The sequence below is a fragment of the Agromyces sp. NPDC058484 genome, from assembly GCF_042720415.1.
Lineage (GTDB): Bacteria > Actinomycetota > Actinomycetes > Actinomycetales > Microbacteriaceae > Agromyces.
In genome coordinates this window covers 170,491-228,161 of record NZ_JBHXMP010000001.1, presented here as the reverse complement: position 1 = coordinate 228,161, position 57,671 = coordinate 170,491, and the positions used below count along the sequence as shown (strand labels likewise).

Sequence of the window (57,671 nt, the reverse complement as noted above, 5' to 3'; positions counted from 1 at the left end):
GTCGGGCGGCGACCCTCGGTGCGTGCTCTGCGGAGCGAGTGCGAGTGCGTGGCGCTGCCCGGTCTGCGAGGGGACGAAGCTGCGGGTCGTGACCGTTGGCGCGAGTCGTACTGCCGACGAATTGGGTCGCGCCTTTCCCGACACGAGAGTGGTCCTCTCCGATGGCGAACGTCCGGTGCTGCGCGTGCCCGCCGAGCCGGCGCTCGTCGTCGCGACCCGCGGCGCAGAGCCGGTCGCAGATGGCGGCTACCGGGCGGTGCTGCTGCTCGACGGCGAACGGATGCTCCTGCGCGAGTCCCTCCGCGTCGCCGAGGACTGCCTGCGATGGTGGTCGAATGCGGCCGCGCTCGCCGCTCCCGGCGCTTCCGTGTTCCTCGTCGGCGTGGCCGGGGCCGTGGCCTCGGCCCTCGCGACGTGGCGACAGGCCGAGTGGGCGAGCACCGAGTTGGCTGCACGGCGGTCACTCCGCTTCCCGCCCGCCGTTCGGGTCGCGAGCGTCACGGCATCCGGCGCGGCCGTCGCCGCGGCGATCGAGGCGGCGCGCACCGTCGACGGGGTCGACGTACTGGGGCCGGTCCCGGTCGACGACGGCCTGGAACGGGCCATCGTGCGGTTCGACTACGGTGCGGGGCCAGTGGTAGCCAGGGAGATTCGAGCGGAGATGGTCCGGGTTGCGACCGAGCGTCGGCGTCCGGTCGCCGGCCGCCCGGTACGCCGTCCGCCCGTGCTCAGGGTGCGGTTCGACGAGCCCGACGTGCCCTGAGGCATCCGTTCGAGTCGTCCGTTCTGTGCAGATGCAGGATTCGGCGGCACATGTCTGATCCGCGGGTGCCGCCATGGGAGCGTCAGGCCGGCCGGCGATGAGCAGCGAGCCCCGTCGGGCAGTGCTGGACACCTCGGTGCTGATCGATCCGCCGTCTGCACGGGGGTTCAAGGCCGACCTCGTGCCGACCGTGTCGCTGCCGAGACCGCACCGAACCCCGCAACGGTCGTGGTTCCGGGGTTCGACAGGTCCCTGCGGCGAGCTCAGCCTGCGAGCCGAGCCAGCAGCGCCTCCGCGAGCGCGATCGCCGTGGCCTGGTCGTTCGCGCTCACGTTGTACCAGTCCCGCCCGACCGCGAGGTCGACGGCGCAGGTCGTGCCGAACCGGTCGTCGCACCGGACGGATGCCACGTCGCCCGAGGCGAGCCCGGCAAGCTGGATCGGCGTCGACATTCCGGCGTGGAGCATCCGCAGGTACGCCCAGCGCCCCTGGTGAAGCCAGTCCACCCTCGCTGCCCGGCTGAGGTCGTCGACGCCCCAGCCGCAGCCCACGGCATCCGCGTGGAGCATGGCCTCGGCCCACTCGCTCCACCCCCCGGCGCCGACCATCGCCTGCGCGTCGGGCGTCGCCGTGATCGACCGCACCTGGTCGAGCGGAATGACTGCGTCGCAGTCCTCGGACACCGGCACGGTCATCCGCTCCGGCATCGTCGGTGCGGCGGCCGGTCCGGCCGCGCCCACCACGGCGACGGCCGCGTCGACGAGCGCCTGCCAGCCCGACGGGTCCGCGGCAAGCTCCTCCCCGCCGTTTGCCGAGATGGTGACCCAGGCGTCGCCGGCGGCGGAGCTCGCCCAGCACGACGTCTCGTCGCACTGGCTCTCCTCAGCAGGCATCCCGTGCTGGGTGGCGTACTCGCTCCAGCCGGCGGCGGCGCGGGGGACGACCGAGATCGTGACGCCCACGTAGTCCGGCTCGACGCCGTACTGGTCGTTCATGGGCACGCCGTTCGACCACTCGCACACGCTGCCGCCGACGGCGAGGATCGCCGCGCGCCTCGGGATCGCGATGCCGACGCCCGACTCGGACACGATCGGGTCGATCGCAGCGACCTCGGTACTGAACAGGCCCGACACCAGTGCGGGATCGACCAGGGTGCCGCAGTCCAGGCCGTAGCGTGAGGCGGGCTGGCCCGGGGTGACCGCGTACTCGCTCGTCGCCGGCTCGGTCGGCTGCGATGCCGTCGACGGCGTGTTCGGGGCATCCGTTGCCACGGTCGCCGCGTCCTCCTCCGGTGCGGTGATCACGCCGAGCGCGAACGCGGCTCCCGCCCCGACGCCGAGCAGCGCGGCCACGCCGAGCCCGAGCCCGAAGATGCGGCGCACGGACTTCCGCGTGGCGGGCGCCGGTTCCTGAGCGACCCGCTCGAGCACGTTGCGCTTCATCGAGACGAGGAGGCGCGTCAGTTCATCTCCAGTAGGAGGTTCAGATCTCATAGGGTCACCGCCTTCTTCAGTCTGGCCCGGCTCCGGGACACGCGTTGCTTGACTGCGCCGACGCTGAGGTCGAGTCGCTCGGCCGCCTCGGCGTACGGCAGGCCATCGATCAAGCAGAGCTCGCACACCTGCCGGTCGATCGGTTCGAGTCGTTCGATCTCGTCGAGGACCCAGCGCAGGTCCTCCCGCGCCGCCTCGGCATCGTGATGGTCGCGCACGACGTCGGCGCGGCGCACGACGTCGTCATCGAACCGCTCTGATTGGTTGCGGGCCGCCTTTCTGACGGCGTTCATTCCGAAGTTGCGGCAGGTGACGAGGAGCCACGGAAGCAGTGACGTGTCCGCGATCAGGATCTCCGCCGCCTTGCGCCAGACCGTGAGGAACGTGTCCTGCACGATCTCCTCCACATCCATCCGGCTCGGCGCGATCGCCCAGGCGTACCGCGTGACCGCCGGGGCATGCCGATCGAACACGACCGCCAACGCACGCTGGTCGCCGCTCGCCAAGCGCTCCAGGAGCTCGGCGTCCGTGCCAGCACTCGCGTCCACGTGCACACCCCCCTTCACTCTAGGAATGTCGCGACATGAGGAAAAGTCACGAAATGGCATCGCGTTGGCTGGCCGGCGCGGGCCCCTGCCGCACCGGCAACCCGGGCGATGCGGCCCGTGCGGCCCACCGGCCGCACAGGCGCTCCGCCGCGGCATCCACGCCAGACCTACCCGCGGACCTCGATCTGCACCGGGAACTCGTTCTCGACGCTGCCGTCTTTCGCGCTCAGGCTGTAGGCCACCAGGTCGTAGAAGCCGGGCGGAATGTCGGCCGGCAGCGTCAACCTCGAGCTGAAGTTCGACTCCACGCAGCACTCATCCGCCGTCACCTGAAGCGTGGCGATCGTCGACCCCGACGCGTCGCGCACGTCGACCGTGAGCGCGGCTTCGAAGAGGTTCGCGGTGCCGGTCACGAGGATGAGGCCCCCGGGCTCGTAGACCTGGCCGCACGTGGGGCTGGTGAGGATGATCGCGGGTCGGTCGGGCGCGATGGTGATCGGAAACTCGACGAGATCGATGATCGAACCGTCCTTCGCGCTGTGTGTGTACGCCCGCAACATGACCGGCAGGGCGTCTTCCTCGGGCGGGAAGGCGAGCGTGCCCTCCCACGTGCCGGGCGTGCCGGAGCCCGACGTCGCCGTGAGGTGGCGCACGCAGGCGACCATGCCCGATTCGTCGACGGCGTCGACGGTCAGGGCGGCCTCGAAGGTGTTCGCCTCACCGCTCACGGTGAATGGAACCGAGACGGTCGCGTCAGCGACCGGACTCCCGATGCTGATCTGCGGAACCTCCGACGAGGTCGGGGCCGCGGATGTCGCCGGCTGCGAGGCGGGCGACGGACTCGGGTCCGGGCCGGACGCCGGGCCGGACGCGCAGGCAGTCACCGCCAACACCACGGCGACCACAGCGAGCGTGTGCAGTGAACGGATCACCATGATGGATCACCTCTCCCCTCTGCGAATCGTACTTTCGGACACGCGACGTCGATGCCGCCGCTGTGGTGCACGGGCACCTCTCACTACAGGAATGTCGCCGAACCCTCAGAAGGTCACACACGTTGCGGGATCACTCTCTGACAGCACTGAATGGGGGTCCGTCACGTGGGGACAACTCCGTGAAGGGTGTGCCACGTGTGGGAATCTGCCACGTCGATCATCGCAATCCGATGAGGCTGGATGCGGTCGACCATGGCAGCCGGGCGTCGGCCACAATGGAGTGTGCAGAAGCTCCGTCTCGTCTTCGCCGGTACGCCCGCGGCCGCCGTCCCTTCGCTCGAAACACTCGCCGCGGGCGGTCACGACGTCGTCGCCGCGGTGACACGTCCGGCGGCGCCGCTCGGACGCAGGCGCGTGCTCACGCCGTCGCCCGTGGCCAGCGCGGCCGAGCGCCTCGGCATCCACGTGATCGAGGCGGCACGGCTCGGCGACGACGCCACCGGCCGCATCGGTGCGCTCCGTCCCGACCTCGGGGTGATCGTCGCGTACGGCGGGCTGGTGCGGGAGCCCCTCCTCTCCACGCCCGCGCACGGCTGGATCAACCTGCACTTCTCGCTCCTCCCGGCGTGGCGGGGCGCCGCGCCGGTGCAGCATGCGCTGATCGCGGGCGACGCCGAGACCGGGGCATCCGTGTTCCGGCTCGTGCCCGAGCTCGACGCGGGCGGCGTGTACGGCACGCGCATCCACGCGATCCGCCCCGGCGACACGGCGGGGTCGCTGCTCGCCGAACTCGCCGGCTCGGGGGCAGAGCTCCTCGCCGAGGTGGTCGACGCCATCGCGGCGGGCACGGCGACGGCGACGCCGCAGTCGGGGGACCCGACCCTCGCGCCGAAGCTCGGCATCGACGACGCACGCCTCGACTGGACGCGCCCGGCAGGGGAGGTGCTCGCGCGGTTCCGCGGCGTGACGCCCGAGCCGGGCGCATGGACGACGATCGACGACCAGCGCCTCAAGGTGCACGAACTCGCGGCTGCTGCGGATGCTCCGGATGCCGCGCCGCTCGCTCCGGGCGAGATCGTCGCGTCGGGGCGCATCGTCCTCATCGGCACCGGCACGACCCCCCTCGACCTGCGCCGCGTGCAGCCCGCGGGACGCACCGCGATGGCGGCCGGCGACTGGTGGCGGGGTGCCGGCCGCACCCGGGCGGTGGCACGGTGAGCGGCCCACGGCGCAGCGGCGACCGCGTCTCGGAAGCCCGCCTCGTCGCCTTCGAGGTGCTCGAGGCGGTGCGGGCCGACGAGGCGTACGCGAACCTCCTGCTGCCCGCGCGCATCCGCAGGGCGGGCCTCGACCGGGCGGATGCCGCGTTCGCCACCGAGCTGACGTACGGCACGCTGCGCCGGCAAGGCTATTACGACCGGGTCATCGAGCTCGCCGCCGACCGGTCGACGAGCGCGATCGATCCGGCGGTGCTCGACGTGCTGCGGCTCGGCGCACACCAGCTGCTCGCGACCCGCGTGCCGACCCACGCGGCGGTGTTCGAGCAGGTCGCGCTCGCGCGCCGGGTCGCGCCGAAGGCCGCGGGGTTCGCGAACGCGGTGCTGCGCACCGTCTCGCGCACGTCGCCCGAGGCGTGGCGAGACCTCGTCGTGGAGGGCGCTCGCAACGACGACGAGCGACTCGCGAGACTCGAGAGCCACCCCGAGTGGATCGTGCGCGCCCTGCACGCCGCGCTCGACCGCGAGGGCCGGGCCGACGAGCTCCACGCACTCCTCCATGCCGACAACGCGTCGCCGCGGGTGAACCTTGCGGTGCTCCCGGGCCTCGACGTCGACACCGCGGAGATCGACGGATTCGAGCCCGACCGGTTCTCGCCGGTCGGGGCGGCGGCCGACGACCCGATCGGCGCTGTCGAGGCATCCAGTGGTCGCATCCGCGTGCAGGACGAAGGCTCGCAGCTGGCCGCGCTCGCGTTGACCCGGACCGCGCCCGTGCGCGCCGGTGAGCGATGGCTCGACCTCTGCGCTGGACCGGGCGGCAAGACCGCGGTGCTCGCGGCCGAGGCCCTCGCCGCCGGGGCGAGCCTCGTCGCGAACGAGCTGGTGCCGGCGCGTGCCGAGCTCGTGCGCAAGGCGATCGCCGGCGTGCCGCTCGACGTCGACGTGCGTGTCGGCGACGGCCGCGAGTTCGAGCCCGGCGAGCTCGGCGCGCCCCGGGGCTTCGACCGGGTCCTGCTCGACGCACCCTGCACGGGGCTCGGTGCGCTTCGCCGGCGTCCCGAGGCGCGATGGCGCAAGTCGCCGTCGGATGTCGCCGAGCTCACGAGCCTGCAGGGCGAGCTGTTCGACGCGGCCGTGCGCGCCCTCGCACCCGGCGGCATCCTCGCGTACGTCACCTGCTCGCCGCACACGGCGGAGACGCATGGCACGCTCACGGCGGGCCTGGGGCGGTGGAACGGGGTCATCGAGCCCCTCGACACACGCGCGGCCGTGCAGGCGCTGTCGCGGCATCCGCTCGACCTCGCCGGCTCGCCCGAGACCGTGCAGCTCTGGCCGCACCGGCACGGCACCGACGCCATGTTCATCGCGCTCGTGCGCCGCACCGGCGCGGATGCCGCCGGCTCGGATGCCCCCGGCGCCGATGGATAGGGTGGCAGCATGACGCCGCGCATCAACCCGAGCATCCTCGCTGCCGATTTCGCGAATCTCGAGCACGAGCTCGGGCGCATCGCGTCGGCAGACCTCGTGCACGTCGACATCATGGACAACCACTTCGTGCCGAACCTCACGTTCGGGCTGCCGATGGTCGAGCGGTTGCAGGAGGTCTCGCCGATCCCGCTCGACGTGCACCTCATGATCGACGACCCCGACCGCTGGGCGCCCGGGTACGCCGAGGCCGGCGCCTACTCCGTCACGTTCCACGCCGAGGCCGCCGGCGAGCCGGTCACCCTGGCTCGCAGGCTCCGCGACATCGGCGCGCGTGCCGGCATCGCACTGAAGCCCGGCACGGATTCCGCGCCCTACCTCGACCTCCTGCCCGAGTTCGACCAGGTGCTCGTCATGACGGTCGAGCCGGGCTTCGGCGGACAGGCGTTCATCTCCGAGACCATGCCGAAGCTCGCGCGCCTGGCCGACGCCGTCCACGACGCGGGGCTCGACGTCTGGCTGCAGGTCGACGGCGGCATCACCGCCGAGACGATCGGCATCGCCGCCGAAGCGGGCGCCGACACGTTCGTCGCCGGATCCGCGGTCTTCAACGGCGACGTCCCGGCCGACCGCATCGCGTCGCTGAGGGCGGCCGCGGCCGCACACCCGCACAGGCACGGTACCGGGCACCGGTAGTCTGGTCGGGTGAAGACCTTCGACGACCTCTTCGTCGAGCTCAGCGACAAGGCCCGCACCCGTCCAGAGGGTTCCGGCACCGTGCGCGAGCTCGACGCGGGCGTGCACGCCATCGGCAAGAAGATCGTCGAAGAGGCGGCCGAGGTCTGGATGGCGGCCGAGTACCAGAGCGACGTCGAGACTGCTGAGGAGATCTCGCAGCTGCTCTACCACCTGCAGGTGCTCATGCTCGCGAAGGGGCTCGCGCCTGACGACGTGTACCGACATCTCTGATCACGTCATGACCGATCAGCACCGTCGACACGGCAGTATCGCCGAAACCAGAAGGCAGGGAATGCTCAGAATCGCCGTGCCCAACAAGGGCTCGCTCGCCGAGACCGCCGCGCAGATGCTCTACGAGGCCGGGTACACCGGTCGCCGTGACCCGCGCGACCTGCACACCGCCGACCCGCGCAACGGGGTCGAGTTCTTCTACCTCCGCCCGCGTGACATCGCGACCTACGTCGGGTCTGGCGCGCTCGACGTCGGCATCACGGGTCGCGACCTCCTGCTCGATTCCGGGTCGGATGCCGCGGAGATCGCGCCGCTCGGATTCGGCGACTCGACGTTCCGCTTCGCGGGGCCCGACGGCGTGTTCGGCGATCTCGCCGACCTCGAGGGCGTGCGTGTCGCGACGAGCTATCCGGGACTCGTGGCCGGATTCCTCGCCGGCCACGGCGTCACCGCGAAGCTCGTGAAGCTCGACGGGGCGGTCGAGTCCGCGGTACGACTGGGAGTCGCCGATGCCGTCGCCGACGTCGTCTCGACCGGCGGCACGCTCCGCCAGGCCGGCCTCGAGATCTTCGGCCCCGTCATCCTCGATTCCGAGGCCGTGCTGATCGGCTCGGGGGTCGAGCGGCCGGGCGCCGACACGCTCCTCCGCCGGCTCCAAGGCGTGCTCGTGGCGCGACAGTACGTGCTGCTCGACTACGACGTGCCGATCGCGCACCTCGAGCGCGCCACCGAGGCGGCCCCGGGCTTCGAGTCGCCCACCGTGTCGCCGCTGCACGACCCCGAGTGGGTCGCCGTTCGCGTGATGATCCCGCGCGTCGACATGAACCACGTCATGGACGAGCTGTACTCGCTGGGCGCACGGGCCATCCTCGTCAGCGCGATCCACGCCGCCCGGTTGTGAGGCCCGGATGTCCCTCGCCGTCCGTGTGATCCCGTGCCTCGACGTGGCCGCCGGCCGTGTCGTGAAGGGCGTGAACTTCCAGAACCTGCGCGATGCCGGCGACCCGGTCGAGCTCGCGGCCCGGTATTCCGATCAGGGTGCCGACGAGTTGACGTTCCTCGACGTGACGGCGACCGTCGACGATCGCTCGACCACCTACGACATGGTGCAGCGCGTTGCCGAGCAGGTATTCATCCCCCTGACCGTCGGCGGGGGCGTGCGCTCGACCGAGGATGTCGCGCGGCTGCTCGGCCACGGTGCCGACAAGGTCGGCGTGAACAGCGCGGCGATCGCCCGCCCGCCGCTCGTCGCCGAGATCGCCGATCGCTTCGGAGCGCAGGTGCTCGTGCTCTCGCTCGATGTGAAGCGCTCCGACCGCACCGCGTCGGGCTTCGTGGTCACCACGCATGGGGGGCGCACCGAGACCGACCTCGACGCGCTGGATTGGGCCCGGCGGGCCATCGGCCTCGGCGCGGGTGAGCTGCTCGTGAACTCCATCGACGCCGACGGCACGAAGAAGGGCTTCGACCTCGAACTCACCGCGCTCATACACGAGCTCTCGAGCGTGCCGGTGATCGCGTCGGGCGGTGCCGGCGCTGTCGGCGACTTCGCTCCGGCGATCGCGTCCGGCGCCGACGCCGTGCTCGCGGCATCCGTGTTCCACAACGGCGAGATCACGATCGCCGAGGTCAAGGCGGCCCTCGTCGCCGACGGGAGGACCGTGCGATGAGCCGGCCGGGCGATGAGGAGCTCGAGCGCGACGACGAGGCCTGGACGGCCGGCGGCTCACCGCTCGACCGCGCGGTCTTCAACGCCGACGGGCTGCTGCCGGCGATCATCCAGCAGGAGGGCACCGGCGAGGTGCTGATGCTCGGCTGGATGGACCGCGAGGCGATGCGGCGCACGATCACCGAGGGGCGGGTCACGTTCTGGTCGCGATCGCGGCAGGAGTACTGGCGCAAGGGCGACACCTCGGGCCATGTGCAGTTCGTTCGGTCGGCGGCTCTGGACTGCGACGCCGACACCCTGCTCGTCACGGTCGAGCAGGTGGGCGTCGCCTGCCACACCGGCACACGTACCTGTTTCGACGGCGACCCGGTGCGGGCCGTCCAGGGCTTCGCGCCCGCTGACTGACACGAGGAGACCCGAGTGCCCGGCGCCACCACCACGTTCGACCAGTTCACCGCCCTCCTGCCGGGCCGCCGCGTCGTGCCCGTGACGCGCGAGCTCTTCGCCGACGGCGAGACGCCCGTCGGCATCTACCGCAAGCTCGCGGAGGGACGACCCGGCACGTTCCTCCTCGAGTCCGCCGAACAGGGCGGCATCTGGTCGCGCTACTCGTTCGTGGGGGCCTCGTCGTACGGCGTGCTGACCGAGCACGAGGGGCGGGTCGAGTGGCAGGACTACGGCCTCTCCGGCGAGCGGGCGCTCGGCGACGCCGCCGACCTCGCCCCGCTCGCCGCGCTCGAGGCCCTCTTCGAACGGTGGCGCACCGAGGACGTGCCCGGCGCGCCGCCCCTGACAGGCGGCCTCGTCGGATTCATCGGCTGGGAGGCGATCCGCCAGATCGAGCGCCTGCCGAACCGGCCGCCCGCCGACTTCCGGATGCCCGGACAGGCGTTCAGCTTCGTGTCGGAGCTCGTCGTGATCGACCACCGCACCGGCACCGTGCAGCTCGTGGCATCCGTGCTCAACGACGGCGCCGACTCGCCCGACGACCTCTGGGCGGGCGCACAGCAGCGACTCGACCGGATGCAGCAGGCGCTCGCCCGGCCGTCCGAGGCCTGGCTCGCCGAGATCGACCTCGCCGCGCCCGCGAGGCCGCGTCACCGCACCGAGAAGGCCGACTTCATCGCCGCCGTCGAGCGCTCGAAGGAGTACATCCACGAGGGCGACATCTTCCAGGTCGTGATCTCCCAGCGTTTCGAGCAGGAGACGACCGCCGACCCCATCGACGTGTACCGGGTGCTCCGGAGCCTCAACCCGAGCCCCTACATGTACCTGCTGCACCTCGAGGACCCCGCGGGCGATCCGTACTGGATCGTGGGCTCCTCGCCCGAGGCGCTCGTCAAGGTGCAGGAGGGGCGGGTGTTCACGCACCCGATCGCCGGGTCCAAGCCCCGCGGCGCGACACCCGAGCAGGACGCCGACCTCGAGGCCGAGCTCATCGCCGACCCCAAGGAGCAGGCCGAGCACCTCATGCTCGTCGACCTCGCCCGCAACGACCTCGCGAAGGTCTGCACGGCCGGCTCGGTGGAGGTGACCGAGTTCATGCGCGTCGAGCGGTTCAGCCACATCATGCACCTGGTCTCCTCGGTCGAGGGCGACCTCGCGCCCGGGTCCAATGCGGTCGATGTGTTCCGGGCGACGTTCCCGGCGGGCACGCTCTCGGGCGCCCCGAAGCCGCGGGCGCTCGAGATCATCGACGAGCTCGAGCCCGCCCAGCGCGGCCTCTACGGAGGCGTCGTGGGCTACTTCGGCTTCGGCGGCGACGCCGACCTCGCGATCGCGATCCGCACCGCGACGATCTCGGGGGGCGTGGCCCGGGTGCAGGCCGGCGGCGGACTCGTCGCCGACTCGGTGCCCGAGTCGGAGTTCCAGGAATCGCAGAACAAGGCCGCCGCGCCGCTGCGCGCCGTCGCCGTCGCGAACGCCATGCGGAGGGTCGGGTGAGCGTCTCCCGCATGAAGCTCCCGGCCGTGATCACCACGATCGTCGGGGCGGGGCTGGCGCTCCTCGCGTGGAGCCAGACCTGGTTCGACCTCGAACTCGCGGATGCCGCCGCCCACGGCGCGGGCGACGCGATCGCGGTGCCCGGCAGCGTCGCTTCGCCCGCGCTCGCCGCCCTGGGCCTGGCCGGGCTCGCCCTCGTCGCGGCGCTCGCGATCGCCGGTCCCGTGATCCGCATCATCCTCGGCGTGCTCGAGGTCGTGCTCGGCGGATGCGTCCTGCTCGCCACGTGGCTGACGCTCGGCGATCCGGTGGCGGCCGTCTCGCCCGCGGTGACGGATGCCACGGGCGTGTCGGGTTCGGAGCCGACGGCCGAGCTCGTGGCATCCGTCGACCAGACCCTGTGGCCCGTGGCCGCGATCATCGGCGGGATCCTGCTCGTCGCGGCCGGCATCGTCGTGCTCGTCACCGGCACGCGCTGGCCCGCGTCCTCGCGACGATACCGCGCCGCACGTCTCGCCGACGCCGGCGAGCCCGTCTCGGCCGCGGTGAGCGGCCGAGCGGCATCCGACCGCGCGATCGACGACTGGGACGAGCTGAGCCGCGGTGACGACCCGACCGGCGACGGTCCCACCGGCGAGCCCCGCGACGGCGAGGCCCAGGCCGAACCCAACCGCTAGACTGGCGGGCGGACCCCAGCTACGAAGGAGCATCATGAGCACTGAGCACGCAGATCCCGGCCACGGACACTCGCCCGCGGCGTGGACCTCCGTCACGATCATGCTCATCGCGTTCGCCATCGGCACGGTGGCCTTCTTCCTCGACGTGCCGTGGCTCGTCTGGGCGTCGGTTGCGCTCCTCGTCGTCGGCGTCATCGTCGGGTGGGTGCTCGCCCGCGTCGGCTACGGCGTCGGCGGTGCCAAGGTCGTCCCGAATGTGCACTGACGCGTGCTCTCCGAACTGACGGCGAACGCGGTCGCCGACGCCGAGGCGCGCCGTGAGACGCGCCCCCTCGCCGAGGTCGAGCGGGCGGCATCCGTGCGCCCGGCGGCGCTCGACGCACGCGAGGTGCTCAGGCCTGCCGAACGCATCAAGGTGATCGCCGAGATCAAGCGATCGAGCCCGTCCCGCGGCTCGCTCGCCCCGATCGTCGACCCGGCCGCCCTCGCTCGAAGCTACGAGCTCGGGGGCGCCAGCGCGATCAGCGTGCTCACCGAAGGCAGGAGGTTCGGCGGGTCGCTCGCCGACCTCGAGTCGGTGCGCTCGGCAGTCTCGCTGCCCGTGCTCCGCAAGGACTTCATCGCGACGCCCTACCAGGTGTTCGAGGCGCGCGCCGCTGGCGCCGACCTCGTGCTCCTCATCGTCGCCGCGCTCGACGACGCCACCCTGCGCGAGCTCTTCGACCTCGTCGTCGACCTCGGCATGACGCCGCTCGTCGAGACGCACTCCGCCGAAGAGGTCGACCGGGCAGCGTCCCTCGGCGCGCGGCTCATCGGCGTGAACGCCCGCGACCTCTCGACCTTCGAGCTCGACCGCGACCTCTTCGGCCGCCTCGCCGACCGATTCCCCGATGACGCGATCCGCGTGGCCGAATCCGCCGTGCTGTCGGCCGCGGATGTCGCGCACTACCGTGCGGCGGGCGCCGACGTCGTCCTCGTCGGCGAGGCGCTCGTCACGGGCGACCCGATTTCCAACCTTCGAGCCTTCCTGGCGGTGTGACATGGCGCTCAGAGCGCAGACCGGTCCGTACTTCGGCGATTTCGGAGGTCGATTCGTTCCCGAATCCCTCGTCGCCGCCCTCGACGAGCTGAGCGAGGCCTACGACCTCGCCAAGCTCGACCCGGCGTTCGGCGCCGAGCTCGCAGAGCTCGGTCGCACCTACACCGGCCGGCCGTCGATCATCACCGAGGTACCGCGCTTCGCCGAGCACGCGGGCGGCGCACGCGTCATCCTGAAGCGCGAAGACCTCAATCACACGGGTGCCCACAAGATCAACAACGTGCTCGGCCAGGCGCTGCTCACGAAGCGCATCGGCAAGCAGCGGGTGATCGCCGAGACCGGTGCGGGTCAGCACGGCGTCGCGACCGCGACCGCCGCGGCCCTCTTCGGCCTCGACTGCACGATCTACATGGGCGAGGTCGACACCGAGCGGCAGGCGCTGAACGTCGCCCGCATGCGCCTGCTCGGCGCCGAGGTCGTCGCCGTGAAGACGGGCTCGCGCACCCTGAAGGACGCGATCAACGAGGCGATGCGCGACTGGGTCACGAACGTCGCCACCACGAACTACGTCTTCGGCACGGTCGCCGGCCCCTACCCGTTCCCCGCGATGGTGCGCGACTTCCAGAAGGTCATCGGCGAGGAGGCCCGCCAGCAGGTGCTCGAACTCACCGGGTCCCTTCCCACCGCCGTCACGGCGTGCGTGGGCGGCGGGTCGAACGCGATCGGCATCTTCCACGCGTTCCTCGACGACCCAGAGGTCGCACTGTACGGCTTCGAGGCCGGCGGCGAGGGCGTCGACACCGAGCGTCACGCCGCGACCATCTCGAAGGGCCGCCCCGGCGTGCTGCACGGCGCCCGCAGCTACCTGCTCCAGGACGATGACGGCCAGACGATCGAGTCGCACTCGATCTCGGCCGGACTCGACTACCCGGGCGTCGGCCCCGAGCACTCCTGGCTCGCCGCGATCGGCCGTGCGCACTACCGCCCGGTGACGGATGCGGCGGCGATGGAGGCGTTCCGTCTCCTCAGCCGCACCGAGGGCATCATCCCGGCGATCGAGTCGGCGCACGCGCTCGCGGGCACGCTCGAGCTCGGCCGTGAGCTCGGCGACGGGGCGACGATTCTCGTGAGCCTCTCGGGGCGCGGCGACAAGGACATGGACACCGCGGCCACGTACTTCGAGCTCTACGACGAGGAGAACCCCAAGTGAGAACGGCGGGTCCCGCCATCCGGCGTCGCAACGACGAGGCGAACGGCGCGCTCATCGGCTATCTCCCGGTCGGTTTCCCGACGCTCGACGAAAGTGTCGAAGCGGCGGTCGCGCTCGTCGAGAACGGCGTCGACGTGCTGGAGCTCGGGCTTCCGTACTCCGACCCCGTCATGGACGGCCCCGTCATCCAGGCCGCGACGCAACAGGCGCTCGCGAACGGCTTCCGGCTCTCGCACGGGTTCGAGGCCGTGCGCCGCATCACCGAGCGCACGGATGCCCCGGTGCTGATCATGACCTACTGGAACCCCGTCGTGCAGTACGGCGTCGACCGCTTCGCCGACGACCTCGCCGCAGCCGGGGGAGCGGGCCTCATCACGCCCGATCTCATCCCCGACGAGGCAGCCGATTGGATCGCGGCATCCGAACGCACCGGACTCGACCGGGTGTTCCTCGCGGCGCCCACCTCGACCGACGCGCGCGTCCGGCAGGCCGTCGATGCCAGCCGGGGCTTCGTCTACGCCGTCTCGACGATGGGGATCACCGGCGCCCGCGGCGACGTCGACGAGGCCGCCCGCGCGCTCGTGGGCCGCCTCGCTGCCGCAGGCGCTCCTGCGAGCTGCGTCGGCCTCGGCATCTCGACGGCGGCGCAGGTCGCCGAGGTGCTCGAGTACGCCGACGGCGCGATCGTGGGCTCGGCGCTCGTCAAGGCGCTCGCCGACGGCGGCGTCGGCGCGGCGGCCGAACTGGCCGCAGAGCTCGCACGCGGCACGCGGCCCGAGTGAAGTACGCTGACTGAGGCCCTCGCGGCCGACGGTTCCCCCGACGAAAGGCAGCAGTCCGAGTGATCGCACCGCTCAGCATCCCGAGCCCCGACGAGGCGTGGCGCACCCTCGAGATCCCGGTGCCCTGGGGGGTCCTCAACATCCAGATGTACGCGCTGTGCATCCTCGCCGGCATCGTCCTCGCGACGATCATCACCTCTCGACGCCTGACCAAGCGCGGCGCAGAGCCCGGTGTGGTGCTCGACATCGCGCTCTGGGCGGTGCCGCTCGGCATCATCGGCGCACGGCTGTACCACGTGTTCACTCACCCGGCCGACTACTTCTACGAAGGCGCGAACGTCTGGAACCCGTTCGAGCCCGGGGCGATCTGGAACATCTGGGAGGGCGGCAACGCGATCTACGGCTCGCTGATCGGCGGTGCCGTCGGTGTGATCATCGGATGCCGCATGACGGGAATCCGTTTCTGGTCGTTCGCCGACGCACTCGCGCCGGGCCTGCTCATCGCCCAAGCCACGGGCCGCCTCGGCAACTGGTTCAACCACGAGTTGTTCGGCATGCCGACCGACCTGCCGTGGGGGCTCGAGATCGAATCGTCGAATCCCGCCTTCCCGGCAGGCCTCGCCGAGGGCACCCTCTTCCACCCCACGTTCCTGTACGAGATCATCTGGAACGTCGCGGGCGCCGCGCTCATCATCTTCCTCGAACGCAACATCAACTTGCGCTGGGGCAAGGCGTTCGCCGTGTACCTCATCTGGTACGGCGCGGGGCGCGCCTTCTTCGAGTCGATCCGCGTCGATCCGAGCGAGATGTTCCTCGGCATCCGGGCGAACGTCTGGGCCTCGTTCGTCGCCGTCATCGTCGGCATCGTCATCTTCCTCGTGCAACGCCGTCGGCACACCGGCGACGAGCCGAGCCCCTACGTTCCGGGCCGTGAATGGAAGGGTTCCGACGCTGAGGTAGACTCTGAAGCCGAGTCCGACTCCGACTCTCTCGACGAAGGCGTCGAGGGCGAGAACATCACGGGCGAGACCGCAGCCACAAGCTCGAGCCGGTCGACCTCTCGGTAGACCCCCTTTCCACACGTTCTCCGAGCCGACGCCGCACCGCGCGTCGTGACATCCCTTCACATCCCTTCGATGGGCCGACGACGTCCCCCGCTGCCAACTAGTTGATGAGGACGGTCTTCACGTGTCGCTCACTCCACCGTTTTCGAGGTTCGGACTCGTTCCCGACGCGCAGGGACTGTACGACCCCGCCGCCGAGAAGGACGCGTGCGGCCTCGCAATGGTCGCGACCCTGCGGGGTACGGCCGGGCACGACATCATCACCGCCGCGCTCGACGCCCTGCGCCACCTCGAGCACCGAGGTGCCGTCGGCTCCGACGCCGGCACCGGCGACGGCGCGGGCATCATCACCCAGGTGCCCGACGAGTTCCTCCGCGCGGTCGCGGACTTCGCACTGCCCGCCGCCGGCTCCTACGCGGTGGGCAACGCCTTCCTGCCGACCGACCCCACTGCTCGCTCGAGCGTCAAGCGCGGCCTGCGCGAGCTCGCGGCATCCGAAGGACTCGAGGTCCTGGGCTGGCGTGAGGTTCCCGTTCGCCCCGACGAGCTCGGCACCCTCGCGCGTGCCGCGATGCCGGTGGTGCAGCAGCTCTTCGTGCGGTCGGCCGCGACGACCTCCGACGGCGGGCGACTCGACGGCATCACGCTCGACCGCCTCACATTCCGGCTCCGCAAGCGGGCCGAGCGCGAGCTCGACCTCTACTTCGCATCGCTGTCGTGCCGCACCATGGTCTACAAGGGCATGGTCACCACGCTGCAGCTCGAGCCGTTCTACCCGGACCTGTCCGACGAGCGGTTCACGTCGAAGCTCGCGCTCGTGCACTCGCGGTACTCGACGAACACGTTCCCATCGTGGCCGCTCGCGCAGCCGTTCCGAATGATCGCGCACAACGGCGAGATCAACACGATCCAGGGCAACCGCAACTGGATGCGTGCCAGGCAATCCCAGCTCGAGTCCGAACTGCTCGGCGACCTCGACCCGATCCTCCCGATCGTCACGCCCGGAGCGAGCGACTCGGCCTCGTTCGACGAGGTCGTCGAGCTCCTCACGCTCTCGGGCCGCAGCCTGCCGCACGCCGTCATGATGATGGTGCCCGAAGCGTGGGAGAACCAGACCGAGATCGACCCGGCCCGCCGCGCCTTCTACGAGTACCACTCGATGCTCATGGAGCCGTGGGACGGCCCCGCCGCGATCGTCTTCACGGATGGCACGCTCGTCGGCGCCACGCTCGACCGCAACGGCCTCCGCCCCGGGCGCTACCTCGTCACCGACGACGGACTCGTCGTGCTCGCGAGCGAGATCGGGGTCCTCGACATCGAGCAGAGCCGCATCGTCCGCAAGGGCCGGCTGCAGCCCGGCCGCATGTTCCTCGTCGACACCGAGGCGGGCCGCCTCATCGAGGACGACGAGGTCAAGGCCGACCTCGCGGCATCCGAGCCGTGGGGCGACTGGCTGGATGGCGGCCGCATCCGCCTCGCGGATCTCCCGGAACGCGAGCACATCGTGCACCCGCCCGCCTCGGTCACTCGGCGCCAGCGCACCTTCGGGTACACCGAGGAGGAGGTGAAGGTCCTCCTCACGCCCATGGCGACGACGGGCCAGGAGCCGCTCGGCGCCATGGGCTCCGACACGCCCATCGCCGTGCTGTCGCAGCGGCCGCGACTGCTCTTCGACTACTTCACGCAGCAGTTCGCCCAAGTCACGAACCCGCCGCTCGATTCGATCCGGGAGGCGGTCGTCACCTCGCTCGGCACGTCGATCGGACCGGAGCGCAACCTGCTCTCCGCGGGTCCCGAGCACGCGCGTCAGGTGGCGCTCACGTTCCCCGTGATCGACAACGACGAGCTCGCCAAGATCGTGCACATCGACCCGTCTCCCGGTCGCCGCACGACAGTCACGATCAGGGGGCTCTACCGGTTCGACGAAGGCCCTGACGCGCTGCGCGACCGTCTCGCCGCGATGTACGGCGAGGTCGACGAGGCGATCGAGGCCGGCGCCTCGTTCATCGTCCTGAGCGATCGCGACTCGAACAAGGACCTCGCTCCGATCCCGTCGCTCCTCATGCTGTCGGCGGTGCACCACCACCTCATCCGGTCCGAGAACCGGATGAAGGTCGGCCTCGTGGTCGAGGCCGGCGACGTGCGGGAAGTGCATCACGTCGCGCTCCTCATCGGCTACGGGGCATCCGCCGTCAACCCCTACCTCGCGATGGAGACCTGCGAAGACCTGGTGCGCTCGGGCGTGATCACCGGTGTCACGCCCGAGGAGGCCGTGCACAACGTCATCAAGGCCCTCGGCAAGGGCGTGCTGAAGATCATGTCGAAGATGGGCATCTCGACGATCTCGTCGTACGGCGGAGCCCAGGCCTTCGAGGCGATCGGCCTCGATGAGGGCTTCGTCGACGAGTACTTCTCCGGCACGACCTCGAAGCTCCGCGGCGTCGGACTCGACGTCATCGCGGCCGAGAACCTGCACCGGCACACGGCCGCCTATCCCGAGGATGTCGCGGTCCGGGCGCACGAGCGCCTCGCGACCGGAGGGGAGTACCAGTGGAGGCGCGACGGCTCGCCTCACCTCTTCAACCCCGAGACGGTGTTCCGCCTGCAGCACTCGACGCGCAACCGGCGGTACGACATCTTCCGCGAGTACACCTCCCTCGTCGATTCCCAGGCGGGGGAGCTCCTGACGCTCCGCGGGATGTTCGCCCTGCGAACGGGCACGCGTCCGCCGGTGCCGATCGACGAGGTCGAATCGATCGAATCGATCGTGAAGCGGTTCTCGACGGGCGCGATGAGTTACGGGTCGATCTCCAAGGAGGCGCACGAGTCGCTCGCCGTCGCGATGAACCGGCTCGGCGCGAAGTCGAACACGGGCGAGGGTGGCGAAGACCTCGACCGCCTGCTCGACCCCGAGCGGCGGAGCGCCATCAAGCAGGTCGCGTCCGGCCGCTTCGGCGTGACGAGCATGTATCTCACACATGCCGACGACATCCAGATCAAGCTCGCCCAGGGCGCCAAGCCCGGCGAGGGCGGCCAGCTCCCGCCGACCAAGGTCTACCCGTGGGTCGCGCGAACGCGTCATGCCACCGCGGGCGTCGGACTCATCTCACCGCCTCCGCACCACGACATCTACTCGATCGAAGACCTCAAACAGCTGATCTTCGATCTCAAGCGTGCGAATCCCAAGGCGCGGGTGCACGTGAAGCTCGTGAGTCAGTCGGGCATCGGCGCGGTCGCCGCCGGAACGGCCAAGGCGCTGGCCGATGTCATCCTCGTGTCGGGCCACGACGGCGGAACCGGGGCGAGCCCGCTGAACTCCCTGAAGCACGCAGGCACGCCGTGGGAGCTCGGCCTCGCGGAGACGCAGCAGACGCTCATGCTGAACGGCATGCGCGATCGGGTCGTCGTGCAGGTCGACGGCCAGCTGAAGACCGGCCGCGACGTGGTGATCGGTGCGCTGCTCGGGGCCGAGGAGTTCGGCTTCGCAACCGCACCACTCGTCGTGCAGGGCTGCGTCATGATGCGCGTCTGCCACCTCGACACGTGCCCCGTCGGCGTCGCCACGCAGAACCCCGAGCTGCGCAGGCGCTTCACGGGCAGGCCCGAGTTCGTGGTGAACTTCTTCGAGTTCATTGCGCAGGAGGTGCGCGAGTACCTCGCCGAACTCGGATACCGCTCGCTCGACGAGATCATCGGTCGCCGCGACCTCCTCGACGTCGACCGTGCGCTGACGCATTGGAAGGCCTCCGGCCTCGACCTGACTCCCGTGCTCGTCGGGCCCGACTTCTCGGGGTCCGAGCCCCGGCGCAACCTGCGTCCGCAGGACCACGAACTCGAGCAGCACTTCGACAACGAGCTCATCCGGCGCAGCCGCATCGTGCTCGAGGAGGGCGGCACGATCGAGATCGAGCTGCCCATCAAGAACACCGAGCGCGCCGTCGGGACGATGCTCGGTCACGAGGTCACCGTGCGCCACGGTGAGCACGGGCTGCCCAGCGGATCGATCGACGTGACACTCACCGGCTCCGCCGGGCAGTCGCTCGGTGCGTTCCTGCCGAGCGGCATCACACTCCGCCTCGAGGGCGACTCGAACGACTACGTCGGCAAGGGTCTCTCCGGAGGCCAGCTCGTGCTGCGCCCCTCTCGCGACAGCGGGTTCGTCGCCGAACGCAACGTCATCGCGGGCAACGTCATCGGCTACGGCGCGACGCGCGGCAGCATGTTCATCCGCGGCATCGTGGGCGAGCGGTTCCTGGTCCGCAACTCGGGCGCCACGGCCGTCGTGGAGGGCGTCGGCGACCACGCGCTCGAGTACATGACGGGGGGCCTCGCGCTGATCCTCGGCGAGACCGGGCGAAACCTGGGCGCCGGGATGTCGGGCGGCACCGCGTACGTGCTCGGCCTGCGCGAGGGTCGGGTGAACCGCGAATCACTGAGCGCGGGCGAACTCGAGTTGCTCCCGCTCGGCAGCGCCGACCGCGAGATCGTGCGCGACCTGCTCGAGGAGCACCTCGCGACGACCGACTCCGCGGTCGCGGCTGCCCTCCTCGCCGAGGGCGACGCCGCATTCGATCGCTTCACCAAGGTGCTGCCCCGCGACTACGCCGCGGTGCTCCGCACCCGCCAGAGCGCGGTCGACGAGGGGCTCGATCCCGACGGCGACGTGGTCTGGACCCGAATTCTGGAGGTGACGGGTGGCTGACGTCGTCGAGGTATGGACACGAGCTGTGCACACGGACTGCATGGAGGTGACGGGTGGCTGACCCGAAGGGATTTCTGAAGGTCACCGAGCGCGAGCTGCCCAAGCGGCGCCCCGTGCCGGTGCGCATCATGGACTGGAAAGAGGTCTACGAGCAGGGCGACCCGGCGCAGCTGCGTCGTCAGGCCGGTCGCTGCATGGACTGCGGCATCCCGTTCTGCCATCAGGGCTGCCCGCTCGGCAACCTGATCCCCGAGTGGAACGACCTCACCTGGCGCGGTGAGGGTCGCGCGGCGATCGAGCGGTTGCATGCGACGAACAACTTCCCCGAGTTCACCGGGCGTCTCTGCCCGGCGCCCTGCGAATCGGCCTGCGTGCTCGGCATCAACCAGCCCGCGGTCACGATCAAGCAGGTCGAGGTCTCGATCATCGACGAGGCGTGGGGCAGCGGATGGGTGCAGCCGCAGCCGCCCGGGCGCCTCACGGGCAAGACCGTCGCCGTCGTCGGCTCAGGACCCGCGGGCCTCGCTGCCGCACAGCAGCTCACGCGCGCCGGCCACACGGTCGCCGTGTTCGAGCGCGACGACCGCATCGGCGGGCTCCTCCGCTACGGCATCCCGGACTTCAAGATGGAGAAGAAGCACCTCGACCAGCGCCTCGCGCAGATGACGGCCGAGGGCACCCGGTTCCGCGCCGGCGTGAACATCGGCGTCGACATCACCTGGGCGCAACTGCGAGAGCGGTACGACGCGGTCGTCGTGGCCACCGGCGCCCTGGTGCCGCGCGACCTGCCGATTCCCGGCCGTGACCTGCCGGGCGTGCATTTCGCGATGGAGTACCTGACGCAGTCGAACCGCCACCTCGCCGGCGATCAGGTGTTCGACCAGATCAGCGCGGAGGGCAAGCACGTCGTGGTCCTCGGCGGCGGCGACACCGGTGCGGACTGCATCGGCACGGCGCACCGTCAAGGCGCCCTCTCGGTCACCAACCTCGCGATCGGCAAGGAACCCGGTGCCACCCGACCGGCCGAGCAGCCGTGGCCGATGCATCCGACGATCTTCGAGGTGCAGAGCGCGCACGAGGAGGGCGGCAACCGCCACTATCTGGCGTCGACCGTCGAGTTCCTCGCGAACGACATCGGGGAGGTGCGGGCCATCCGCGTCGCCGAGACCGAATACCTCGACGGGCGCCGCGTGCCGAAGGCCGGCACCGAGCGCGAGATCCCGGCCGACCTCGTACTCCTCGCACTCGGGTTCACGGGGCCCGAGACCCGCGACCTGGATGAGCAGTTGCAGGTGTCCGTCACCGAACGCGGGAATATCGCACGCGACTCCGACTACGCCACGGCTCAGCCGGGCGTCTTCGTCGCCGGCGACGCCGGACGCGGGCAGTCGCTGATCGTGTGGGCCATCGCCGAGGGTCGCGCTGCGGCATCCGCCGTCGACCGGTACCTTGAAGGCGACACCGAGCTGCCGAGCCCGATTCCGGCGAACGCCCGCGCGTTCGCCATCTGACCCCCCGGTGCGCCGAAATCGCACTACCCACCCAGCGCCTCTGCGCAGAACACGGGAGCACACCACATGAGACGTGCGAAGATCGTCGCCACCCTCGGGCCGGCGACATCGAGCTACGAGCAGATCCGCGCGATCGTCGATGCGGGCGTCGACGTCGCGAGAATGAACCTCAGCCATGGCACGTACGACGTGCACGAGGGCGTCTACCAGAACGTGCGGAAGGCTGCGAACGACTCGGGTCGCGCCGTCGCCGTGCTCGTCGACCTGCAGGGACCGAAGATCCGCCTCGGCAAGTTCGAGGGCGGGCCACACGAACTGGCCGAGGGCGACGTCTTCAAGATCACGACCGAGGAGATCGTGGGGAGCAAGGAGATCGTCGGCACGACGTTCAAGGGGCTCCCCGACGATGTGAAGCCGGGCGACCAGCTGCTCATCGACGACGGCAAGGTCCGCGTCGAGGTCATCGAGTCGGATGGCACCGTCGTGACCACGAAGGTCGTCGTCGCCGGTCCCGTCTCGAACAACAAGGGCATCAACCTGCCCGGCGTCGCCGTGAACGTGCCGGCGCTCTCCGACAAGGACGAGGCCGACCTCCGCTGGGGCCTCGAACTGGGTGCCGACCTCATCGCCCTCTCCTTCGTGCGGAACGCCGCCGACATCGAGCGCGTGCACGAGATCATGGACGAGGTCGGACGCCGCGTGCCCGTGATCGCGAAGATCGAGAAGCCGCAGGCCGTCGACGCCCTCGACGAGATCGCCGAGGCGTTCGACGGGATCATGGTCGCGCGCGGCGATCTCGGCGTCGAACTGCCGCTCGAGGCCGTGCCGATCGTGCAGAAGCGCGCGGTCGAGATCGCGCGCCGGCTCGCCAAGCCCGTCATCGTCGCGACGCAGATGCTCGAGTCGATGATCCACAGCCCGGTGCCCACCCGCGCGGAGACGTCGGATGTCGCGAACGCCGTGCTCGACGGCGCCGACGCGGTGATGCTCTCGGGCGAGACCAGCGTCGGAGAGTACCCGGTGATCACCGTCGAGACGATGGCGCGCATCGTGGAGTCGACCGAGCAGCACGGTCTCGACCGCATCCTGCCGCTCGGCACGAAGCCGCGCACCCAGGCCGGCGCGATCACCCTCGCCGCCGTCGAGGTCGCCGACTTCGTCGAGGCGAAGTACCTCTGCGTGTTCACCGAGACGGGCGAGTCGGTGCGGCGGATGACCCGCATCCGCTCCGTGATCCCGATCCTCGCGTTCACCCCGGACCCGGCGATCCGTCGCCGCATGGCGCTCAACTGGGGCGTCGAGTCCTTCGTCGTCGACCGCGTGACGCACACCGACCAGATGGTCGGCCAGGTCGACGACGTGCTCGCGAAGACCGGCAAGGCCGTGAACGGCGAGAAGGTCGTGATCATCTCGGGATCGCCTCCCGGGATCCCCGGCACCACGAACGACGTGCGCGTGCACGTCGTCGGCGAGGTGCTGTAGCCGTCGCGAAGGCCCGGTCGTTCCGCGAGGAGCGACCGGGCCTTCGTCGACTCGTCGGTGCCGGTGGTGGGGGTCGAACCCACACGCCCTTTCGGGCAAAGCATTTTGAGTGCTCCGCGTCTGCCATTCCGCCACACCGGCCAGGGGCCTCGGCCAGAATACCGTAGGCTTTCCTGCGTGACTGACAGCGAACAGACCCAGCCGGCGCCGCGCCGCGTCGTCGTAGCCGAGGATGAGTCGCTCATCCGCCTCGACATCGTCGAGATCCTGCGCGACAACGGCTTCGAGGTCGTCGGAGAGGCCGGTGACGGCGAGACCGCCGTCGCGCTCGCGACCGAACTCCGCCCCGACCTCGTGATCATGGACGTGAAGATGCCCCAGCTCGACGGCATCTCGGCCGCCGAGCGGCTCTCGAAGGGGCACGTCGCGCCCGTCGTGCTCCTCACGGCCTTCAGCCAGAAGGAGCTCGTCGAGCGCGCGAGCGAAGCGGGGGCGCTCGCCTACGTCGTGAAGCCGTTCACCCCCAACGACCTGCTGCCGGCGATCGAGATCGCCCTCGCCCGGTATGCGCAGATCATCACGCTCGAGGCCGAGGTCGGCGATCTCGTCGAGCGCTTCGAGACCCGCAAGCTCGTCGACCGGGCGAAGGGCCTCCTCAACGAGAAGATGGGCCTCAGCGAGCCCGAGGCGTTCCGCTGGATCCAGAAGGCGTCGATGGACCGCCGGCTCACGATGAAAGACGTGTCGCAGGCGATCATCGAGCAGCTCGCACCGAAGAAATAGCCCCCGGGGTTCATTCCGGTTCACGGATGCCGCGACGACCCGTTCGTCGCGGCATCCGTCGTCTCCGGGGCATCCGTCACCGCGGCCGATGCGGCCGGGAAACCGGTGTCGGCGGCCGCTTGTAGGCTATGGGGGTGCCGGACGCAGACAAGCCCACCCTCCTCGTGATCGACGGCCATTCGCTGGCCTTCCGAGCCTTCTACGCACTGCCCGTCGACAGCTTCTCCACCCGCGACGGGCAGCACACGAACGCCATCCACGGGTTCCTGTCGATGCTGCTGCTGCTCCTCGCGAACGAGAAACCCACGCACCTCGCGGTCGCGTTCGACATGTCGCGCCGGTCGTTCCGCACTCGCGAATACGCGGAGTACAAGGGCAACCGCAGCGAGACGCCGCCGGAGTTCAGGGGTCAGGTGCCCCTGCTCCAGGATGCGCTCCGCGCAATGGGTGTTCGCACCCTCGAGAAGGAGGATTTCGAGGCCGACGACATCCTCGCAACGCTCGCCACGCGAGGAACAGCCGAGGGGTACCGCGTGCTGCTCGTCTCGGGCGACCGCGACACCATCCAGCTCGTCAGCGACGACGTCACGTTGCTGTACCCCAACACGCAGGGCGTCTCGCAGCTGAAGCGCTATGACACCGCCGCCGTGATGGAACGCTACGGCATCCGGCCGGAGCAGTATCCCGATGTCGCGGCGCTCGTGGGCGAGACCAGCGACAACCTGCCGGGCATCCCGAAGGTCGGCGAGAAGACCGCCGTCAAGTGGCTCGGTCTGTACGGCGACCTCGACGGCATCCTCGCGCACGCCGAGGAGATCAAGGGGGTCGTGGGGCAGAACCTGCGCGACGGGCGTGAGAACGCCGTCCGCAATCGCCGGCTCAACCAGCTCGTTCGAGACGTCGAGCTCGACGTGGAGCTCGACGAGTTCATCGCCAAGCCCATCGACCTCGAATCCGTGCGCCCGATCTTCGAACGGCTCGAGTTCCGCACGCTCATGGAGCGCGTGACGAAGCTCGTCACCGGCGAGGCGAACGGCAACGGCAACGGCAACGGCGGCGGCGGCGCGGTGAGCACGGCGGCGCCGGCTCCCACAGCGGATGCCGCGGTGGCGGTCGCACCCGTGGCGCCCACGCCCAGCCGTCTCCAGGGCTCGGAGCTTGCCGCCTGGCTCGAGCGCGCGGTCGCCGCCGAGCCGGCCGGACTCGGCCTCAGCCTCGAGGTCGTCGACGGGCTCGTCATCGGCGCGGGCATCGCGACGGTCGACGAGACGGTGCGCGTGCAGTGGCGGCCGGGCAGCCCCGACGCTGCGCCGTTCGGGGAGTGGCTTGCAAGCGATTCGCCCAAGATCATGACCGATGCGAAGGCCCAGCTGAAGGCGCTCAGCCGGTCGGGCATCTCGTTCGACGGCCTCGTGGTCGACACGCTGATCGCGGGGTGGCTGTTGCGCCCGTCCCTCGCCGAGAAGACCCTCGCCGACCTCGTGACCCTCCACCTCGGCGAGACGGTGCCGCAAGCCGACCCCGCCCAACTGCTGCCAGAGGAGGGCACCGATGCCGGCGCACCCGAGTACGCGTGGTACTCGCTCCGCGTGGCGCCGATCGTGCTGCGGGCGCTCTCCGAGACGTCCCGCCGTCTCCTCGCCGAGATCGAGATGCCGCTGGTGCCCGTGCTCGCCGCCATGGAGGCGCGCGGCGTCACGGTCGAGCACGCCGAGCTCGTCGCGCTCTCTGCCGAACTCGGAGACCGCGCGGAGACCCTGGCTGCCGCCGCCTTCGCGGAGATCGGCCGCGAGGTCAACCTCGGCTCGCCGAAGCAGCTGCAGGAGGTGCTCTTCGACCAGCTGGGCATGCCCAAGACGCGGGCCACCAAGACCGGCTACACGACCGATGCGAGCGCGCTCGCCGACCTGCAGGAGTCGAATCCGCATCCGTTCCTCGGGTACCTGCTCGAGCACCGCGACGTCACCAAGCTGCGTCAGATCGTCGAGTCCCTCGACAAGGCGATCGCCTCCGACGGCCGCATCCACACCACGTACTGGCAGATCGGCGCGGCCACCGGCCGGATGTCGTCGAACGAGCCGAACCTCCAGAACATCCCGATCCGCACTGAAGACGGCCGTCGCATCCGCAAGGCAGTCCGGCATGGAGCCGAGTACACCGAGCTCCTCACCGCCGACTACTCGCAGATCGAGATGCGCATCATGGCGCACCTCTCGGGCGACCCGGGGCTCATCGAGGCGTTCAATGCCGGTGAAGACCTCCACCGGTTCGTCGGTGCCCGCGTCTTCGCGGTCGATCCGGTCGATGTGACGCCGCTCATGCGCACGAAGGTGAAGGCGATGTCGTACGGCCTCGCCTACGGGCTCAGCGCATTCGGCCTGTCGAAGCAACTCCGCATCGAGCGGGCCGAGGCCACGCAGCTGATGAAGGAGTACTTCGAGCGGTTCGGTGCCGTGCGCGACTACCTCCGCGGCGTCGTCGAGCAGGCGAGGATCGACGGATACACCGAGACCATCTACGGCCGTCGGCGTCCCTTCCCCGATCTCGCGAGCCCCAACCGGGTGCACCGCGAGAACGCGGAGCGCGCGGCACTGAACTCGCCGATCCAGGGATCCGCGGCAGACATCATCAAGGTGGCCATGTCGCGCGTCGAGTCCGACCTCGCAGCCGAGGGGCTTCAGAGCCGCATGCTCCTGCAGGTGCACGACGAACTCGTCTTCGAGGTGGCGCCGGGTGAGTCCGAGGTGCTCGAGGAGGTCGTCCGCGACCGGATGTCGCACGCCGCCGAGCTGCTCGTGCCGCTCGACGTGCAGATCGGCCGCGGTGCGAACTGGGACGACGCGGCGCACTGAGCCCATCGCACGCGCGTCGGGACATTCGTCGCCCCGGGTGCTGACGGCAGACCGCTGCGAGCGTCGGAGGGGTGCCATAGGCTCGCCCGTATGTCATCGCGTGAACGCACTCCGTCCGACGTCGACCGCATCGCAGAGGAGTGGGTCGACACCCTCGTCGAACTGAACCCCACCGTCGGAACGTACATCGGCCGCACCGAGGCAGATTCCCGGTTCGGCGACTACTCGCCCGAGGGGTCGGAGCGCTCGGCCGAAGCCATGCGGCGCACGATCGCGCAGCTCGACGCCGCGACTCCGGTCGACGACATCGACGCGGTCACCGTCGCCGACCTCCGCAGCGAGCTCGCGCTCTCGCTCGAGGCCCACGACGCCCGACTTCCGCTGCGAGACCTGAACGTCATCGCGAGCCCTGCGCAGGAGATCCGCGAGGTCTTCGACCTCATGGCCACCGAGAGCGTCGACGATTGGTCGACGATCTCGTCGCGCCTCTCCGCCCTGCCCGGCGCGCTCGACGGCTACATCGAGACGCTCCGGCTCGGCATCGAGCGCGGCACCGTTCCGGCTCGGCGGCAGGTGCATGAGGTGGCCGCGCAGGCGCGCAAACTCGAGCGGAACGACGGCTTCTTCGCCGAGTTCGTTGCAAGTGCACCTGCCGAGCTGCCCGCGACCCTCCGCGCCGACCTCACGGGCCGAGCCGGGCAGGCGGGCGAGGCGTACGGTCGCCTCGCGGCATTCCTCGAGCGCGAGCTCCTCCCTGAGGCAGGCGAGGTCGACGCCGTCGGCCGTGAGATCTACGCGCTCCAGTCGCGCCGCTTCCTCGGCGCAACGATCGACCTCGACGAGACGTACGAGTGGGGCATCGAGGAGCTCGGGCGCATGGTCGCCGAGCAGGAGTCGATCGCGAATGAGATCCTGAGAGGGACCCCTTCGACAGGCTCAGGGAACGCCGTCGCCGAGGCGATCGCGTTCCTCGACGACGACGCCTCACGCAAGCTGCACGGCACCGACGCGCTGCAGCGCTGGATGCAGGAGACGAGCGATCGAGCGGTCGCCGAACTCGGTGCCACGCAGTTCGACATCCCCGCCGAGATCCGCACGCTCGAGTGCCTCATCGCGCCCACGCAGGAGGGCGGCATCTACTACACCGGCCCGAGCGACGACTTCAGTCGTCCGGGCCGCATGTGGTGGTCGGTGCCCGAGGGTGTCACCGAGTTCGACACGTGGCGCGAGCTCACCACGGTGTACCACGAGGGCGTGCCGGGCCACCATCTGCAGATCGGCCACGCCGTCGTCAACCGTGACAGCCTCAACACCTGGCGCCGCCAGCTCGCCGGCACGTCGGGTCACGCCGAGGGGTGGGCGCTGTATGCCGAGCGGCTCATGGAGGGGCTCGGATACCTCGACGATCCGGCCGATCGGCTCGGCATGCTCGACGGACAGCGCATGCGGGCGGCCCGCGTCGTGCTCGATATCGGCGTGCACCTCGACAAGCAGCGACCCGACGGAAACGGACGATGGACGGGGGAGTACGCGTTCGAGTTCCTCTCCCAGAACGTCAACATGAACGAGCCGTTCGTGCGGTTCGAGGTGAACCGCTACCTCGGATGGCCCGGGCAGGCGCCCTCGTACAAGGTTGGGCAGCGCATCTGGGAGCAGCTGCGCGACGACGTGCGGCAGCGCGACGGCGCGGCATTCGACATCCGCGACTTCCACCGCCGCGCGCTCGAGCTCGGCGGCGTCGGGCTCGACACCCTGCGCAGCGCGCTGGTCGGCTGAGCCGGAGGGCCGGAGGAACGCTGGTGGGATGGCGGGCGAGCCGCTATCCTGCACGAAAGACGCCGCTGACGCCCTTCCCGTAGGGGGATCGCGCCGCCTCGCCTTGGCACGAGATCAACCCGACGTGCAAGGAGCCGGCCATGAGTGCACTCAAGTCGTTGACGGTCGCCGTCGCTGCGGCATCCCTCGTGGTGGCGGCGTTCACCGGAACGGCGGTGCTGCCGCGTACGGCTGCAGTCGCGGGTACGGTCCAGTTCACCGCATCGGGCGACATCGCAGCGCGCAGCCAATCGCACGCGGTGCTGAGCCAGATCGACAGCCTGGATCCCGACCTGCACCTCGCGCTCGGCGACCTCTCGTACGGGGCGACTGGCGCAGAGCAGGCCTGGTGCGACACCGTGACGTCCCGCGTCGGTGCGGGGTTCGCATTCGAGTTGATCGCAGGCAACCACGAGAGCAACGGGCTGAACGGCAACATCAACGACTTCTCGGCCTGCCTGCCGAACCAGTTGCCCGGTCTGGTCGGCACGTACGGCCGGCAGTACTACGTGGACGTCCCGCAGTCGTCCCCGCTCGTTCGCTTCATCGCGATCTCGCCGAACCTCACGTTCCCCGACGGCAACTGGGGCTATGGGGCCGGCAGCGCGCGCTTCCAGTGGACGGCGGCGGCGATCGACGGCGCACGAGCGGCCGGCATCCCGTGGGTCGTGGTGGCCATGCACAAGCCATGCATCTCGATCGGACAGTACGGCTGCGACGTCGGGACCGACATCACCAACCTCATGCTGCAGAAACGCGTCGATCTCGTGCTCAACGGCCATGAGCACCTGTACCAGCGAAGCAAGCAACTGGCCACCGGCGCGGCCTGCAGCGCCCTGGTGCCCGGCTCCTACAATGCCTCGTGCGTCACCGACGCCGATGACGACCTCGTCAAGGGGGTCGGCACCGTCTTCGCCACGGTCGGCACCGGCGGCGTCGATCTTCGCGACGTGATGACGAGTGATCCCGAGGCAGGCTACTTCGCCGCGTCATCCGGTCTCAATGCGAACCCGACGTGGGGGAACCTCGACGTCTCGGCGACCGCGGGCCAATTGTCGGCTCGTTTCGTGCCGGCGACCGGGGGCACGTTCGCCGATGCCTTCACTATCGCCGAGGGCGCGCCGGGCAACACCCCGCCTGTGGCGGCGTTCACCCCGACCTGCACCGGGCTCGGCTGCACGGTCGACGGCACTGCATCGACCGACGCCGACGGCGTCGTGACGGGACATGCCTGGGACTTCGGCGACGGCGGCACGGCGACCGGCGCGACCGCCTCGCACACGTACGCGGCCGCAGGCACCTACCCGATCACCCTCACGGTGACCGACGACGACGGCGCGACGGCCACAACGACGACGGCGGTCACCGTGACGGATCCGGGCGGGCCGGTGGTCCTGGCATCCGACGCCTTCGAACGCGGTGTCGTGAACGGGCTCGGCACGGCGGACACGGGTGGCCACTGGACGACGACCGGTAGCGCCACCGCGTACTCGGTCACCGGCGGCAACGCCCGGCTGCGCATGGCGACCCCTGGCGGAACGCTGAACGCCTACCTCGACGATGTGTCGCAGCAGTCCGGCGACCTTCGATTCAGCTTCTTGACCGACAAGGCCGCCACCGGCAGCGGCATCTTCCTCTCGGCGATCGGCCGGCGGGTGGCGGTCGCAGGCGCGTACCAGGCGAAGATCGTGCTCCGCTCGAGTGGAGCCGTCGGCATCTCGCTCGTTCGAGTCAACGCGAGCGGCGGCGGAGAGGTGACCCTCGCTCCGGCGATCAATGTCCCAGGTCTCACGTACGCTGCCGGTGATCGGCTGAACCTGCGGCTGCAAGCGATCGGCACGTCGCCGACGACGCTGAACCTGAAGGTCTGGAAGGCAGGCGCGGCCGAACCGTCCGCGTGGCAGCGGACGGCCACGGATTCGACTGCGGGGCTGCAGGCGCCTGGAAGCATCGGCATGCGCGCGTACCTCTCCAGCTCGAGCACCAACGCCCCGGTGGTCGCCTCGATCGACGACCTCCTTCTCACCGTGCCATGATGACCCGAGCGTTGCACGTAGCCGGCCCTCGCATCGTGCGGTTGCCGGTCGGCGACGACGTCCGTTAGGATTGAGCGTCACTCGTGTGACGTCCCTGTCCGCATGCCCATCGCGGAACCTACACAACGCTCTACCGCGCGATGGGCTCTACTTTGTCCTTTACGGAGCATTCACTACATGACAACCGCAACGACCAAGGCGCCCAAGCAGGTCGCGATCAACGACATCGGATCTGCTGACGATTTCCTCGCCGCGGTCGAGAAGACTTTGAAGTTCTTCAACGACGGCGACCTCATCGAGGGCACCGTCGTGAAGATCGACCGCGACGAGGTCCTCCTCGACGTCGGCTACAAGACCGAGGGCGTCATCCCCTCGCGTGAGCTTTCCATCAAGCACGACGTCGACCCCAGCGAGGTCGTCGGCGTCGGCGACACCGTCGAGGCGCTCGTCCTCCAGAAGGAGGACAAGGAAGGCCGCCTCATCCTGTCGAAGAAGCGCGCCCAGTACGAGCGCGCCTGGGGCGACGTGGAGAAGATCAAGGAAGCCGACGGCGTCGTGACCGGTTCGGTCATCGAGGTCGTCAAGGGCGGCCTGATCGTCGACATCGGCCTCCGTGGCTTCCTCCCGGCGTCGCTCATCGAGCTCCGCCGCGTGCGCGACCTCACGCCGTACCTCGGCCAGGAGATCGAGGCGAAGATCCTCGAGCTCGACAAGAACCGCAACAACGTGGTGCTCAGCCGGCGCGCCCTTCTCGAGCAGACACAGTCCGAGTCGCGTTCGACGTTCCTCGCGAACCTCCACCCGGGCCAGATCCGCAAGGGCGTCATCTCGTCGATCGTCAACTTCGGCGCGTTCGTCGACCTGGGCGGCGTCGACGGTCTCGTCCACGTCTCCGAGCTCTCGTGGAAGCACATCGAGCACGCCAGCGAGGTCGTCGAGGTCGGCCAGGAGGTCACCGTCGAGGTGCTCTCCGTCGAGCTCGACCGCGAGCGCGTCTCGCTCTCGCTCAAGGCGACGCAGGAAGACCCCTGGCAGGTCTTCGCACGCACCCACGCCATCGGCCAGGTCGCACCGGGCAAGGTCACGAAGCTCGTTCCGTTCGGCGCGTTCGTCCGCGTCGCCGACGGCATCGAGGGCCTCGTGCACATCTCGGAGCTGTCGGGCAAGCATGTCGAGCTCGCGGAGCAGGTCGTGTCGGTCGGCGAAGAGGTCTTCGTCAAGGTCATCGACATCGACCTCGAGCGTCGCCGCATCTCGCTCTCGCTGAAGCAGGCGAACGAGGGCGTCGACCCCGAGGGCACCGAGTTCGACCCGGCGCTCTACGGCATGCTCACCGAGTACGACGAGCAGGGCAACTACAAGTACCCCGAGGGCTTCGACCCCGAGACCAACGAGTGGCGCGAGGGCTTCGAGGCCCAGCGCGAGAAGTGGGAGCAGGACTACGCTGCCGCCCAGGCTCGCTGGGAGGCGCACAAGAAGCAGGTCGCACAGGCGAACGCCGCCGCTGCCGCCGACGACTCGTTCACCTCGGGTGCTTCGTCGTTCTCGAGCGAATCGGCCGGCGCGGGCACCCTCGCCGACGACGCCTCGCTCGCGGCCCTGCGTGAGAAGCTCACGATCAACTAACGATTCGCGTTACGCTAACGGCACGGCCGCCCCCGGGGGGCCGGCCTTCTCGCATTCCCGGCGGCATCAGTTCGAGATCGGCGGATGCTCCGACCGCGCCTTCCGCGCCCGCAACCGCCGCACCGACATGACGACGGTGACCGCGACGAGCACGAGCCCGAGAAGCACGAGCAGAGGCGCGAGCAGGGCCGCGAACGCGAATGCGACGCTCCCGGCGTCTTCGGCGGCGCTCGCGACGGGTGCTCCCACACCCGCCGTCATCGCATTCACCACCGGTCGTGCGGCCGCCTTCGCCAAGTGCACGCCGAGCGCGAGGACGACACCCACGGCGACGGGCACCCACTGCTGAGTGGTGAAGAACGTCTCGGGATCGGTCACCGCGACCGTCGTGGCATCCACACCGGAACCGAAGGCGATCCCGCCGGCCGTCGGTCGCACGAGCGTCTGGATCACGTCGTTGACCGAGTCGATCCCCGGGATCTTGTCGGCGACGAATTCGAGCACGAGCAGCCCGACGAGGACGAGGAGCACCCACTCGTTCGAAAGCCAGGCCCACCCGGACGGGAGCTCCACGAGCCCCGTGAAGCGATCGAGCCCGCCGAGGATCACGAGCGGGATCCACGCGTTGAGGCCGGCCGCGAGTGCGAGCCCGGTTCCCGTCAGCAACTCGAGCATCTTCACCTCGCCGTCCGTCGCGTCGAGTCTCGCACGGATAGAGTTGTGTGCGTGTATCTGATCGGTCTCACGGGCGGCATCGCCTCAGGCAAGTCCACCGTCGCCAGACGACTCGTCGAGCACGGAGCGGTGCACATCGACGCCGACGACCTGGCACGTCGCGTCGTCGAGCCGGGCACGCCGGCGCTCGCAGCGATCGTCGAGGAGTTCGGGCCCGGGGTGCTCCGCCACGACGGCACGCTCGATCGCCCGAAGCTCGGCGAGCTCGTGTTCGGTGACGATGAGGCACGGGCGAAGCTCAACGCGATCGTGCATCCTGCCGTCCGTGCGCTGTCAGCCAAGCTCATAGAGAAGGCCGGGCGCGAAGACCCCGATGCAGTGGTGGTGTACGACGTGCCGCTGCTCGTCGAGGCATCCGTCGACCATCCGTTCGACCTCGTCGTGGTGACGAACGCACCGAAGCGCACGCAGGTGAGGCGACTCGTCGAGGAGCGCGGCCTCGACCCCATCCAGGCCGAGGCACGGGTCGATGCCCAGGCCGGCAACCCGCAGCGGCTCGCGATCGCCGATGTCGTCATCGACACCGACGGCTCGATGGCGCACACCATGAGCCAGTCCGATGCGCTGTGGCACCGCGTCGTGCAGGAGCGCGCCCGGAAGTAGTGTCGGCGGGCGATCCTAGACTGGAGCGCATGCAGGCCAGCCGATCCGTCCGCCCCTTCGAGGTCGTGAGCGAGTACCAGCCGAGCGGCGACCAGCCGACCGCGATCACCGAGCTCGCCGGTCGCGTCAACGCCGGAGAGACCGACGTGGTGCTGCTCGGTGCGACCGGAACGGGCAAGTCGGCGACCACCGCATGGCTCATCGAGCAGGTGCAGCGCCCGACCCTCGTGCTCGCGCACAACAAGACCCTCGCGGCCCAGCTCGCGACCGAGTTCCGCGAGCTGATGCCGAACAACGCGGTCGAGTACTTCGTCTCCTACTACGACTACTACCAGCCCGAGGCCTACGTGCCGCAGACCGACACCTTCATCGAGAAGGACTCGTCGATCAACGCGGAGGTCGAGCGCCTGCGGCACTCGACGACCAACTCGCTCCTCAGCCGGCGCGATGTGGTGGTCGTCTCGACCGTGTCGTGCATCTACGGCCTCGGCACACCCGAGGAGTATCTCGGGGCGATGATGCCGCTCCAGGTGGGCCAGCGGGTCGACCGCGACTGGCTCATCCGCAAGTTCGTATCCATGCAGTACCAGCGCAACGACGTCGCCTTCTCGCGCGGCACGTTCCGCGTGCGCGGCGACACCATCGAGATCATCCCCGTCTATGAAGAACTGGCCATCCGCATCGAGATGTTCGGTGATGAGATCGAGGCGCTCTACAGCCTGCATCCGCTCACCGGACAGGTCGTTGCGAAGCTCGACGCCGTGCCCATCTTCCCGGGATCGCACTACGTCGCGAGCACCGACGTGATGCAGCGCGCGATCGGCACCATCCGCGTCGAGTTGGAGGAGCGGCTCGCGGAGCTCGAGCGCGAGGGCAAGCTGCTCGAGGCGCAGCGTCTGCGCATGCGCACGACGTTCGACCTCGAGATGATGGAGCAGATCGGGTTCTGCTCCGGGATCGAGAACTACTCGCGTCACATCGACGGCAGGTCGGCGGGGGAGCCCCCGCACTGCCTGCTCGACTACTTCGCCGACGACTTCCTCGTGGTCATCGACGAGTCGCACGTCACGGTGCCGCAGATCGGCGCCATGTACGAGGGCGACTCGTCGCGCAAGCGCACGCTCGTCGAACACGGCTTCCGGCTGCCGAGCGCGCTCGACAACCGCCCGCTCAAGTTCGATGAGTTCAAAGACCGAGTGGGCCAGACCGTCTACCTCTCCGCGACCCCGGGCCGCTACGAGATGGACATCGCCGACGGTGTGGTGGAGCAGATCATCCGCCCCACGGGCCTCGTCGACCCGCAGATCGTGGTGAAGCCGTCGAAGGGACAGATCGACGACCTGCTCGAGGAGATCCGCATCCGCGCAGAGCGTGACGAGCGCGTGCTCGTCACGACCCTCACCAAGCGGATGGCCGAGGAACTGACCGACTTCCTGACCGAAGCGGGCGTTCGGGTACGGTACCTGCACTCCGACGTCGACACGCTGCGCCGCGTCGAACTCCTGACCGAGCTGCGTGCAGGCGTCTACGACGTGCTCGTCGGCATCAACCTGCTGCGCGAAGGTCTCGATCTCCCCGAGGTGTCGCTGGTCGCCATCCTCGACGCCGACAAGGAGGGATTCCTTCGCTCCTCGACCTCGCTCATCCAGACGATCGGCCGTGCAGCGCGCAATGTCTCGGGCGAGGTGCACATGTACGCCGACGCGCTGACCGACTCGATGAAGGCCGCGATCGAAGAGACGACGCGCCGCCGCGACAAGCAGCTCGAATACAACCGCGCGAACGGCATCGACCCCCAGCCGCTCCGCAAGCGCATCGCCGACATCACCGACGTGCTCGCGCGCGAGGAGGCCGACACCGCGGCTCTTCTCGCAGGCAGGGACGCCCGCAAGAAGGCGCCCGTGCCGAACCTCCGTCGCGAGGGCATCGCAGCAGCGGGAGCGAACGACCTCGAGGAGCTCATCCGCGACCTCAACGAGCAGATGCTCGAGGCAGCGGGGGAGCTGAAGTTTGAGCTCGCCGCCCGGCTCCGCGACGAGGTCTCAGACCTCAAGCGGGAGCTCAGGCAGATGGAGAAGGCCGGTCACCTCGGCTGACTGGCAGATCCACTCCTGAGGCATGGCCTGTTCTCACCTGGGCGCCCGTCCGGGCGGCGATCGAACGTATCTTCTACGTATCTGCTTAGGTGAAGCTGGCACCTGTCGTGTTGGGCGGGTCACTTCATGGCTGGCTGCACTCGCTCGCGGACGTCATGATGATGCTCGCTTCACCGGCCGCGTTGTGGACGGTGGTGATGTCGAGAATGATCATGGTCTTCCCGACGATTCGGATGCGAAGGTTCTCGCGAGAGTCGAGCGTCCTCACCCGCACCACCCAGCTGTCCGCTTCGGGGAACTCTTTCGAAAGGGAGGCAGCCCACGCGACGCGATCCATCGTCGGCTCAACGTTGATCACGCGTCGGACGGTTGCCCGATCTCCACGGTCCTCAAGGGGACAAGGTTCCTGGACGATCTCTTCGCTCGTACCGAGTACTGCGTTGGCAGGGATGGTCTCCTCGACCCGGTCGTAGTACCCCGTCACCACCGCTGTGGCTTCCTCCACCGTGGCCGGCGCCGGGTTCGGAACCAAGGCCGTCGCAATCCACGCGAGAACCAGGATGGTTCCGACTCCGATGAGCGAGAGCAGCGTCGCCCGACTAAGCCTAAGACGAGATCGGGGACGCCGTTGCTTCATCAGGCTGAGTCTATGGCGGGCCGCGACCGCGGCGGAATGCGCGGATCCTGCCCGATGCGCAGCGCGCTTCACTCAAGCAGATACCTAGAACGTATGTTCGCTCAGAGCGCGCGCCGGCCGGGGCTCCGTGTCAGTGGCGCTCTCTAGACTCATAGGGTGCCAGTCTCACGTCTCGATGCCCACTCGCGCCTGAGTGTCCGCGGTGCCCGCGTGCACAATCTGCAGAACATCGACGTCGAGATCCCGCGCGATGCGATGGTCGTGTTCACGGGCCTGTCGGGCTCGGGCAAGTCGTCGCTCGCGTTCGACACGATCTTCGCCGAGGGGCAGCGCCGATACGTGGAATCCCTTTCCGCATATGCGCGCCAGTTCCTCGGCCAGGTCGACCGACCCGATGTCGACTTCATCGAGGGTCTCAGCCCTGCCGTCTCGATCGACCAGAAGTCGACCAACCGCAACCCTCGTTCGACCGTCGGCACGATCACCGAGATCTACGACTACATGCGCCTCCTGTGGGCCCGCATCGGCGTGCCGCATTGCCCGATCTGCGGGGAGCGCATCCAGCGGCAGACCGTTCAGCAGATCGCCGACCAGCTCATGGAGCTCCCCGAAGGCACCCGCTATCAGGTGCTCAGCCCCGTCGTCTCGAAGAAGAAGGGCGAATTCGTCGACCTGTTCCGCGATCTCGCCGCACAGGGATACTCGCGCGCCGTCGTCGACGGCGAGGTCATCCGCCTCGATGAACCGCCGGCGCTGAAGAAGCAGGTCAAGCACGACATCTCGGTGGTCGTCGACCGCCTCGTGGCCGGCCCCGAGATGCTCAATCGGCTCACCGACTCGCTCGAGACGGCACTCCGCCTGACCGACGGCCTCGTGCAGGTGAACTTCGTCGACCAATCCGGGCCTCAGTCGTGGGCGACCTTCTCAGAGAAGCTCTCCTGCCCGAACCAGCATCCGATCCAGCTCACCGAGATCGAGCCGCGCACGTTCTCGTTCAACGCGCCGTTCGGCGCCTGTCCCGAGTGCTCCGGGCTCGGCACGCGGATGTCGGTCGACGAGGCGCTGCTCCTGGGCGATCCGGCGATGAGCATCTCCGAGGGCGTCATCATCCCTTGGACGTCGCAGGGCAAGAGCCTCTACAACTACTACGAGAAGCTCCTCGACGGACTCGCGCGCGACCTCGGGTTCTCGCTCGACACCCCGTGGGAGCATCTCGCCGACGACGCGCGCCAGGCGGTGCTCCGCGGCGACAACTTCGAGGTCAAGGTCCGCTGGCGCAACCGCTATGGGCGCGAGATGAGCTACACGTCGGGGTTCGAGGGCGTGGTCCCCTACATCGAGCGGCAATACGTGCAGGCCGAGACCGATGTGCAGCGCGCGCGCTGGTCGGAGTACCTCCGAGAGGTGCCCTGCCCGGTCTGCGACGGAAAGCGACTGAAGCCCGAGGTGCTCTCGGTGCTCATCCACGGCGCGAGCATCGCAGATGTCGGACTCCTCAGTCTCACCGACGCGCGATCCTTCATGGACCGATTGCAGCTCACCGACCGCGAGCAGGCGATCGCGGCGCAGGTCCTGCGCGAGATCAAGGTGCGCCTCGATTTCCTCATCCGCGTCGGTCTCAACTACCTCGACCTCGCTCGTGCGGCCGGCACGCTCTCGGGTGGTGAGGCGCAGCGCATCAGGCTCGCGACCCAGATCGGCTCGGGGCTCACCGGCGTGCTCTACGTTCTCGACGAGCCCAGCATCGGCCTGCACCAGCGTGACAACCGCCGACTCATCGACACACTTCTCGCCCTCCGCGACCTCGGCAACACGCTCATCGTCGTCGAGCACGACGAAGACACCATCCGAACCGCCGACTGGATCGTCGACATCGGGCCGGGCGCCGGCGTGAACGGCGGCACCGTGGTGCACTCGGGCAGCTACGCCGAACTCGTGAAGAACACGCGCTCGCTGACGGGCGACTACCTTTCGGGTCGCAAGGAGATCCCGCTCCCGACGCACCGGCGCACCATCGACCCCGAACGCGTGATCTCGGTCTCCGGCGCCGAGGCCAACAACCTGCGCGGCATCGATGTCGACTTCCCCCTCGGCACGTTCACGGCCGTCACCGGTGTCAGCGGGTCGGGCAAGTCGTCGCTCGTGAACGACATCCTGTACCGGGTGCTCGCGAACCGCCTGAACGGCGCACGCAAGGTTGCGGGCAGGCACCGCAGGGTCACCGGCCTTGAGCACCTCGACAAGGTGGTGCACGTCGATCAGGCGCCGATCGGGCGCACGCCGCGGTCGAATCCCGCCACATACACGGGCGTGTTCGACCGGATCCGCACCCTGTTCTCCGAGACCACCGAGGCGAAGGCGCGCGGCTACCTCCCGGGCCGGTTCAGCTTCAACGTCAAGGGAGGCAGGTGCGAGGCGTGCTCCGGCGACGGCACCATCAAGATCGAGATGAACTTCCTGCCCGACGTCTACGTCGCCTGCGAGGTGTGCTCCGGGAAGCGGTACAACCGCGAGACCCTCCAGGTGCACTACAAGGGCAAGGACATCTCGGAGGTGCTCGAGATGCCGATCAGCGAGGCGGCGGAGTTCTTCGAGCCGATCTCCGCGATCCATCGATACCTGAAGACGCTCGTCGACGTCGGGCTCGGCTACGTCCAGCTCGGCCAGAGCGCGACGACGCTGTCCGGCGGTGAGGCCCAGCGTGTCAAGCTGGCCACCGAGCTCCAGCGCCGGTCGAACGGCCGAAGCGTGTACGTGCTCGACGAACCGACCACCGGCCTCCACTTCGAAGACGTACGCAAGCTCCTGAAGGTACTTGGCAAGCTCGTCGAGAAGGGCAACACCGTGATCGTCATCGAGCACAGCCTCGACGTCATCAAGTCGGCCGACTGGATCATCGACCTCGGCCCCGAGGGGGGCTCAGGCGGTGGTCGAGTCGTCGCGACCGGCACGCCCGAGCAGGTCGCACGCGTGCCCGGGAGTCACACCGGATTCTTCCTCCGTGAGATCTTCGATGCGGCATCCGTTCGCGCCGACGTAGCCAGCTGAGGCGATGAGCACTGCATCGCCGAGCCACCACGGCGTTCCCTATCGCCCGAGGCCGGGGGAGATCCCCACCGCGCCGGGTGTCTACCGCTTCCGCGATGCCGAGCGGCGCGTGCTGTATGTCGGCAAGGCCAAGAACCTGCGGGCGCGCCTGTCGAACTACTTCGCACCGCTGCAGACCCTGCACGAGCGCACGCGTCGCATGGTGACCAGCGCCGCCTCAGTCGAGTGGACGGTGGTGCGCACCGACGTCGAGGCGCTGAACCTCGAGATCACCTGGATCAACGAGCTCAAGCCGCCGTTCAACGTGCGATTCAAGGACGACAAGTCGTACCCATACCTCGTGGTGACGCTCGGAGACGACGCCCCACGCGCCATGGTCTCGCGAAAGCGCGGCATCCCGGGGGCACGGTACTTCGGACCGTATCCGAAGGTGTGGGCGGTGAACGAGACCCTCGATCTGCTGATCAAGCTGTTCCCGATCCGCACCTGCAAAGACAGCGACTACCGTCGCGCGGTGACGTCGGGCAAACCCTGCTTCGCCGGCCAGATCGGTCGTTGCTTCGGACCCTGCTCCGGGAAGGTCACGCTCGAGGAGCATCGAGCGAACGTCGATCGGTTCGTCGCGTTCATGCAGAACCAGGACCCGAGGATCATCGACGACCTCGCGGCCGAGATGCGGGCGGCCGCCGCTGCCCAGGACTACGAGTCGGCCGCGCGCCGCCGAGACCAGCTGCAGGCCGCCGGCGCGTTCTTCGAGAAGAGCGCCATGGTACTCGGCGACCGCGTCGACATCGACGTGTTCGGCATCGAGCACGACGAGCTCGCCGCGGCCGTGCAGCTGTTCGTCGTCCGTGGCGGCAGGGTCAGGGGCGTGCACACCTGGACGGTCGACAAGGAGCTCGACGTTCCGCTCGGCGAACTCGTCGACTCCGTGGTGCAGAACGCGTACGGCTCCGGCCTCGCCCCCGCCCGCGAGATCGTGGTTCCAGAGCTGCCCGACGATGCCGCAGCCCTCGAGACGTGGCTCGGCACGCTCGCCGGGCGCAAGGTGCGGCTTCGCGCCGCCCGGCGCGGCGACAAGGCGGCCCTCCTCCAGACGGCGACGCAGAACGCGAAGCAATCGCTCATGCTCTACAAGACGAGGCGAAGCGCCGACTTCACGACACGCTCGCGCGCACTCGAGGACATCCAGGAGGCGCTCGGCATGGCCGATGCCCCGCTCCGGATCGAGTGCTACGACGTGTCCCACCTGAGCGGCACGAACATCGTCGCCTCGATGGTGGTCTTCGAAGACGGCCTCCCTCGCAAAGACGAGTACCGGCGTTTCACCATTCCGAGCGCGAGCGACGACACCGACGCGATCCACCAGGTCGTCACGCGTCGGCTCGCCTACCTCGCGGTGCCGAGCGGAGCGAACGGCATCGCCCCCGACGCGCGCGACGCCGACGAGGGGGACTCCGACGAAGCGGATGCCGCTGCGACATCCGACCGACGGAAGAAGTTCGCGTATCGTCCGAACCTCCTCGTGGTCGACGGCGGTCAGCCGCAGGTCGCCGCCGCCGCACGTGCCCTCGCGAAGTCCGGCGTCGAAGGCGTCTACCTGTGCGGGATCGCGAAACGCCTCGAGGAGATCTGGACACCCGATGCCGACTTCCCGGTGATCCTCCCTCGGAACAGCGATGCGCTCTTCCTCTTCCAGCGAGTGCGCGACGAGGCGCACCGGTTCGCCATCACCCACCAGCGGCAGCGGCGCAAACGCGACATCGGGACCGTGCTCTCGGGAATCCCCGGGCTGGGGCCGGCGCGGGTGAAGGAGCTGCTCCGCCACTTCGGGTCCGTGTCGCGGCTCCGTGCCGCGACCGAGAGTGAGATCACCGAGGTCAAGGGAATCGGTCCGGCTCTCGCGGCGACCATCCACGCCCACCTTCACGCCGACCGCGTGTCGGCGCCCCGCTAGGCTGAGGTGTCGACGCGCGGAAGGGGACCCGAGACGATGCCGGCTGAGGCTCTGCAACAGGAGATGCTCATCGTCACCGGAATGTCCGGCGCGGGTCGTTCGACGGTCGCCAATGCGCTCGAAGACCTCGGCTGGTACGTCGTCGACAACCTGCCCCCCCAGATGCTCCGCCCGCTGGTCGAGCTCGTGGAGCGGGCCGGGGCCTCGCTGCCGCGCATCGCGGCCGTCGTCGACGTGCGCGGCGGCGACTTCTTCTCGGAGCTGCGGGACATCATCCAGGCGCTCCGCGCCGGCGTGAACGTGCGGGTCGTGTTCCTCGATGCCACAGACGCGGTGCTCGTGCGTCGATTCGAGTCGGTGCGCCGACCTCACCCGCTGCAGGAGGACGGCACGATCCTCGACGGCATCGGCGCCGAGCGCACCCGCCTCGCCGAACTCCGGGAGTCGAGCGACATCGTGATCGACACTTCCGACCTCAACATCCACCAGCTGGCGACCCTCATCACCGAGACCTTCGCCGAGGAGGGTCGCGCAGGGCTCCAGGTGACCCTGCTGAGTTTCGGGTTCAAGTACGGGCTTCCGGCCGACGCCGACCTCGTCGCCGACGCGCGCTTCCTGCCGAACCCGTTCTGGATCCCCGAACTGCGGCACCTGAGCGGCGAGGACGCCGCGGTTTCCGACTACGTGCTCGGACAACCCGGCGCGCGCGAGTTCATCGACGCGTACGCGACGGCCCTCGAGCCGGTGCTCGCCGGGTACCAGCGTGAGAACAAGCGGCATGCGACCATCGCGATCGGATGCACGGGCGGCAAGCATCGCTCGGTCGCCATCGTCCGCGAGCTCGTCGACCGACTCGAGCGGATGCCGGGGGTCGTGGTGAGCGTGAAGCACCGCGATCGCGGCCGGGAGTGATCCGGAGACATGACGAGGGAGAGGACGTGAGGTGGCACTGACCGCGGATGTGAAAGAGGAGCTCGCGCGTGTCGACGTGTCGAAGACGACGGTGCGGGCGGCCGAGCTCGCCTCGGTGCTCCGGTTCGCCGGAGGGCTGCACATCATCTCGGGGCGCATCGCGATCGAGGCCGAACTCGACTCGCCGACGATCGTGCGGCGCGTGACCCGTGATCTCGGCGAGCTCTACGGCGTCCGGCCGGATGTCTCGGTGATCTCGCCGTCGGGCGTCCGTCGTTCGAACCAGTACCTCGTGCGAGTCCTCGACGGGGGCGAGACCCTCGCACGGCAGACGGGATTGCTGGATGCGCGTCGCCGGCCCGTGCGCGGCCTGCCGAACAAGCTCACCACCGGTTCGCGCGACGACGTCGCCGCGGTCTGGCGGGGCGCGTTCCTCGCCAACGGCAGCCTCACCGACCCAGGGCGATCGGCGGCACTCGAGGTGACGTGCCCGGGCAACGAGACGGCGATGGCCCTCGTCGGAGCCGCGGGCCGCCTCGGCATCTCGGCGAAGGCCCGCGAGGTCCGCGGCGTCCACCGCGTCGTCATCCGCGACGGCGAGGCGATCAGCGCGATGCTCGCACGGATGGGCGCGACCGGCACCGTGCGAAACTGGGAGGAGCTCCGACAGCGTCGAGAGGTTCGCGCGACCGCCAACCGCCTCGTGAACTTCGACGATGCGAACCTGCGCCGGTCTGCGCAGGCAGCGGTGGCCGCGTGCGCCCGAGTGGAACGCGCCATGGAACTGCTCGGTGACGAGATCCCCGATCACCTGCGCTACGCCGGTGAGCTCCGCCTCGCACACCGCGACGCGAGCCTCGACGAGCTCGGCCATCACGCCGACCCGCCCATGACGAAGGACGCGGTCGCCGGTCGCATCCGTCGCCTCCTCGCGATGGCCGACAAGCATGCCGTCGAGACCGGCGTGCCGGGCACCGAGGCGAGCCTGCCGGCAGATCTCGACGACGTCTGAGCATCGGCGGGGTCGCCGGCGAAGCGGATGCCGCGGCATCCGTCGAGGGGCGGCGACGAGAGCGACGGAACGTCCGTTCGACGCATCACCCGGCGGGCATAGACTCGAGGTTGCAGCTGCGGAACACCGGGCAGGAGCCCGGAACGCCCGGCATCTGACAAGGAGAAGCAATGGCTGACTACACCCTGCCCGATCTGCCCTACGACTACGCGGCGCTCGAGCCGTCGATCAGCGCGACGATCATGGAGTTGCATCACTCCAAGCACCACCAGGCGTATGTGACCGGCGCGAACACCGCCCTCGCGCAACTCGCGGAGGCGCGCGACTCCGACAACCTTGCCGGCGTCAACAAGCTCGAGAAGGACCTCGCGTTCAACCTCGGCGGCCATGTCAACCACTCCATCTTCTGGACCAACATGTCGCCCGACGGCGGCGACAAGCCCACCGGAGAGCTCGCTGCTGCGATCGACGATCACTTCGGCTCGTTCGACAAGTTCCAAGCGCACTTCACGGCGACCGCGCTCGGCGTTCAGGGATCGGGCTGGGCCGTGCTCGCATGGGATTCCATCGGCCAGCGGCTCATCATCGTGCAGTTCTTCGACCAGCAGGGGAACCTTCCGGCGGGCATCGTGCCGCTGCTCATGCTCGACGTGTGGGAGCACGCGTACTACCTCGACTACAAGAACGTCCGCGCCGACTACGTGAAGGCGTTCTGGAACATCGCGAACTGGGCCAACGTGCAGGAGCGCTTCTCAGCGGCCCGCGAGAAGACCTCGGGGCTGCTGCTACTGTCATAGCGGATGGTGTCCCCGGGGCCCTTCCGGGGACACCGCCGTTCGATCCGTCCACCCTTGCAATCGCGCGCCCGCGCACCGTCACACAGGAGTCATCCGTGTCCGTAAAGATCGGCATCAACGGCTTCGGCCGCATCGGCCGCAACTACTTCCGCGCCGCTCTCGCCCAGGGCGCCGACCTCGAGATCGTCGCGGTGAACGACCTCACCGACAACAAGACGCTCGCTCACCTGCTGAAGTACGACTCGGTCACCGGTCCCCTCGACGCCACGGTGGACTACGACGACGATCACATCATCGTGAACGGCACGCCGATCAGGGCGTTCGCCGAGCGCGACCCCGCGAATCTCCCCTGGAGCGAGCTGGGGGTCGACATCGTGATCGAGTCCACCGGCTTCTTCACGAAGGCCGCCGACGCGCGCAAGCACATCGAGGCCGGCGCGAAGAAGGTGCTCATCTCGGCGCCCGCGACCGATGAGGACGCCACGTTCGTCATCGGCGTCAACGAGGACACGTACGACCCCGAGAAGCACAACATCATCTCGAACGCGTCCTGCACGACGAACTGCCTGGCTCCGCTCGCGAAGGTGTTCAACGATGCGTTCGGCATCGAGCGCGGTCTCATGACGACAGTGCACGCCTACACCGCCGACCAGAATCTGCAGGACGGCCCCCACAAAGACCTCCGCCGGGCTCGTGCGGCCGCGATCAACATCGTCCCGACGTCGACGGGCGCCGCGAAGGCCATCGGCCTGGTGCTGCCCGAACTCGTCGGCAAGCTCGACGGATTCGCCCTTCGCGTGCCGGTGCCCACCGGCTCGATCACCGATCTCACGGTCACGGCGTCGCGTCCGGTCACCGTCGACGAGGTGAAGGCCGCCTACAAGGCCGCGGCCGAGGGGCCGCTGAAGGGCATCCTCAAGTACTCGGAAGACGAGCTCGTCTCGAGCGACATCGTCTCCGACCCGTACTCCTGCATCTTCGACGCCGGGCTCACGCGCGTGATCGGCGACCAGGTGAAGCTGTCGGGGTGGTACGACAACGAGTGGGGCTACTCCAACCGGCTCGTCGACCTCACCGAGTACGTCGCCGAGCGTCTCTGAGGCGCGCGACCGTGACCCTGCGAACGATCGACACCCTCGGTCCGCTCGCCGGCAAGCGCGTCGTCGTCCGTTGCGACCTCAACGTTCCTCTCCAGGACGGGGTCATCACGGACGACGGCCGCGTGCGGGCGTCGGTCCCCACGCTCGAGGCGCTCATCGGCCAGGGGGCCCGCGTGATCGTCGTCTCCCATCTCGGGCGGCCCGACGGCGCCCCTGACTCGAAGTACAGCCTCGCACCGGTCGCAGTACGCCTCGGTGAGCTCGTCCACGCTCCGGTGGGCTTCGCGACCGACACGGTCGGAGCGGATGCCGCGGCGAAGGTCGAGGCGCTCGGCGACGGCGAGGTGCTCGTGCTCGAGAACCTCCGCTTCAACCCCGGCGAGACCTCGAAGAACGAGGCGGAGCGCACGGCCTTCGCCGGCGAGCTCTCCGGCTTCGCCGATGCGGTCGTGTCCGACGGGTTCGGCGTGGTGCATCGCAAGCAGGCGAGCGTGTTCGAGCTCGAGGAGTTGCGCCCGAGTGCCGCGGGCCTTCTCATCGACTCGGAACTCGACGTGCTCGACCGACTCACGGAGTCGCCCGAACGGCCCTACACCGTCGTGCTCGGCGGATCGAAGGTCTCCGACAAGCTCGGTGTCATCGCGCATCTCCTCCCGAGGGTCGATGCGTTGCTGATCGGCGGTGGGATGCTGTTCACCTTCCTCGCCGCCCAGGGGCACCAGGTGGGCTCGAGCCTCCTGGAGGAAGACCAGATCGACACGGTGAAGGGCTATCTCGCCGAAGCCGCCGAGCGCGGCGTCCCGATCGTGCTCCCCACCGACGTGGTCGTCGCCGCGTCATTCTCGGCCGACGCCGACCATGTGGTCGCGGCGGCCGATGCCATCGAGGAGACGCCGTTCGGAGCATCCGGACTCGGGCTCGACATCGGCCCCGACACCGCGGCCGCCTTTGCGGAGCACATCCGCGGCTCGCGCACCGTGTTCTGGAACGGCCCGATGGGCGTGTTCGAGCTCGCGCCGTTCGCCGCCGGCACTCGCGTGGTGGCGGAGGCGCTCACCGAGGTCGACGGACTCAGCGTCGTCGGCGGGGGCGACTCCGCGGCGGCCGTGCGACAGCTCGGATTCGACGACCGCCTGTTCGGTCACATCTCGACGGGCGGAGGCGCGAGCCTCGAATTCCTCGAAGGCAAGAAGCTCCCCGGACTGGAGGTCCTCGGATGGCAGTGAAGCGAACCCCGTTCATCGCGGGCAACTGGAAGATGAACCTCGACCACCTGCAGTCGATCGCGTTCGTGCAGAAGCTCGCGTGGGCCCTTGCCGACGCGAGGCACGACTTCGCGGACGCGGAGGTCGCGGTCTTCCCGCCGTTCACCGACCTGCGTTCGGTGCAGACGCTGATCGCCGCCGACTCGCTGCCGCTGGCCTATGGCGCACAAGACGTGTCGGCGCACGACTCGGGTGCGTACACGGGTGAGATCTCGGCCGCGTTCCTCGCCCAGCTCGACTGCGGCTACGTCATCATCGGGCATTCGGAGCGCCGCACTCTGCACGGCGAGTCCGACGCCGACGTGAACGCCAAGGTGCTTGCGGCACACCGCCACGGACTCGTCCCCGTCGTGTGCGTGGGGGAGACTGCGGCCGACCTCGAGGCGCACGGGCCGAGCGCTGTGCCCGTGGCGCAGCTTCGCGCCGCGCTCGAGGGCGTCGACGGCGCGAAGGGCCTCGTCGTCGCGTACGAGCCGGTCTGGGCGATCGGTTCGGGTCAGGCGGCGACCCCCGAGCAGGCAGAGCAGGTCTGCGCGGCACTCCGCGCCGTCCTCGCCGAGACGCTGGGCGACGACGTCGCGGCGGCCACGCGCATCCTGTACGGCGGATCGGTGAAGGCCGCGAACATCGCGTCGTTCCTTCGCGAACCGAATGTCGACGGCGCGCTCGTCGGCGGCGCGAGCCTCGACATCGACGAGTTCTCGAGCATCGCCCGCTTCAAGAAGCACGTGGGCGCCTGAGCTCGTAGAAGCGCCGCCTCGCGGTCGGGGTCCCGGGATCGCCGTCCGCCTGCCGTTATACTGATTGTCGGCCCGACCTCCTGCGTCGTGCCCGGAAAGGTTCACCGTGGAGATTCTCCAGGTCGTCCTGCAGGTGCTGCTCGGTCTCACGAGCCTCCTGCTGACACTGCTCATCCTGCTGCACAAGGGCCGCGGCGGCGGTCTGTCCGATATGTTCGGCGGCGGCGTCACCTCCAGCCTCGGGGCGTCCGGCGTCGCCGAACGCAATCTCAACCGGATCACGATCATCCTCGGCCTCGTGTGGGTGACGTGCATCGTCGTGCTCGGACTCATCACCAAGTTCGATTCCGGGATCTGACGGGGGAGTCATGGCTTCGGGAAACAGCGCAATCCGGGGCTCGCGCGTTGGTGCGGGCCCGATGGGCGAGCAGGATCGCGGCTTCCACGCCGATCGCATCGCAGTGAGCTACTGGGACGCGCAGGGCAATGAGACCATCCGCTACTTCGCGGCCAATCTCCCCGCGGAGGAGATCCCGGACATCATCGACAGTCCCTCGACGGGCCTGCCGGCCGGTCGCGACAAGGACAATCCCCCGTCGGTGTCCAAGCTCGAGCCGTACAAGACGCACCTCGCGTACGTGAAGGAGCGGCGCACCGACGAGGAGGCCGCGGCGCTCCTCGAGGAGGCGCTCACGCAACTCCGCACGCGTCGCGGTCAGATCAGTCCGCAGGACTGAGACGCAGACACCGCGAGGGGCCGGCCGTGAGGCCGGCCCCTCGCGCGTGTCCGGAACGCGTCGGCGCTCAGTCGTCGCGCGAGATGAGGCTCTCGGGCACCTCGGCCGCGGCATCCGCGTCGACGAAGAAGACGGTGCGCCGGCGGCCCTTGATGCCGGCCACGGGCACCTCGTCGCGACTGGCGCCCGCGAGAGCCAGGCCCAGCGCGGAGGCCTTGTCGGCACCCGCGAGCACGAGCCAGACGCGCTGCGACGAATTGATGACCGGGCGGGTGAGGCTGAGGCGCTCGGGCGGCGGTTTCGGCGAGTCGCGCACGGGGATGACGGTGCGGTCGGTCACCTGGATCCCCGAGCGGTGGGGGAACAGGGACGCGATGTGACCGTCGGGCCCGACGCCGAGGAACGTGATGTCGAAGATCGGGTGGGGCAAGCCGTCGACGCCGTGCTCGGACAGCTCGGCGGCGTATGCGTCGGCCGCCTCCTCGAGCGAGAGCCCCGAGTCGGATGCCGGGAACGGGTGCACGTTGCCGGCGGGCAGGTCGAGGTCGTCGAGCAGTGCCGCCTGCGACTGCCCGTCGTTCCGCTCCTCGTCACCCGCGGCGACCCAGCGTTCGTCGCCCCACCAGAAGTGCACGCGCGACCAGTCGATCGAGGTGCGGGCGGGTGACGCGGCGACCGCTTCCAGCACCGCGGCGCCCATCGATCCGCCGGTGAGCACGACATGTGCCACCGCCTGAACGTCGAGGATGTCGAGCATCTTCGTGATGAACCGTGCCGAGACCGAGCTCGCCAACGACGCCTTGTCGGGGTGGACGAGGACGCGCCGTTCGTTCGTCATGCGGGGATTCCTTCGGTCTGGACGTCTTCGAGCAGTGCGAGTCCGCTCGTGATCACGTCACCGTACAACTCGTCGGGGTCGAGACGGCGGAGCTCGTCGGCCAGGCAGTCGCGGAGGTTTCGGCGGGGGAGCGCGAGATCGTGCACCGGCTGGCCGGGCTGGCGGAGCGTGGCGATGCCCGGGACGTCGCGCACGAGCTCGATAACGCCACCGTCGCGTTCGAGGTGCACGCCGTGGATGCCGTGCGACCCCGAGTCGGTTCTGGTGAGCACGCAGGTGCTCGTGGCGTCGAGCTGGAGGCGCAGCCAGGCGGCGAGCAGTGTGGTCGAGGGCGAATCGATCGCCCCCGTGACGCGCACGGCGGTGACCGGTTCGAACGGCGGCTGGTCGAGCACCGCGGCGAGCTGGGCGCGCCACAGGGTGAGGCGCGTCCACGCGAAGTCCGCGTCGCCCGGCCGATAACTCGTCGCGAGCCCGTGCAGCGCCGCCTGCGGGTCGGGTTGCGTCGAGGCATCCGTGATCCTGCGGTGGGCGATGCGCCCGAGCGGTGCCTCGCCGGGGATGGCGGGCGAGACGCCGGGCCACCAGGTGACCACCGGCGCGTCGGGGAGGAGGAGACCCATGACGAGGCTCTCCTCGTCATGCGCTGTGTCACCGCAGGCGCGGAGGACGATGACCTCGCTGGCGCCGGCATCGCCGCCGACGCGGATCTCGGCGTCGAGTCGGGCCGGCACGTCGGAGGATTCGGCAGGGTCGGAGGACACCACGATGACGCGCATCGGATGCTCCCGCGACGCGTCGTTGGCGGCCTCGATCGCCTCCTCCTCACCGCCGGGGGCGGTGGCGATCACGAGGGTCAGCACGCGCCCGAGGGCGACGACCCCACCCTCCTCGCGGATCTTGACGAGCGACTTGGAGACCTGGCTCGTGGTGGTGTCGGGCAGGTCGACGATCATGGGCGTCTCCAGCTTCGTCCGTCGCGGGCGAGGAGTTCATCGGCGGAATCCGGGCCCCAGGTTCCGGGGCGGTATTGTTCGGGCTGCCCCTGGGCGGCCCAGAACTCCTCGATCGGGTCGAGGATCCTCCACGACAGCTCGACCTCCTCCTGGCGGGGGAACAGCGGCGGGTCGCCGAGCAGCACGTCGAGGATGAGCCGCTCGTAGGCCTCGGGGCTGGCCTCGGTGAAGGCGTGCCCGTAGCCGAAGTCCATCGTGACGTCGCGCACCTGCATGCCCGCACCGGGCACCTTGGAGCCGAATCGGATGGTGACGCCCTCGTCGGGCTGCACGCGGATGACGAGGGCGTTCTGGCCGAGCTGCGACGTCTGGCTGTCGGCGAACACCTGCTGGGGCGCCCGCTTGAACACGACCGCGATCTCGGTGACGCGCCGACCGAGGCGCTTGCCGGCGCGCAGGTAGAACGGCACGCCTGCCCAACGACGCGTGCCGATCGTGAGCTTCATCGCGGCGTAGGTCTCGGTGGTCGACTCGGGGTTCATGCCCTCCTCCTCGAGGAAGCCGACGACCTTCTCGCCGCCCTGCCAACCGCCCGCGTACTGACCGCGTGCGGTACCGGTGGCGAGGTCGTCGGGCAGGCGTACCGCGGCGAGGATCTTCTCCTTCTCGGCGCGGAGGTCGCCCGCCTCGAACGAGATCGGCTCCTCCATCGCCGTGAGCGCAAGCAGCTGGAGCAGGTGGTTCTGGATGACGTCGCGAGCGGCGCCGATTCCGTCGTAGTACCCCGCACGACCGCCGACGCCGATGTCCTCGGCCATGGTGATCTGCACGTGGTCGACGTAGTTCGCGTTCCAGATCGGCTCGTAGAGCTGGTTCGCGAAGCGCAGCGCCAGGATGTTCTGGACCGTCTCCTTGCCGAGGTAGTGATCGATGCGGAACACCGAGTCAGGCGGGAACACCGAGGCGACGACGTCGTTCAGTTCGCGCGCCGATTCGAGATCGGAGCCGAACGGCTTCTCGATGACGACGCGGCGCCACTGGTCGCCGTGCTGCTCGGTGAGCCCCGACCGCTTCAGCTGCTCGGTGACGAGCGGGAACGACTTGGGCGGGATCGACAGGTAGAACGCGTGATTGCCCATCGTGCCGCGTTCACGGTCGAGCTCTTCGACGACGGCGCGCAGGTGGTCGAACGCCGCGTCGTCGTCGAAGTCGCCCTGTACGAAGCGGATGCCGCGGGCCAGCTGCTTCCAGACGTCCTCACGGAACTCGGTGCGGGCGTACCGCTTCACCGAGTCGTGCACGACCTGCTCGAAGTCCCGGTCGGCCCAGTCCCGCCGAGCGAACCCGACCAGCGCGAAGCCGGGCGGGAGCAGCCCGCGGTTCGCGAGGTCGTAGACCGCGGGCATGAGCTTCTTGCGGGAGAGGTCGCCCGTCACGCCGAAGATGATGAGGCCCGACGGACCGGCGATGCGGTTGAGCCGGTAGTCCTTCGGCGAACGGAGCGGATTGTGCTGCGCGGAGATCTGGGCCGGAGGCATGCGGATCCTTTCCCGGATCAGCCGACGGCGTCGAACAGCGCCGAGATGTTCGCGGCGGGGTCCGTGAGCGTGAGCGTGAGCACGGGCCGGCCGTGCTCGGCGAGCACGCTCGCGTCGCCCGAAGCCTGTGCTGCGATCAGCTGACCGAAGGTGAACGGCCGCCCGGGGATCTCGAGATCGGATGTCGCGGTCTCGGTGATCTGGAGGAACACGCCGACGGCCGGTCCGCCCTTGTGGAACTGACCGGTCGAGTGCAGGAATCGCGGGCCCCAGCCGAACGTGACCGGCCGGCCGGCGCGTGCCGCAAGCAGGTCGCGGAGGCGGGCGAGCTCGGGGTGCGCGACGCGATCGACGTAGGCCTGCACCGACACGTAACCATCGGCCGGCAGTTCCTCGAGGAGCACGTCGATCGCCGAAGCGAGATCGCTGGATGCCCCGATCACCTCGGGAGTGCCGCGCACCTCGATCCCGTTCGCGACGAACGCCGCCGGCGAGGGCTCGGGCCGGGCGTCGAGGAGGCCGCGGGCGGCGATCTTCGCGGACTCCACGTCGGGCTGGTCGAACGGGTTGATGCCGAGGATCCGGCCCGCGACGGCGGTCGCGTACTCCCAGACGAGCAGCTGCGCCCCGAGCGTGCCCGACACGCGGATGTCACCGGATGCGTCGTGCCCGAAGATCTGGTCACCGGCGTCGGCGACCAGCCGCACCACTTGCACATCGGGCAGGCCGGCCTCGAGCTCGGGTGAGTCGGCATCGAGCACGACCGGGAGGATGCCGGTGCCCTCCTTGCCTGTCGACTCGGCGATCAGCTGCTCAGCCCAGTCGGCGAAGCCGACGATGTGGGTGCCGTCGGCGACGATCGCGAGCTTGTCGCGACGGGGAACCGTCGCGGCGATCGCGGCGCCGAGCACGAGACCGGGGTTCTCCTCGGTGTCGACCGCGAGCGACAGCTCGATCGTCTCGGCCTCGTCGAGGATCTCGCCGATGTCGACCCCGGCGAGCCCCGACGGCACGAGGCCGAAGGCGGTGAGCGCGGAGTAGCGGCCGCCCACGTTCGGGTCGGCGTTGAACACGCGGTATCCGGCGGCGCGCGCCGACTCGTCGAGCGGAGAACCCGGGTCGGTGACGACGATGATGCGTTTCACCGGATCGATGCCGGCGTCGCGGAATGCCTGCTCGTACACCCGGCGCTGGCTGTCGGTCTCGACGGTCGAGCCCGACTTCGACGAGACCACGAGCGCCGATGACGTGAGGCGGTCGGCGAGCGCGGCACGCACCTGTCCCGGCTCGGTCGAATCGAGCACGGTGAGCTCCACCCGCGCGGTGCGGGTGATGACCTCGGGCGCGAGCGAGGAGCCGCCCATGCCGGCGAGCACGATGTGGTCGACGCCGTCGGCTTCGAGCTGCTCGCGGAGCGCCTCGATCTCGGCGACGAGCGGGCGGGAGACGGCGACGGCCTCGGTCCAGCCGAGCCGCTTCGCCGCCTCCTCCTCGGAGGCGGGGCCCCACAGCGCCTCATCCTGTCCGGTGATCGCGCTCGCCACGTAGTCGGCGACGAGCGTGGGCACGGTGCGCCGCACCGCCTCGGCAGCGGCTCCGCCCACGGAGACGCGGAAGCTCATCGCGCCGCCTCCAGCGCGGTGCGCACCGTGTCGAGGAGCTCGCCCCACGAGACGGAGAACTTCTCGACGCCTTCGCGCTCGAGCACCGCGGTGACGTCGTCGTAGTCGACACCGACGCGGGCGAGCGCGTCGAGCACGTCGCCGGCGTCGGCGTAGTTGCCGGTGACCGTGTCGCCGACGACCTCGCCGTGCTCGAAGGTCGCCTCGAGCGTCTTCTCGGGCATCGTGTTCACGACTCCGGGAGCGACGAGCTCGGTGACGTAGAGCGTGTCGGGCAGCGACGGGTCCTTGACGCCGGTCGATGCCCAGAGCGGGCGCTGCTTGTTCGCGCCCGCCTCGAGCAGGGCTGTGGCACGCTCGCCGCCGAACACCTCCTCGTAGAGCTCATACGCGAGCCGTGCGTTCGCGACGCCGGCCCTGCTCTTCAGGGCGAGGGCGTCATCGGTGCCGATCTCGACGAGTCGCTTGTCGATCTCGGTGTCGACGCGCGACACGAAGAACGACGCGACCGAGTGGATCGTCGAGAGGTCGATGCCGGCCGACTTCGCCTGTTCGAGGCCGGCAAGGTAGGCCTCCATGACCTGGCGGTAGCGGTCGAGGCTGAAGATGAGCGTGACGTTGACGCTGATCCCGGCGGCGATCGTCTGGGTGATCGCGTCGAGTCCCTCGATGGTCGCGGGGATCTTGATGAAGACGTTCGGGCGGTCGACCGTCGCCCAGAGTTCCTTCGCCTGCGCGATCGTGCCCGCGGTGTCGTGGGCGAGACCGGGGGCGACCTCGATCGAGACGCGTCCGTCGACACCGCCGGTCGCATCGTACGTCGGGCGGAGCACGTCGGCGGCGGTGCGCACGTCGTCGGTGATGATCTCGAACACTGCCGGTTCGAGGTCGGTGCCGGCCTCGGCGAGCGCGTGGAGGTGCTCCTTGTAGCCGTCGCCCTTGGCGAGCGCGTTCGCGAAGATGGTCGGGTTGGTGGTGACGCCGACGACGTTGCGATCGGCGATGAGCCGTTCGAGGGCGCCCGAGACGATGCGCTCGCGCGACAGGTCGTCGAGCCAGATGCTCACGCCGGCGTCGGACAGGGCTGCGGTGGGGGAGTTGCTGGTCATGTCATGTCTCCTTCGTGCTCGCGTCAGGCCGACGCGAGCGATTCCTTCGCGGCGGCGACGACGGCGTCGGTCGTGATGCCGAACTCGCGGAACAGGGTCTTGTAGTCGGCGGAGGCGCCGAAGTGCTCGATCGAGACGCTCCGGCCGCGGTCGCCGACGTACGGGCGCCAGGTGAGGGCGATTCCCGCTTCGACGGACACGCGTGCGGTGACCGAGGCGGGGAGCACGGACTCGCGGTACGCCGCATCCTGCTCCTCGAACCACTCGAGGCTCGGAGCCGACACGACACGTGCCTGGATGCCGTCTGCGGCGAGCTTCTCGCGTGCCGCGACCGCGAGCTGCACCTCGGAGCCGGTGGCGATGAGGATCACCTCGGGTGTACCGGAGGGGGCCTCGGCGAGCACGTAGGCGCCCTTCGCGAGGCCGGTGGCCGACGCGAGGGTGTCGCCGGATGCCTCGCCGTCGCCCCGCTCGAACACCGGAATGTTCTGGCGGGTGAGCGCGAGGCCGACGGGACCGCCGCGGCGCTTCAGGACCTCGAGCCACGCCTGCGCGACCTCGTTCGCGTCGGCGGGACGGACCACCGTGAAGCCGGGGATGGCGCGAAGGGCGGCGAGCTGCTCGATCGGCTGGTGGGTGGGGCCGTCTTCGCCGAGGGCGACGGAGTCGTGCGTCCAGACGAAGATCGACGGCACGTGCATGAGCGCGGCCAGGCGCACGGCAGGCCGCATGTAGTCGCTGAAGATGAGGAACGTGCCGCCGAAGGGCCGGGTCCTGCCGTGCAGCACGATGCCGTTCACGATCGCGGCCATGGCGTGCTCGCGAATGCCGAAGTGCAGCACCCGCCCGTAGGGGTTGCCGGCGAACTCGTGCGTGGAGTGCTCGGTGGGGATGAATGATGCCGCGCCGTTGATGGTGGTGAGGTTGGACTCGGCAAGGTCGGCCGAGCCGCCCCAGAGCTCGGGCAACTCACCGGCGAAGGCGTTGATGACCTTACCGGATGCCGCACGCGTCGAGATCTCGGTGCCGCCCTCGAATGCGGGCAGCACCGACTCGATGCCGTCGGGCAGCTCGCCGGCCTCGAGACGGTCGAGGAGCGCCTTGCGCTCGGGGTTCGCCGCGGCCCACGCATCGAAGGCCTGCTGCCACTCCGCGTGCTGGACGGCACCCCGCGCGCCGGCGGCACGGGTGTGCTCGATGATGTCGTCGGCGACGACGAAGCTCTGCTCGGGATCGAAGTCGAGCACCTCCTTCGTCGCGGCGAGCTCGGCCGCGCCGAGCGCGGAACCGTGGATCTTCCCGGTGTTCTGCTTGCCCGGGCTCGGCCAGCCGATGATCGTCTTCAGCACGATGATCGACGGCTTCGAGGTCTCGGCCTTGGCCGCCTCGATGGCCCGGTGGAGCTCGGCGACGTCTTCGACGTACTCCCCGGTCTTCTTCCAGTCGACGGTCTGCACGTGCCATCCGTAGGCCTCGTACCGCCTCGCGACATCCTCGGTGAACGCGATGTCGGTGTCGTCCTCGATGGAGATCTGATTCGAGTCGTAGATCACCACGAGGTTGCCGAGCTGCTGGTGCCCGGCGAGCGAGGAGGCCTCGCTCGTCACGCCCTCCTCGAGGTCGCCGTCGCTGGCGATGACGTACACGAAGTGGTCGAACGGGCTCGTGCCCGGCGCGGCATCCGGATCGAACAGGCCGCGCTCGAACCGCGACGCGTACGCGAAGCCGACCGCCGATGCGAGACCCTGCCCGAGCGGCCCGGTGGTGATCTCGACGCCGTCGGTGTGCCCGTACTCGGGGTGGCCCGGGGTCTTCGAACCCCATGTGCGCAGGTGCTTCAGGTCGTCGAGCTCGAGCCCGTCGCCGGCGAGGTAGAGCTGCACGTACTGCGTGAGCGAGCTGTGCCCCGCCGAGAGGATGAAGCGGTCGCGCCCGAGCCAGCCGTGGTCGGCCGGGTCGCGGCGCATCACCTTCTGGAAGAGCAGGTATGCCGCGGGCGCGAGGCTCATCGCCGTGCCGGGATGCCCGTTCCCGACCTTCTCCACGGCGTCGGCCGCGAGCACGCGCGCCGTATCCACCGCTCGATCGTCGATGGGTTCCCACTGCAGTGTTGCCACGAGGTGCTGTTCCTTCCGATCGTGACGGCGTCGGGAACCGTGCGGCCCGAATCGCCGAGGACGTTGCGGCGCGGTTCCGCCGAGCGAACTCGGCTGGGCACGTCGCGCGTGACGCCGGCCGGGCCGGAACCGCGAAGCCGGACGCGCAATCCTCAGTATATGGATTCGGGGATGAGTGTGACGGGCGATGACTCACACGGCGGCCGGCGCGAGGTGAGGCGGGTAGCCGGTTCCATCCCGAGTGCTCGCGCCATGTCCTAGACTCGACTGGGGCCGCACGGAGTCCGGCCGAATCATGCGCGCGCCCCAAGAAGAGGAACGATGCAGGCAGCCGTACACACTCGTGAGACACGACCGGCGACGACGGTACGGCGAAAGCTTGCCGCCTACCTCGCGCTCACGAAGCCGCGCGTCATCGAGTTGTTGCTCGTCGTCACCGCCCCGACCATGATCCTCGCCCAGAACGGGCTGCCGAACCTTTGGCTCCTCGTTGCGACGCTCGTCGGCGGCGCGATGAGCGCGGGGTCCGCGGGGGCCTTCAACTGCTACATCGACCGTGACATCGACCGGGTCATGAAGCGCACCCGAGGGCGACCGCTCGTGACCGGCGAGCTCACCGACCGCGAGGCGCTCGTGTTCGCCTACGCGCTCGGCGCGGCATCCATCGCCTGGCTCTGGATCTTCACGAACTGGCTCGCCGCCGCGCTCTCGCTCGCCGCGATCCTGCTCTACGTGGTCTTCTACAGCCTGATCCTCAAGCGCCGCACGTCTCAGAACATCGTGTGGGGCGGCGTCGCCGGCTGCATGCCGGTGCTCATCGGCTGGGCGGCCGTCACCGGAAGCCTCGGCTGGGCGCCGGTCATCCTGTTCCTCATCATCTTCCTCTGGACGCCGCCGCACTACTGGCCGCTGTCGATGAAGTACAAGGACGACTACGCGGCTGCGGGCGTGCCGATGCTCGCCGTCGTGCGCGGTCGCGCGCAGGTCGGCCTGCAGGTCATCCTCTACGCGTGGGCGACCGTGGCCTGTTCACTGCTGCTGATCCCGGTCGCGGCGATGGGCCTCGTCTACTCCACGGTCGCCGTCGTCGCGGGCGGCTGGTTCATCTACGAGACCCACCGTCTCTACAACCTCGCGATCCGGCACGAGCAGGTCTCCCCGATGCGCGTGTTCCACGGCTCGATCGCGTACCTGTCGCTGCTGTTCCTCGCGATCGGCGTCGACCCGCTGCTGCCGTTCTGAGTTGTGGGGGGGCGGGCCGGGAACGGCGCCCCCCCAACCGGGGGGGTGTGGGGGATGGCGCGAAA

At 69.4% G+C, this 57,671-nt stretch carries 47 protein-coding genes and 1 tRNA gene (1 of these 48 running past the window's edge); 36 read left to right on the top strand and 12 right to left on the bottom strand.

What is annotated here, in order from left to right; all coding sequences use genetic code 11:
- Positions 1-763: the 3' end of a primosomal protein N' gene (locus ACFWN7_RS01050; RefSeq protein WP_376936800.1), read on the top strand. It extends 1,193 nt beyond the left edge of the window; only the last 763 of its 1,956 coding nucleotides appear in the window; the start codon falls outside the window, past its left edge; its stop codon occupies positions 761-763.
- Positions 764-1,026: 263 nt separating this feature from the next.
- Here ACFWN7_RS01050 and ACFWN7_RS01045 read toward each other — a convergent pair whose 3' ends face one another.
- The 3 genes from ACFWN7_RS01045 to ACFWN7_RS01035 all read right to left on the bottom strand — a co-directional run bounded on the left by ACFWN7_RS01045 (position 1,027) and on the right by ACFWN7_RS01035 (position 3,739).
- Positions 1,027-2,256, bottom strand: coding sequence for a hypothetical protein (locus ACFWN7_RS01045; RefSeq protein WP_376936799.1), 1,230 nt, complete (start codon positions 2,254-2,256; stop codon positions 1,027-1,029).
- The gene (locus ACFWN7_RS01040) at positions 2,253-2,804 is read right to left on the bottom strand and encodes an RNA polymerase sigma factor (protein ID WP_376936798.1); all 552 of its coding nucleotides are present in this window, start codon (positions 2,802-2,804) and stop codon (positions 2,253-2,255) included. The genes ACFWN7_RS01045 and ACFWN7_RS01040 overlap by 4 nt, the downstream gene beginning before the upstream one ends.
- Positions 2,805-2,971: 167 nt before the next feature.
- A complete protein-coding gene (locus ACFWN7_RS01035; RefSeq protein WP_376936797.1) occupies positions 2,972-3,739 on the bottom strand; it encodes a Gmad2 immunoglobulin-like domain-containing protein in 768 nt (255 codons plus the stop codon).
- Between the two features lie 282 nt (positions 3,740-4,021).
- Here ACFWN7_RS01035 and fmt point away from each other — a divergent pair, with 282 nt between their 5' ends.
- From fmt to pyk, 17 genes are all read left to right on the top strand, one after another.
- Complete coding sequence (gene fmt / locus ACFWN7_RS01030) at positions 4,022-4,957, top strand: methionyl-tRNA formyltransferase (protein ID WP_376936796.1); 936 nt, start codon at positions 4,022-4,024, stop codon at positions 4,955-4,957.
- Positions 4,954-6,387 (top strand): RsmB/NOP family class I SAM-dependent RNA methyltransferase, encoded by a 1,434-nt coding sequence (locus tag ACFWN7_RS01025; RefSeq protein ID WP_376936795.1) that lies wholly within the window; start codon positions 4,954-4,956, stop codon positions 6,385-6,387. The genes fmt and ACFWN7_RS01025 overlap by 4 nt, the downstream gene beginning before the upstream one ends.
- Positions 6,388-6,396: 9 nt before the next feature.
- Positions 6,397-7,080, top strand: coding sequence for a ribulose-phosphate 3-epimerase (gene rpe / locus ACFWN7_RS01020; RefSeq protein ID WP_376936794.1), 684 nt, complete (start codon positions 6,397-6,399; stop codon positions 7,078-7,080).
- Between the two features lie 9 nt (positions 7,081-7,089).
- Positions 7,090-7,353, top strand: coding sequence for a phosphoribosyl-ATP diphosphatase (locus tag ACFWN7_RS01015; RefSeq protein ID WP_376936793.1), 264 nt, complete (start codon positions 7,090-7,092; stop codon positions 7,351-7,353).
- Between the two features lie 61 nt (positions 7,354-7,414).
- Positions 7,415-8,254: an ATP phosphoribosyltransferase gene (gene hisG / locus ACFWN7_RS01010; RefSeq protein WP_376936792.1), complete on the top strand. Its 840-nt coding sequence runs from the start codon at positions 7,415-7,417 to the stop codon at positions 8,252-8,254.
- 7 nt (positions 8,255-8,261) lie between these two features.
- Positions 8,262-9,023 (top strand): imidazole glycerol phosphate synthase subunit HisF, encoded by a 762-nt coding sequence (gene hisF, locus ACFWN7_RS01005; protein WP_376936791.1) that lies wholly within the window; start codon positions 8,262-8,264, stop codon positions 9,021-9,023.
- Entirely contained in the window at positions 9,020-9,427 is a 408-nt protein-coding gene (gene hisI / locus ACFWN7_RS01000; RefSeq protein ID WP_376936790.1) for a phosphoribosyl-AMP cyclohydrolase, read from the top strand. The genes hisF and hisI overlap by 4 nt, the downstream gene beginning before the upstream one ends.
- A gap of 15 nt (positions 9,428-9,442) precedes the next feature.
- Entirely contained in the window at positions 9,443-10,966 is a 1,524-nt protein-coding gene (locus tag ACFWN7_RS00995) for an anthranilate synthase component I (protein ID WP_376936789.1), read from the top strand.
- Positions 10,963-11,643: a Trp biosynthesis-associated membrane protein gene (locus tag ACFWN7_RS00990; RefSeq protein ID WP_376936787.1), complete on the top strand. Its 681-nt coding sequence runs from the start codon at positions 10,963-10,965 to the stop codon at positions 11,641-11,643. Before ACFWN7_RS00995 ends, ACFWN7_RS00990 begins: the two co-directional genes overlap by 4 nt.
- 34 nt (positions 11,644-11,677) lie before the next feature.
- A complete protein-coding gene (locus tag ACFWN7_RS00985; protein WP_376936786.1) occupies positions 11,678-11,908 on the top strand; it encodes a DUF6704 family protein in 231 nt (76 codons plus the stop codon).
- Positions 11,909-11,911: 3 nt separating this feature from the next.
- Complete coding sequence (gene trpC / locus ACFWN7_RS00980; RefSeq protein WP_376936785.1) at positions 11,912-12,682, top strand: indole-3-glycerol phosphate synthase TrpC; 771 nt, start codon at positions 11,912-11,914, stop codon at positions 12,680-12,682.
- Position 12,683: 1 nt separating this feature from the next.
- Positions 12,684-13,892 carry a tryptophan synthase subunit beta gene (gene trpB / locus ACFWN7_RS00975; protein ID WP_376936784.1) on the top strand — a complete coding sequence of 403 codons (1,209 nt, stop codon included), beginning with the start codon at positions 12,684-12,686 and terminating at the stop codon, positions 13,890-13,892.
- Positions 13,889-14,674 (top strand): tryptophan synthase subunit alpha, encoded by a 786-nt coding sequence (trpA, locus tag ACFWN7_RS00970; RefSeq protein ID WP_376936783.1) that lies wholly within the window; start codon positions 13,889-13,891, stop codon positions 14,672-14,674. The genes trpB and trpA overlap by 4 nt, the downstream gene beginning before the upstream one ends.
- A 59-nt stretch (positions 14,675-14,733) precedes the next feature.
- A complete protein-coding gene (gene lgt / locus ACFWN7_RS00965; RefSeq protein WP_376936782.1) occupies positions 14,734-15,741 on the top strand; it encodes a prolipoprotein diacylglyceryl transferase in 1,008 nt (335 codons plus the stop codon).
- Between the two features lie 217 nt (positions 15,742-15,958).
- Entirely contained in the window at positions 15,959-20,440 is a 4,482-nt protein-coding gene (gene gltB, locus ACFWN7_RS00960; protein ID WP_376937096.1) for a glutamate synthase large subunit, read from the top strand.
- A 53-nt stretch (positions 20,441-20,493) separates the two neighbouring features.
- The gene (locus ACFWN7_RS00955; RefSeq protein ID WP_376936781.1) at positions 20,494-21,951 is read left to right on the top strand and encodes a glutamate synthase subunit beta; all 1,458 of its coding nucleotides are present in this window, start codon (positions 20,494-20,496) and stop codon (positions 21,949-21,951) included.
- A 66-nt stretch (positions 21,952-22,017) separates the two neighbouring features.
- Entirely contained in the window at positions 22,018-23,433 is a 1,416-nt protein-coding gene (pyk, locus tag ACFWN7_RS00950) for a pyruvate kinase (protein WP_376936780.1), read from the top strand.
- A gap of 58 nt (positions 23,434-23,491) precedes the next feature.
- Here the strand turns inward: pyk and ACFWN7_RS00945 are convergent.
- Positions 23,492-23,574: transfer RNA gene (locus ACFWN7_RS00945), tRNA-Leu, on the bottom strand.
- Between the two features lie 36 nt (positions 23,575-23,610).
- Between ACFWN7_RS00945 and ACFWN7_RS00940 the strand changes: the two genes are divergently transcribed.
- From ACFWN7_RS00940 to rpsA, 5 genes are all read left to right on the top strand, one after another.
- Entirely contained in the window at positions 23,611-24,216 is a 606-nt protein-coding gene (locus tag ACFWN7_RS00940) for an ANTAR domain-containing response regulator (protein WP_376936779.1), read from the top strand.
- Between the two features lie 134 nt (positions 24,217-24,350).
- Positions 24,351-27,068, top strand: a complete 2,718-nt coding sequence (gene polA, locus ACFWN7_RS00935; RefSeq protein ID WP_376936778.1) for a DNA polymerase I — start codon at positions 24,351-24,353, stop codon at positions 27,066-27,068.
- A 90-nt stretch (positions 27,069-27,158) separates the two neighbouring features.
- Positions 27,159-28,844, top strand: coding sequence for a DUF885 domain-containing protein (locus ACFWN7_RS00930; protein ID WP_376936777.1), 1,686 nt, complete (start codon positions 27,159-27,161; stop codon positions 28,842-28,844).
- Positions 28,845-28,984: 140 nt separating this feature from the next.
- The gene (locus tag ACFWN7_RS00925; protein ID WP_376936776.1) at positions 28,985-30,919 is read left to right on the top strand and encodes a PKD domain-containing protein; all 1,935 of its coding nucleotides are present in this window, start codon (positions 28,985-28,987) and stop codon (positions 30,917-30,919) included.
- A 177-nt stretch (positions 30,920-31,096) separates the two neighbouring features.
- Positions 31,097-32,545, top strand: a complete 1,449-nt coding sequence (gene rpsA, locus ACFWN7_RS00920) for a 30S ribosomal protein S1 (protein ID WP_376936775.1) — start codon at positions 31,097-31,099, stop codon at positions 32,543-32,545.
- 66 nt (positions 32,546-32,611) lie between these two features.
- Here rpsA and ACFWN7_RS00915 read toward each other — a convergent pair whose 3' ends face one another.
- Positions 32,612-33,220, bottom strand: a complete 609-nt coding sequence (locus ACFWN7_RS00915) for a DUF4126 domain-containing protein (protein ID WP_376936774.1) — start codon at positions 33,218-33,220, stop codon at positions 32,612-32,614.
- 51 nt (positions 33,221-33,271) lie between these two features.
- Here ACFWN7_RS00915 and coaE point away from each other — a divergent pair, with 51 nt between their 5' ends.
- Together coaE and uvrB are read left to right on the top strand one after the other, a co-directional pair.
- The gene (gene coaE / locus ACFWN7_RS00910; RefSeq protein ID WP_376936773.1) at positions 33,272-33,883 is read left to right on the top strand and encodes a dephospho-CoA kinase; all 612 of its coding nucleotides are present in this window, start codon (positions 33,272-33,274) and stop codon (positions 33,881-33,883) included.
- A 29-nt stretch (positions 33,884-33,912) separates the two neighbouring features.
- Entirely contained in the window at positions 33,913-35,979 is a 2,067-nt protein-coding gene (uvrB, locus tag ACFWN7_RS00905) for an excinuclease ABC subunit UvrB (protein WP_376936771.1), read from the top strand.
- A 124-nt stretch (positions 35,980-36,103) separates the two neighbouring features.
- Here the strand turns inward: uvrB and ACFWN7_RS00900 are convergent, their stop codons facing one another.
- Positions 36,104-36,616 (bottom strand): hypothetical protein, encoded by a 513-nt coding sequence (locus tag ACFWN7_RS00900; RefSeq protein ID WP_376936769.1) that lies wholly within the window; start codon positions 36,614-36,616, stop codon positions 36,104-36,106.
- A 156-nt stretch (positions 36,617-36,772) separates the two neighbouring features.
- Here ACFWN7_RS00900 and uvrA point away from each other — a divergent pair, with 156 nt between their 5' ends.
- The 10 genes from uvrA to ACFWN7_RS00850 all read left to right on the top strand — a co-directional run bounded on the left by uvrA (position 36,773) and on the right by ACFWN7_RS00850 (position 48,184).
- Positions 36,773-39,664, top strand: a complete 2,892-nt coding sequence (gene uvrA, locus ACFWN7_RS00895; protein ID WP_376936768.1) for an excinuclease ABC subunit UvrA — start codon at positions 36,773-36,775, stop codon at positions 39,662-39,664.
- A 4-nt stretch (positions 39,665-39,668) separates the two neighbouring features.
- Positions 39,669-41,621, top strand: a complete 1,953-nt coding sequence (gene uvrC, locus ACFWN7_RS00890; protein WP_376936767.1) for an excinuclease ABC subunit UvrC — start codon at positions 39,669-39,671, stop codon at positions 41,619-41,621.
- A 36-nt stretch (positions 41,622-41,657) separates the two neighbouring features.
- On the top strand, positions 41,658-42,533 hold the full coding sequence (rapZ, locus tag ACFWN7_RS00885; RefSeq protein ID WP_376936766.1) for an RNase adapter RapZ: 876 nt from the start codon (positions 41,658-41,660) through the stop codon (positions 42,531-42,533).
- A 31-nt stretch (positions 42,534-42,564) separates the two neighbouring features.
- Complete coding sequence (gene whiA / locus ACFWN7_RS00880) at positions 42,565-43,545, top strand: DNA-binding protein WhiA (protein ID WP_376936765.1); 981 nt, start codon at positions 42,565-42,567, stop codon at positions 43,543-43,545.
- Positions 43,546-43,715: 170 nt separating this feature from the next.
- The gene (locus ACFWN7_RS00875) at positions 43,716-44,342 is read left to right on the top strand and encodes a superoxide dismutase (RefSeq protein ID WP_376936764.1); all 627 of its coding nucleotides are present in this window, start codon (positions 43,716-43,718) and stop codon (positions 44,340-44,342) included.
- A 95-nt stretch (positions 44,343-44,437) separates the two neighbouring features.
- A complete protein-coding gene (gap, locus tag ACFWN7_RS00870; protein ID WP_376936763.1) occupies positions 44,438-45,442 on the top strand; it encodes a type I glyceraldehyde-3-phosphate dehydrogenase in 1,005 nt (334 codons plus the stop codon).
- An 11-nt stretch (positions 45,443-45,453) separates the two neighbouring features.
- Positions 45,454-46,668, top strand: a complete 1,215-nt coding sequence (locus tag ACFWN7_RS00865; RefSeq protein WP_376936762.1) for a phosphoglycerate kinase — start codon at positions 45,454-45,456, stop codon at positions 46,666-46,668.
- The gene (gene tpiA / locus ACFWN7_RS00860; protein WP_376936761.1) at positions 46,659-47,447 is read left to right on the top strand and encodes a triose-phosphate isomerase; all 789 of its coding nucleotides are present in this window, start codon (positions 46,659-46,661) and stop codon (positions 47,445-47,447) included. Before ACFWN7_RS00865 ends, tpiA begins: the two co-directional genes overlap by 10 nt.
- Before the next feature lie 106 nt (positions 47,448-47,553).
- On the top strand, positions 47,554-47,805 hold the full coding sequence (gene secG, locus ACFWN7_RS00855; protein ID WP_376936760.1) for a preprotein translocase subunit SecG: 252 nt from the start codon (positions 47,554-47,556) through the stop codon (positions 47,803-47,805).
- 10 nt (positions 47,806-47,815) lie between these two features.
- Positions 47,816-48,184, top strand: a complete 369-nt coding sequence (locus ACFWN7_RS00850; RefSeq protein ID WP_376936759.1) for an RNA polymerase-binding protein RbpA — start codon at positions 47,816-47,818, stop codon at positions 48,182-48,184.
- Positions 48,185-48,251: 67 nt separating this feature from the next.
- On the opposite strand, the gene pgl is transcribed toward ACFWN7_RS00850, so the two are convergent.
- The 6 genes from pgl to tkt are packed head-to-tail and all read right to left on the bottom strand — an operon-like array spanning position 48,252 to position 56,364.
- The gene (gene pgl / locus ACFWN7_RS00845) at positions 48,252-49,022 is read right to left on the bottom strand and encodes a 6-phosphogluconolactonase (protein WP_376936758.1); all 771 of its coding nucleotides are present in this window, start codon (positions 49,020-49,022) and stop codon (positions 48,252-48,254) included.
- Positions 49,019-49,978, bottom strand: a complete 960-nt coding sequence (locus tag ACFWN7_RS00840) for a glucose-6-phosphate dehydrogenase assembly protein OpcA (RefSeq protein ID WP_376936757.1) — start codon at positions 49,976-49,978, stop codon at positions 49,019-49,021. The genes pgl and ACFWN7_RS00840 overlap by 4 nt, the downstream gene beginning before the upstream one ends.
- Complete coding sequence (gene zwf / locus ACFWN7_RS00835) at positions 49,975-51,516, bottom strand: glucose-6-phosphate dehydrogenase (protein ID WP_376936756.1); 1,542 nt, start codon at positions 51,514-51,516, stop codon at positions 49,975-49,977. The genes ACFWN7_RS00840 and zwf overlap by 4 nt, the downstream gene beginning before the upstream one ends.
- A 17-nt stretch (positions 51,517-51,533) precedes the next feature.
- Entirely contained in the window at positions 51,534-53,138 is a 1,605-nt protein-coding gene (locus ACFWN7_RS00830; protein WP_376936755.1) for a glucose-6-phosphate isomerase, read from the bottom strand.
- The gene (gene tal / locus ACFWN7_RS00825) at positions 53,135-54,247 is read right to left on the bottom strand and encodes a transaldolase (protein WP_376936754.1); all 1,113 of its coding nucleotides are present in this window, start codon (positions 54,245-54,247) and stop codon (positions 53,135-53,137) included. The genes ACFWN7_RS00830 and tal overlap by 4 nt, the downstream gene beginning before the upstream one ends.
- Before the next feature lie 23 nt (positions 54,248-54,270).
- A complete protein-coding gene (gene tkt, locus ACFWN7_RS00820) occupies positions 54,271-56,364 on the bottom strand; it encodes a transketolase (RefSeq protein WP_376936753.1) in 2,094 nt (697 codons plus the stop codon).
- A gap of 321 nt (positions 56,365-56,685) precedes the next feature.
- On the opposite strand from tkt, the gene ACFWN7_RS00815 reads away from it, so the two are divergent.
- Complete coding sequence (locus ACFWN7_RS00815) at positions 56,686-57,606, top strand: heme o synthase (RefSeq protein ID WP_376936752.1); 921 nt, start codon at positions 56,686-56,688, stop codon at positions 57,604-57,606.
- The last annotated feature ends 65 nt before the right edge of the window (positions 57,607-57,671 follow it).

Excerpts from the sequence above, each read along its gene's own strand:
- ACFWN7_RS01045 (WP_376936799.1), bottom strand. The coding sequence starts at position 2,256 with ATGAGATCTGAACCTCCTACTGGAGATGAACTGACGCGCCTCCTCGTC.
- ACFWN7_RS01035 (WP_376936797.1), bottom strand. The coding sequence starts at position 3,739 with ATGGTGATCCGTTCACTGCACACGCTCGCTGTGGTCGCCGTGGTGTTG.
- rpe (WP_376936794.1), top strand. The coding sequence starts at position 6,397 with ATGACGCCGCGCATCAACCCGAGCATCCTCGCTGCCGATTTCGCGAAT.
- hisG (WP_376936792.1), top strand. The coding sequence starts at position 7,415 with ATGCTCAGAATCGCCGTGCCCAACAAGGGCTCGCTCGCCGAGACCGCC.
- hisF (WP_376936791.1), top strand. The coding sequence starts at position 8,262 with ATGTCCCTCGCCGTCCGTGTGATCCCGTGCCTCGACGTGGCCGCCGGC.
- hisI (WP_376936790.1), top strand. The coding sequence starts at position 9,020 with ATGAGCCGGCCGGGCGATGAGGAGCTCGAGCGCGACGACGAGGCCTGG.
- ACFWN7_RS00985 (WP_376936786.1), top strand. The coding sequence starts at position 11,678 with ATGAGCACTGAGCACGCAGATCCCGGCCACGGACACTCGCCCGCGGCG.
- trpB (WP_376936784.1), top strand. The coding sequence starts at position 12,684 with ATGGCGCTCAGAGCGCAGACCGGTCCGTACTTCGGCGATTTCGGAGGT.
- gltB (WP_376937096.1), top strand. The coding sequence starts at position 15,959 with ATGGTCGCGACCCTGCGGGGTACGGCCGGGCACGACATCATCACCGCC.
- pyk (WP_376936780.1), top strand. The coding sequence starts at position 22,018 with ATGAGACGTGCGAAGATCGTCGCCACCCTCGGGCCGGCGACATCGAGC.
- ACFWN7_RS00930 (WP_376936777.1), top strand. The coding sequence starts at position 27,159 with ATGTCATCGCGTGAACGCACTCCGTCCGACGTCGACCGCATCGCAGAG.
- ACFWN7_RS00925 (WP_376936776.1), top strand. The coding sequence starts at position 28,985 with ATGAGTGCACTCAAGTCGTTGACGGTCGCCGTCGCTGCGGCATCCCTC.
- rpsA (WP_376936775.1), top strand. The coding sequence starts at position 31,097 with ATGACAACCGCAACGACCAAGGCGCCCAAGCAGGTCGCGATCAACGAC.
- ACFWN7_RS00915 (WP_376936774.1), bottom strand. The coding sequence starts at position 33,220 with ATGCTCGAGTTGCTGACGGGAACCGGGCTCGCACTCGCGGCCGGCCTC.
- uvrB (WP_376936771.1), top strand. The coding sequence starts at position 33,913 with ATGCAGGCCAGCCGATCCGTCCGCCCCTTCGAGGTCGTGAGCGAGTAC.
- ACFWN7_RS00900 (WP_376936769.1), bottom strand. The coding sequence starts at position 36,616 with ATGAAGCAACGGCGTCCCCGATCTCGTCTTAGGCTTAGTCGGGCGACG.
- uvrC (WP_376936767.1), top strand. The coding sequence starts at position 39,669 with ATGAGCACTGCATCGCCGAGCCACCACGGCGTTCCCTATCGCCCGAGG.
- rapZ (WP_376936766.1), top strand. The coding sequence starts at position 41,658 with ATGCCGGCTGAGGCTCTGCAACAGGAGATGCTCATCGTCACCGGAATG.
- ACFWN7_RS00875 (WP_376936764.1), top strand. The coding sequence starts at position 43,716 with ATGGCTGACTACACCCTGCCCGATCTGCCCTACGACTACGCGGCGCTC.
- tpiA (WP_376936761.1), top strand. The coding sequence starts at position 46,659 with ATGGCAGTGAAGCGAACCCCGTTCATCGCGGGCAACTGGAAGATGAAC.
- ACFWN7_RS00850 (WP_376936759.1), top strand. The coding sequence starts at position 47,816 with ATGGCTTCGGGAAACAGCGCAATCCGGGGCTCGCGCGTTGGTGCGGGC.
- pgl (WP_376936758.1), bottom strand. The coding sequence starts at position 49,022 with ATGACGAACGAACGGCGCGTCCTCGTCCACCCCGACAAGGCGTCGTTG.
- ACFWN7_RS00840 (WP_376936757.1), bottom strand. The coding sequence starts at position 49,978 with ATGATCGTCGACCTGCCCGACACCACCACGAGCCAGGTCTCCAAGTCG.
- zwf (WP_376936756.1), bottom strand. The coding sequence starts at position 51,516 with ATGCCTCCGGCCCAGATCTCCGCGCAGCACAATCCGCTCCGTTCGCCG.
- ACFWN7_RS00830 (WP_376936755.1), bottom strand. The coding sequence starts at position 53,138 with ATGAGCTTCCGCGTCTCCGTGGGCGGAGCCGCTGCCGAGGCGGTGCGG.
- tal (WP_376936754.1), bottom strand. The coding sequence starts at position 54,247 with ATGACCAGCAACTCCCCCACCGCAGCCCTGTCCGACGCCGGCGTGAGC.
- ACFWN7_RS00815 (WP_376936752.1), top strand. The coding sequence starts at position 56,686 with ATGCAGGCAGCCGTACACACTCGTGAGACACGACCGGCGACGACGGTA.